The following is a 55,299-nucleotide window of genomic DNA, read 5'->3' on the forward strand; positions in this document are numbered from 1 at the left end:
CACTTGGCAAGGAGCCGAAGCCAGTCGACCGCGAGACATTGCGCGCGATGGCGGCGCCCGGGAAGAGGAACTCCAAGCGGGAGAGACTCGGCGCGCAGGCAATCGCGATGCGCGAGCAGGGCGAGACGCTCACCGCGATCGCAAGCGCGCTCGGCGTCAGCGCCAGAGCCGTGAGCACGTGGCTCAAGGATGCTGCCGCGTGACCACTCGCAAGCGCCCGCCTGGCGTCGTCTGGATCGACTGGTCAGGAGTCACCGCAGTCGTCTCATGCGAGCGCTGCACGCGCGTCTACGGCCCGTGGCTCGACATCGACGAAGCGAAGGCCTATGCCAAGGAGCACCGTGAACAGCACCCCGGCGCACGCCTGGACGCCGATACCTACAGCGATGAGCCGCTCATCCCCTATGGCGGCAGGCCAACACTGGCCACCTCCTGCACGGCTACAGGATGCACGGCACGCCCGCACGCCCGAGGCCTCTGCATGACGCACTACCAAGCCGAGCGCCGTGAGAGGCAGGCAGCGTGAGTAACCACTCATCCCGAGGCGCCGCCTGGCAGAGGCTCAGGCGCGAGGTGCTCGAGCGCGACAACTGGACGTGCCAGTACTGCGGCAACGACCTGCACGAAGACGATCCGCGACCCGAGCACGACGCCACTGCGGATCACATCAACCCGAAGGCAGCAGGCGGACGCGATGAGCGATCCAATCTGCTCGCGGCATGCAGGCGATGTAACGGCATCAAGAGCGACAAGACCATGATCCGCGTCGACTGGCTCAATCCCGACTGGCTGGCGGGAGCTGCATGATCTCGCTCTTTTTAGAGGGCGAGCACAGATCACCCCGCCCCACCTCCTCTCTTCACCGACAGGCCCGAAATATCCGGGAGAACGCCCCACATCATGACCGATAGCACCGCAGAGACCTTCAGTGAATCCGTGGCTGAGTTCGAAACGTCCGCGCCATGGCTCGGAGCGCCCCATATGCCCGCCCTGGTCACACTCCGCAAGCTCGCCGAGGCGCTGGACACCGGTGACCTCACGCCCGCACTGGTCGCTCAGTTCGGCCTGACGTACCGCAACCTCTCCAAGCTCGCGCCGAGCGAGTCGGGTGCCGAGGATCCGCTCGAGGCCGCGCTCCGAGCGGCGGGCGCAGCGTGAAGGCAATGCCGCCATATCCCGACATAGCTCCGTGGCCACCGCCGCGATACACCGAGCCGCTCGCCCCCGACTTTGAAAGCGCCTTCGATCGATACGCGAAGGTCTTCGTGGTCGCCTGGTCGATGGCGTTCGGGTATGCGCTCGAGGACTGGCAGATCCAACTCATCCGCGCCGTGCTCGAAGTCTTCCCTGAAGGCCACCCGCGCGCGGGCAGACTGCGCTGGCAGCAAGCCGTCATTTCGCTCGGCAGACAGAACGGCAAGACCGAGATCGCGGCAGCGCTCGGCCTCTGGCGCCTGATCTCGAAGCCGACTGCGCTTGTCATCGGCATCGCGTCCAGCGCCGAGCAGGCAGGCTTGGTCTACCGGCGCGCTATGCAGGCCGTCAACGGCAATCCGGCGCTCTCTAAGCGCTTCACGCGCACTACCGAGACACGCGGCCTACAGACTTCCGAAGGTGGCCGCTACGAACTCAAGGCAGCGAAGAGTGCCGCCCTGCAGGGCCTGCCGATCGACCTCGGCCTTGTCGATGAGCTGCACCTCCTGCGCCGCGTGCTCTGGGGTGATCTGGTCTCCGGCACGGGCGGGCGCCCGGATTGCATCGTGGTCGGCATCACCACTGCCGGCGATAGTGACAGTGAGCTTCTGCTTGACCTCTACAAGCTCGGCGAGCAGGCGATTCAGGATGACGGCGCCGCCCGCGTATTCTTCGCCGCCTGGGAAGCGCCAGAGGCGCGCGTACCGGACGATGACGAAACGCTCGGGCGCTGGCTCGCGATGGCGAATCCAGCCGTTGCTAGTGGCCGCACAGACCTTGAGGCGCTCATCACACTGGTCCGCACCAAGCCGCCGACTGACGCCGTGCGCTATCACCTCAATCGATTCCTCACGTCGACCCGAGCGCCGTTCATCGAGCCCGCGCTCTGGATCAAGGCAGCGCGTCGACCTGAGAGCGTCTTCCCTCGCGGCGCACGTCTCGTGTTCAGCGTCGACGCGACACCTGGTCTCGGTTTCGCTTCCATCGTGGCCACCGCGCGCGCCGAGGATGGCTCGACGCACTCCGAGCTTGTCGCCTCACTCCGCGCCCCGTCGATCGAGCGACTGCTCGCGCTCTGCATCCATCTCTGGCGCTACCGGCCCGCGACGATCGCAGTCGACGGCAACACGCTTCGCGCCCTCGGGAAACGCCTCGCAGAGCGCGGCATTCCGACAATGACCGGCAGCTACGCCGACGCCATCAGCGCCGCCGCGATGCTCTATCGACTCATCGCCACGGGCAAACTGATCCAAGGTGGCGATCCGCTGCGCGCCGTGCAGATCCAGCGCGCCACGCGCAAGAACGTCGGCGAGGCGTTCACGATCTCCCGCGCCGACTCGGCAACCGAGATCGACGCGCTCAAAGCCACCGCGCTCGGCGCGCTGGCGCTGGACATCGCGCCGGCATCGATTGGCGGGCAGGTCTTCTAGACCTTGTAACGGAAACCCATTCGGACTCTCGATTGATTAGATACATAGCATGCTAGCAATCGAGCGAGAGTAGTCCTTTGGGTCTCATCGGCAATCTGGTCAGTTTCCTCAAGCGCGAGGAACCGCCGGTAAGCGAACCGCTGTCGATCCCCTCGCGCTCGACCAGTGCCGCCGAAGTTTCGCCGACTGACGCCCTGACACTCGGCGCCGTCTACCGTGCCGTATCGATCCGCGTGGCCGCGCTCTGCCAACTATCGATCGATGTCGAGCGGGCGGGCGTCACGATCGACACGCCTTCGCTGCTCCGTCGCCCCGATGTCGATACCTCGTACCGAGCGTTTATCGAGCAGACCGCCGTGAGCCTCTCGCTGGCCGGTAATGCGTACTGGCGCATCCGCCGCGATGAGCAGGGCACCGTCAAGACGCTCGAAGTGCTCAATCCGCATGACGTGACTATCCGCACGACCGCCGCCGGTCGCGTCGTCGGCTACACGTATGGCGGCTACGACCTCAAGCGCGAGGACATCAAGCATCTGTCGAAGTTGCGCGTCCCCGGCTCTCCGTATGGCCTCGGTCCGATTCAGTCGGCGCGCGCTGAGCTTCGCGGCGCCATCGACCTCCGCGACTACGCCTCGAAGATCGTCACGTCGAGCGATGTCCCCTCGGGCGTTCTCTCTGCCAATTTCCCGCTCACCGACGCCGAGGCAACCGCGGCCAAGGCGAACTGGGAGCAGACGCATGGCGGTCGCCAGGGCATCGCCGTCCTCGGCCAGGGACTGAGCTATCAGAGCGTCTACCTCTCCCCCGCTGACGCACAGTTCCTCGAGTCGCAGCGCTTCAGCGTGATCGCGATCGCGCGCCTGTTCGGCGTCCCCGCATCGCTCATGCTCTCCGGCATCGACGGCTCGGCGCTGACTTACGCGAACATCTCGCAGGAGTGGCTCGGCTTCATCAAGTTCGGCCTCGCGGACGACATCGCCGAGATTGAAGACGCCTTCACCGATCTGCTCCCCCGTGGCCAGCGTGCCCGGTTCAACCCTGAAGCGCTGCTCCGGCTCGATACCGCTGGCCGCTACGAAGCGCACGCCGCCGCGATCAGCGCCGGCTGGATGCTGCCGAGCGAGGTCCGCGAGATCGAGAACCTGCCTGAGATCTCGGGCATTGACGATCGCGTGCCGCCGGCACGCCCTGCACAGAAGGCCGCGGCATGACTCTCCTGACGCCGATCAACGACTACGCGCCTCGCTCCCGAGCAATCAACCTCGAAACTCGCGCGTTTACCGTTCGCGCCGCGGAAGATCCCGTCGAGCGTACCTTCACAGGTCTCGCGGTGCCGTGGGATACGCCCGTGGACATCGCAGGCCTCTACCGGGAGAGCTTTGAGCGCGGCTCGGTTTCTCTGCCCGCCTCTGGCCGCGTCCTGGTCTACTGGCGCCACTCCGAGCCGATCGGCGTCGTTACCGCTGAGCGTGACACCGATGGCGGCTGGGAGATCACCGGCAAGCTCTCCGACACCGAGCGAGGTCGCGAGGCTCACACGCTGCTCCGTGACGGCGTGATCGATGAACTCTCGATCGGTTTCCTGCCGATTGAGCACCGCGAAGACGACGAAACCGGCGACATCACGCGAACCCGCGTCGAAGCTCGCGAGGTCTCGCTTGTGCCGTTCGGCGCCTATGGCCGAGACGCACTCATCACCGATGTCCGCTCGGCGGATACCTCCATCACCATCACAGAAAGGGCAACCATGCCTGAGACTGACAACACCGCCGCCGAGATCACCGAGATCCGCGCGGCCATCGATGAGATCGATCGCAAGGTCTCGACGCTGAACGTTCGCGAGGACGACGCACCGAGCGCCGACACTCGCAGCGCTGGCGAGATCCTCAAGGCCATCGCCTCGGGCGATGAGTCCACGATCCGCGCCTATGAGGCGCTCTACGAAGAGCGCGCCTATACGGGCGGCACCTCGGCGGATGCCATCGTCAAGCCCGAGGGCATCGTCAATCTGGTCCGCATCTTCGATGCGTCCTCCGGCGTCCTGGCCGACACTTTCAGCACCGGCACGCTTCCTGCCTCGGGCAACTCGATCGAGTTCGCCGAGATCGCATCCAACTCGATCGACGTGACCGAGCAGGCCGCCGAGGGCGATGACATCACGTTCGGCAAGGTCGGGATCACGTCCCGCACGGCGCCCGTCAAGACCTACGCGGGCGGCACGGAGCTGACCCGCCAGAGTATCGAGCGCTCGAGCGTCAGCGTCTTGAACACCTCGCTCGAGGCGCTCGCCACCGCCGCAGGCGCCCGCAAGAAGGCCGTGCTGCGCACGGCGTTCAACTCGCTGGTCACGGCTCGCCGCGCGATCGCCGCAGATGCCGGCGTCGTCACCCTCGGTGCAACCCTGGCCGCTGGCACCGCTGGCAACTGGGAGGACGCGCTCATCGATGCCGCGCTCAAGTTTGAGGTCGAGAACCTCACGCCTGAGGCGCTCATCGTGTCCGGCACCGTCTTCAAGAAGCTCCGCTCCCTCACCGTCGCCGGCGAGCGCGTCTTCCGCGTCGGCGAGAAGAACAACTCCGGCACGCTGGATCTCCCCGGCCTCGCAGGAGACTTCGCGGGTATCCCGGTCCGCCTCGACTCCGGCCAGACCGGCGACTCGGCAGTGTTCGTCAACGGGCGCGCGATCCGCGCCTACGATTCCGCACTGGTCTCGCTGACCGATGAGAACATCGTCAACCTCAGCAAGGCCTTCGCGGTCTACCGGTACGGCGCCGTCGCAGCGGAGATCCCCGCCGCAGTCGTCCCCGTCAAGCTGGCAGCCGCGTAAGCATGTCCGCCGCCGATCTGCTCGCCTACATCTCGACCGAGGGCATACCGCATTCGCCCTCGGAAGAGGCGTTCGCGGGCGCGTGCTGGGCGCAGGCCGCTGCGCTTGTCGCTCAGCACGTCGGCGCGGTCAGCGTCCCCGCCGCCATCCTCGAGCGCGCAACGCTCGAAGTCGGCGCTGAACTGTTCCACCGCCGCGACACGAAGAACGGCGTCTCGCAGTTCGCCTCGCCGGACACCGGCGCCGCGATCCGTATCGCACGTGACCCCATGGTCGCCGCGTACCCGTTGCTCGCGGCCTTCGTAGGCCGAGGGATCAGCCGAATGCCGAGCACGGTCCCGGCCTCTGGTCTCGATGGGGGAACCCCGTGAACCTCGCCGAAGAGCGCAAGGCGGTCGCCGATCTGCTCAACGCGGGCGGAGTACGCGCCGCCACGCACGTACCGAGCGACCCGAAGCCGCCCCTGGCCATGGTCGTCCCCGGTTCCCCGTACCTCGCCGCAGCCGACACTTTCGGCGGCTCGCGCACGCTCCGCCTCGATGTGTGGCTTGTCGCTGGCACGGCAACAAACAACGCGGCGCTCACAGACACGCTGGACGCCCGCATCGCCGAGGCGATCGCGATCCTCGACGCCGACGAATGGCTGCTCGAAGACGTCCAGATCGACCAGTGGGAGCCCGCCTCGGGCGGCAAGTTCCCCGTCGCGATCCTCGGCATTCAAACCACCATCACCTCCTAGCGATTGGACACAATCTCATGACTTCCACCCGCATCAAGGGCAAGCGCCTTGCCCTCACCCTCGGCACTCCTGGTACGGAGGTCTGGCAGGACGTTCGCGGCCTCACGCTGCAGTCGGATGAGCCGGATGACCCGACCTTCGGCGAGGTCGCTGACGGCGCCGCCAAGTGGCTGCTCGCCGGCAACGCGATCCAGTCGACCGACGCAGCATCCTTCTGGTCGTACGTCTGGGAGAACTCCGGCCAGCGCGTGCCCTACACCTACGCCGTTCACGGCAACGCGATCCCGAGCGAGACTCAGCCGCACTTCGTCGGACACGTCTACATCGGGCGCAAGCCTTCGCTCGGTGGCGAGGTCGGCTCGGCAGGCTACGAGTTCGAATTCGAATGGGAGTGCGACGGCGAGCCGACCAAGGTGACGGTCGCCACCCCGTGAGTTTCCAGCGGCTCGGCTCACGCTCTCGACCGTCGATCACCCTCGACGGCCTTGAGCGTGCAGTCGAGCTGCTCGAATACCGGCTCACGCCGACGCCGAGCGACGACTACGGACTCGGAGACCCGTTCCCCGAGTCGAGTTGGATACTCCGCGGCGCCGCATATCAGTCGCTCGATACCGGCAGCCTCTACCGCTACGCCCGTGCGCACTCCGGCGAGACTGTCGCCTTCACGATCCGACCGCTCGGCAATGTGACGCCGAGCGCACAGCGCCCGCACTACACGGGCGAAGTCATCATCGGCCCGAAGCCTGAACTCGGCGGATCGGCCCGTGACAGGCACTTCCTGTTTGAGTTCTCCTGGCCTGTGCTCGAGGAACCGCTCGAGGTGATCGCATGAGCGACATCGACCGCATCACCCCTGGCGGGCGCATCCGCGTCGAAGGTCTGCGCAAGGCGATCCGCTCACTCGAGCAGGCAGGCGCAGACGCGCAGGACATGCGCGATCTCATGCACGCCCTCGGCCTGATCGTCGTCAACGCCGCCGCCCCGCCTCGGCGCTCCGGCAACCTCGCCGGCACGCTCCGCGCTGGCCGAGGCAAGACGAAGGCCGTAGTCCGCGCAGGCGGCGCCAGAGCGCCGTACGCGGGCGTCATCCACTACGGCTGGCCAGCGCGCCGGATCGCCCCGCAGCCGTTCCTCAGCGACGCCCTGCAGCGCAAGCGCACCGATGTCTTCCGCGCCCTCGATCAGGGCGTCTCCCAGATTCTCAAGTCCAACAACCTCTAACCGCACCACCGAAGAAAGCGAGTAACACCATGGCCAAGGCCACCGCTCCCAAGTACGACTTCAACTCTCTGACCATGCGCGAGGTCTCCCAGATCGAGCGCCTCTCCGGCCAGGGTTTCGCCGCGCTCGGCGACGATGACCGCCCCAAGGGTCTCGTGCTCGCCGCGATCGCGTACACGTTCCGACTCCGCGAGGACGGTACATACACGTGGAATCAGGCGCAGGATCTCACCCTCAAGGAGATCTCCGAGATCACCGCCGCACTCGGAGATCTCAACGTCTCGGACGGCACTGACCTCGACGCCGAGGCGCCCGCCGAAACCGCCTGACCTCGATGGATGACGTGACGGAAGAGCGCCTGCGAGATCTGGCCTCATTCGTCGTCGGCTTCCACTGGCGCCCCGCCGACTACTGGTCGATGACCGTCGCCGAGCGCGAGGCGATCCTCACCGAGGCTCGCCGCCAGTCGAAGCGCAACTAAGCCGCCTGCCCGGTTACTCGCGCCGGGCAGGCCTCACCTCCCAGGAGTAACCCCGTGGCCGGTCAGAACATCGTCATCAGTGTCCTCGCCGACACCAAGAAGCTCAGTAGCGGCCTGAAGGACGCGAGCGGCGCACTCGGCGGACTCGGCAAGGCCGCCGCCACCGGCGCCAAGGTCGCGGTCGGCGCGCTCGCAGCGGTCGGCGTGGCCGCAGCGGGCATCGGCATCAAGGCCGTATCCAGCGCCTCGAGCCTCGAACAGGCCATGGGCGCGATGTCCTCGGTATTCAAGGACAGCACCGGCCAGATGACTGAATGGGCGAACGGCGCCGCATCCAGCGTCGGCCTGGCCAAGAGCGAGTACGCCGGTCTCGCGACCACCCTGGGATCTCAGCTCAAGAATATGGGCGTCGAGCAAGTGAAGCTCGGCGGGCAGACGAACGATCTCATCGGACTCGGCGCGGATCTCGCAGCACAGTTCGGCGGCTCGACCGCCGATGCAGTCGGCGCTCTCTCTTCCCTGCTCCGCGGCGAGCGCGACCCGATCGAGCGCTACGGCGTATCGATCAACGAAGCCGCAGTCAAGGCGAGGCTCGCCGAGATGGGTCTCAACGGCCTGTCAGGCGAGGCCGAGAAGAACGCCAAGCTCACGGCGACGCTCGCACTGCTCTACGACCAGACCGCCGATGCGCAGGGCGCATTCTCGCGCGAGTCGACCACACTCGCAGGCTCACAGCAACGCCTCGCCGCCGGCACCGAGAACCTTTACGCCACCCTCGGCACCTCGCTGCTCCCCGCCGTTACCGCAGTCACTGCTGCCCTCGGCTCGCTCATCAATCAGGTGCAGGAGTCCGCCGCATTCCAAGCCTTCACCGGCTGGCTGACGGACGCATCGAACAGCTTCGCGGACTTCATCTTCTCGATCATCAACGGCGAGGCCTCGCTCGGAGATCTCGACCTTGCGGGTTTCCTGACGCGTGCGATCCCGAAGATGTTCGCCGCACGCGACCAAATGATCACCGGCCTGCTGGACGCGATGCCGGGGATCATCGAAGGCATCGCCGCCGCTCTCCCCGGCATCGTGCAGACGATCGCGACCAGCCTGACCACCTCACTCGCGCTGATCGTCCCGGCGATCACCGCCGCCGCCCCGGCATTGCTCCTGGCCGGCGTGCAACTCTTCCTGGCCTTGGTGCAGTCCATTGTCACGGTTCTCCCGCAGCTCATCGCCACGGTCGTAGGACTGATCCCGCAACTGGCCACAACCCTGATCGGCATGATCCCGGCGCTTCTGGCCGCCGCGATCACCCTCTTCCAATCGCTGATTCAGGCCGTCGTCACGATCCTCCCGCAGCTCCTGACTCAGATTCTCGGGATGCTGCCCGCGCTCCTAGAGAGCGTGCTGGGCATGATCCCGGCCATCTTGGATGCCGCAGTCCAACTGTTCACGATGCTTGTCGACGCGATCCCGCTGATCCTCCCGCCGCTTGTTGACGCGATCATCGAGACCCTGCCCAAGCTGGTCGAAACGATCGTCTCGATGCTGCCCAAGATCCTTGAGGCCGCAATCGATCTCTTCATGGCGCTGGTCGACTCACTGCCGATCATCCTCCCGCAGCTCATCACTGCCGTCATCGACCTCCTGCCCGTCGTCATCGAGTCGCTTCTCGGACTCATCCCCGAACTCATCGACGCGGCTATCACCCTGTTCCTCGCCCTCGTAGAAGCAGTCCCGAAGATCATCGGCCCACTTCTGGACGCGATCTTCGCCCTGCTACCCGAGATCGTCGGCGCGCTCATCGACATGATCCCCGACCTCGTGCAAGCAGGCGTCGATCTCATCGGCGGTCTGGTCAAGGGTCTCTGGGATGCCGCATCCTCGGTCGGCTCAGCACTGCTCGACATCGCACAGGATGCGATCGGCGGCTTCCTCGAGTTCCTCGGCATCCACTCGCCCTCACGCCTGTTCGCCGGTTACGGCAAGAATCTCGTGCAGGGCCTCGTGGGAGGTCTCGACGGCAACCGCGGCATGTTCGCCAAGTCGCTCGACGGCCTCGCTGGCATGGCAGCGGACTTCAGCCCGGACCCGCTCACGATGGCTCCCGCAGGCGCTCTGACTGCACAGACCGTCCAGAGCGCGCCCGATCAGGTGACCGAGGTCGCTGGGCCCGCCGTGGTCGATCTGTCCGCCTCGAGCGCGCAACTCCTCGCACGCCTGATCGCCGATGGCCTCACCGTGATCCTCCCCGGCGCAGCGCTGGCTGGATCGGTCGGCGCGCACAATGTCACTCGCGCTTCGCGAAGCGCCGCGTGAGTTAGAAAAGCTGCGCCCGCACGTGTGCGCGGACGTCGAACTGCTCGTCGATCTGAGCCTCAATCATCCTGCGCAATTCGGTGTCGGTTGTTGTCGCGATGCTCGCGGCGAGGTCGTCGGCGTCGCGCTGCCATTCATTGAGCGAATCTTGGGCCGCCTCGAGGCTGCGCTCGTAGCCGGCCAGTATTGTGCGCGTCTTGAATGAGAGCGGTGGACCATATGCGGGCAGGCGCTTGTACAGCTCGATGTATGCCGCCGCTATCTCGCCGCGTGCCGTAAGCCGATCGGAGCTGCGTCGGCGAAGAACACTGCGTGCCCAGTCTTGTTCGCGCGCTCTGCGCCGGAGTGCGCGCGCAGGTTTACTAAGTGGGAAGGCCAGAATGAGTCGCGGAGCAGAGTCGAACGAGAGACCTACGGCGATCGAGATCATTGGGTTTAGAAACAGGAGCAAGACGGCCAGGAGCATCGTCGCGTAGATCACCAATGCGCCGACAGGTGAGAGTTCACCCTCGATTACGCCTGTCAGGGCGACGTGGAATCCGACAAACAGCGATATCGCGCAGGCAGCGTAGACCAGCGCAGTCCACCATCGAAGGCCTCGATTGACGTTCACTCGCCGCTTGCCCGTCATCCAACGTGCACGGGCGCGCCACTCGACTACAAGCGTCAGCATCAGGACTGGAAAGATCTGCGCCGTCACGGTCGCGAAGGCGGCGCCATTCTCAATCACGCCCCCACTCTAGCGAGGCTGATTGCACTACCCCGCCCGGTCGCGAACCTTGTTCGCAAGCGCCGCAAGTACGTGATCCTTCGTCGTGTGAATCTCGCCGTTGTTGAACCGGATCTGCGTCAGCCCGGCGATGTTCGTAAACTCCTCTGTGCCGTCCTCGAGCAAGACGATCGTGTTATCGACTCCGAGGCGCCCCTGCGCAAAGCCAAGCTCGTGGACGACGTTCTGTCTGGCCATCTTGCGGCCATCGGCGAGGGCATCCGCTCCGGTCATCACAATGACAGCAACAGTGGCGTCCGAGATCATGCGCTCAACCACGGCCAGTGTCATCTGTCCGGCGCGCGGTGAGGTCTCGAAGGCTTCCACCGCGTATCCGGCCTCGCGAATGAACTCGCGCACCGCCTCCCACTTACGATCGCCGCCGTGACCGATGAATACGCGGAACGGCTGAAGTTGCGGCGCTATGTGCAATGGGACCGCCCGCTCGGGGATCAACTTCTTCACGATGTCGGCGATTCGAGTAATCTCAAATCCCGTCCGGTCCGCGCGCGAGATGAACAGGCCGTAGGCGTTATCTATAACGACGCGCGCCTGAAACGGATCAATCGAGATCTCGACCCGGAGAAACGCGGACGAATTGTCTAGGACGACGTGAGCGTTGAGGGCGTCTGCCAGGTACTCCAGCGGGGCACCGTCATCCTCTTCCCAGTGGTACTCGACGCCATCCGCTGACGTAACAGTGAACTCGGCGAGCGAAATGGTCCCGCCTCGATCTATCTCTTCACGTGCGGACACCTTGTAGTTGTAGATGTCCTTGACGCTGTACACGTCGTTCTCGCCTGGCTCATCATCGGCTTCGAGCCACTCCTCGGACTCACGCAGCGTGAACGGCCTCAGAGCATCGCGCAGGTCGCGGACAATTTCGGCGGTGATAACCGCACCTGGGATTGACATCGAGATCCTGGCCACGCCTGAAGACTATCGGCACCTGTCGGACGCGAGCATTCACAGCGTAATTTGACACTACGTCCCGGTGTCGATCCACGTCTGCGACTTCGCGTCGTACCGGCTCTGACTGCTGCCGACCCGGAAGTTCACGACGGGCACCCCGCCGGCCGTGGTGTTGCCGCCAGGATCGTTCCCGATGAATCCCATGATCGTGATGGTGTCGTTCATGCCTGCTCCTCAAGAAACCCGGGTCGAGCCCGGCTGCGCAACAGCGTGCCGCGTTCACCCGACGTCTGCGCGGCGGATCGGGGCAGTTCCACAGGAACCGTGGAGAACTGAGCCGAGCACGCCGGCTGTGCAGAACGACTGCCCGACGGCGAGCGGACACGCGCCGGTGTCGATGTCGGTGGTCGGTCATATGTTCGATATCGAAAGGAGATACCGATGCACACCACCACGATCACCGCTCTTCCCGACATTCCCTATGCCACTCCGGCGCTGACCTCCGACCGCGAGCATCTCGTCAGAGCGGGCGATCATCTGTGGCGTGTGCAGGACGCCTCCGGGCGCATCCTCGGTCATCTCCGCATCGCGGCCGAGCCGCTGGGGCTGCGGTACCGCGCCGAGCGTCTTCACCTCGCGTCCGGCGCGTTCCGACTCATCGGCGAGTTCTGGACAGCCGACGAAGCCGTCCAGACGCTGCGCTATCTGAGGTGAGGCTGCGCCCGTGGCGACCGACGCGGAACGACAGCGGCCCCTGCGATCACGAGCGACGACCGGCGACGGCGCGCACCACATGGTGGCGGTGCCAAGGGCCGTCGCGGCTGTCCGCGTGATGCGTGTCGGGAACGGCGACGCGAGTATTCCCGAGTCTGGCGAGCAGCGCAGACTTCACACGAGCGGGATATCGGTAGTCTTGTAGACAACCCTCAGTAGCTCAGCGGAAGAGCATCGATCTTCTAAGTCGCCGGTCGCAGGTTCGAATCCTGCCTGAGGGGCCGATGTCTGTGCGCTCATTAGGATGCCTGTATGGCAACTGCGTCTGAGAACGATCGACTCGTCTGGATCGACTGCGAAATGACGGGGCTCGATCTCGCGATCGACGAGCTCGTCGAGATCGCCGTCGTCGTCACCGATTTCGAGCTGCAACCGCTCGATCCGGGCTTCCAAGTCGTGATCAAGCCCGGCGATGCGGCACTTGCCAACATGAACGACTTCGTCACCAACATGCACCGCACCTCCGGTCTGATCGACGAGATCCCCGGCGGTATCAGCCTGGCCGAAGCGGAAGCCCAGACGCTCGCCTACATCAAGCGCTTCGTGCCGCTCGAGCGCAAGGCGCCCCTCGCCGGCAACACCATCGGCACCGACCGCATGTTCCTCGCGAAATACATGCCGCAGATCGATCAGTGGCTGCACTACCGCAACGTCGACGTGTCCAGCATCAAGGAGCTGTCTCGCCGCTGGTACCCCCGTGTGTTCTTCCAGGCACCGGCGAAGGACGGCGGTCATCGTGCGCTCGCCGACATCCTGGAGTCGATCCGCGAGCTTCGCTACTACCGCCAGGCCGTCTTCGTGCCCGAGCCCGGCCCGTCCAGCGACGAAGCGCGAGACATCGCGACCACCACCGTCTCGGCATTCGCCGCGAACATCTGACCCAGGTGTCATTCGCGGCCTCGGACGTGTATTAGAATCGTCTGGTTGCCTGCTGACAGCGGGCGCATGGTGGCTATAGCTCAGTTGGTAGAGCACCGCGTTGTGGTCGCGGGGGTCGCGGGTTCGAGCCCCGTTAGCCACCCCACTCATCGAGGTGTTCACCTCCGGTTCCCTCCGGTCGTGAACACCTCGATCCCGTTTCCGGTGGTCGATAGGATCGTCGGACAGCTGTCGCCGATTCTGAGGAGTGCATTGTGAAAGCCGTCCGATTCACCGCCTGGAAGACGTTCCCGACCATCGACGACGTGCCCCGCCCCACGCCCGGCCCTGGTGAGGTCCTCCTCAAGATCGCCGGCGCAGGCGCCTGCCATTCCGATGTCGCCGTCTTCGAGCAGTTCGACGAGAGCATGGGCCAGCAGCTCGCGCCGAGCTACACCCTCGGCCACGAGAACTCGGGGTGGATCGAGGAACTCGGCGACGGTGTCACCGGCCTGTCGATCGGGGATGCATTCCTGTCGTACGGACCCATCGGCTGCGGTCACTGCCCGGCGTGCTCGCGCGGGCAGGACACGTACTGCTACAACGCGGCCACGCAGCCGTACCTGGCCACCGGGCTCGGGCGCGACGGCGGCATGGCCGAGTACATGACGGTGCCCGCTCGCAACCTCGTGCCGCTCGGCGACGCCGACCCGATCGTCGCCGCCCCGCTCTCCGACGCCGGTCTCACGCCCTACCACGCCATCAAGCTCGCCCTTCCGAAGCTGCAGGGCGGCGGCAAGTCCGCACTCGTGATCGGCCTCGGCGGACTCGGGCAGATCGCCGTGCAGATCCTCACGGCGATCACCGGCGCGACCGTCTACGCCACCGACACGAAGCCGGAAGCGATGGCGGAGGCCGAGCAGGCCGGCGCCGTGACGATCGAAGGCGGCGAGGGGCAGGCGGACCGCATCCGTGAGGCCACGGGTGGTCAGGGAGTCGACGCGGTGTTCGACTTCGTCGGCATCACGCCGACCATTCGATTGGCGCAGCAGGTCGTCGCCCGCCGCGGGCGGATCACCGTCGTCGGCGTGGCCGGCGGCCCCGTCGACTGGAACTTCTACGCGAACCCGTACGAGGCCGAACTCACCAACACCTACTGGGGCACGATCGAGGAGCTGTACGAGGTCGTCGAGCTGTACCGCGCCGGCAAGATCACACCGCAGGTGAAGACCTATTCGATGGACCAGGCGCTGCAGGCCTACCACGACCTGCACGACGGCAAGCTGAGCGGCCGCGCAGTCGTCACGCCGCACTCCTGATCCCCGCCGCACGGGTTCGGAGAACACCGGCAGCGCACCCTAGAATCAGCAGGTGTCGCTGACCGTCTGGCTCTCTCTGCTCGCCGCGTCGGTCATCATCAGCTTCACGCCGGGCGCCGGTGCCATCAACACGATGTCGAACGCCCTCAACGAGGGCTGGCGCCGCGCCATCTGGGGCGTGATCGGCCAGCAACTCGCGCTGATCGTGCACGTCGTGGTCGTCGCCGCGGGCGTCGGTCTGCTCGTCGCCCGGTCGCCGCTGCTGTTCGACGTCGTCCGATACACCGGGGCGGCGTATCTCGTGTACCTCGGCATCCGGATGATCCTCGCGAAGCCGACCGGGCAGACCGACGCCGATCGGATCCCGCGTCCTCCGGAGAGCAGATGGTCCCTGGTGCGGCGCGGCTTCTGGGTGAACCTGCTCAATCCCAAGGCGATCGTCTTCTTCCTCGCGTTCATCCCGCAGTTCATCCGCCTCGATCAGCCGGCGCTGCCCCAGTACCTGATCCTGATCACGACCGTCGTGGTCGTCGACGTGATCGTGATGTGGTTCTTCTTCGCCGCCGCGGCGAAGCCGTTCCGCCGGCTCACCCGCACCGCGCAGGGTCAGCGCATCCTCAACATCGTCTTCGGCTCGCTCTTCCTCGCCGTCGCCGCCCTGCTGCTGTTCGTCCACTGACCCCTGTCGCACCTTAGGCTTGACGACGATGGAAATGGATGCCGCGAACTTCGAGCAGCTCGTCGTCGACGAGTTGGATCTGCTGCCCGACGAGATGGTCGACGGCCTCGACAACGTGGTCTTCGTAGTCGAAGACCGCCCTGAGGACGGCAGCCTCGACCTTCTCGGCCTCTACGACGGTCTCGCTCTCACCGAGCGCGGCCAGTACGGACTCGGTGAACTGCCCGATCGGATCATCGTGTACCGCGAGCCGCATCTCGACCAGTGCGACACGGAGGACGATCTGCGCGACGAGATCCATACGACTCTGGTCCACGAGATCGCGCATTTCTACGGCATCGACGACGACCAGCTGCACGAATTGGGGTGGGCATGAGTTCGCCCATCGCGACGCCCGACGTCGATGAGAGCATCCATCTCTCCGCGGCGCCCCTGGAGCCGTGGCAGGTGGTGGTGTGGAACGACCCGGTGAATCTCATGAGTTATGTCGTGCGCGTCTTCCGCACCTACTTCGGCTACTCCCTGGATCGCGCCACGCAGCTGATGCTCGCCGTGCACCACGACGGGCATGCGATCGTCGCCACCGGGCCGCGCGAGACCATGGAGGTGCACGCCCAGGCGATGCACGACTACGGTCTATGGGCCACTGTCCGGAAGGCTCCGCAATGACCGCCCGCACCGTCCGGCTCGAGCTCGCCACGATCGAGGGCCTGCACCTCGCCCATCTCCTGGATGAGTTCCAGGAGATGCTCACCGCCGACGCGACCGAGGAGGCTGCGGATCCGGCCGTGTCCCGGCTCGCACCGGACGCCTACCCGGAGGATGCCGACGCATCACGCGCCTTCTCCGAGGCCACCCGTGACGATCTGCTCGACCGACGACTGGCCGAGGCGGCGATCGTCCGCGCGGCATTGGCCGGCTTCGACGATGACCATGACCTGTTCGACGAACAGGCGGCACTCGCCTCCGTCGCCGTCCTGATCCCGGATGCCGAACTCGACGCGTGGCTGCGCACGCTCACCGCTCTGCGGCTCGTGCTCGCGACCCGGCTGGGAATCGTCGACGAGGACGCGCTGGATGAGGACGACCCGCGCCGCGGCGTCTACGACTGGCTCGGCTATCGCCTGGAGGGGCTCATCCAGTCCGCCGACGAACTCGGCTGACGACAGCGGTTCACGGGATCAGCACCAGGACGTTCGCGAGTCCGCGCGGATCATCACGGTCGAGATGGATCTGCTCCTGCGCGGCCCACTGCTCCCAATGCGGCCGGTAGGTGTCACCGTCCCGCTGCAGCGCCCGCCGTTTCCGCGTCGCATCCGGCGACTCCACCCAGACGCGCACGTCCGCGATCCGCGCGGTCTGCGGGGTGATCGTTCCGCACCCCTCGAGGATGATGCCCAGCGCCGGGTCGACGGCGTGACTCTCGGCATCCGCACTGCGCTCCCAGTCCCAGCGATGCCAGATTCCGATGCGCCCGCGGCCATGCGGACGGAGGATGCCGTCGAGAGCGCGCTGCGTCCCGGCATCCAGTCCATCCCAGCCCGGATAGAGGGAATCCATCGCGATCAACTGAGGACGGCCCGCCACCGGCCAGCGCTCGGCGACCAGGCGAGCGAGAGTCGTCTTGCCCGCCCCGCTTCGTCCATCGATCAGGACCACCGGATTGGCGGCCGAGATGGCCGAGATCGCCGCCACGACGCGAGTCGCCCCGGCATCCAGCGCTGCTGTGACCTGGTCGGGACTATTTCTTGAGTGCACGGATGACACGCGCGAGCGCACGTCCGGCGACCCAGACGAACGGGATCGCCACGACGATCAACGGGATGAGATTCGGCTCGAACCGCAATCCCTCCTCACGGCGCACGTAGACGCCGAGCGGGACGGATACGCCGTATCCCCCACCGCCCTCGCCCGCATCCGCCGTTCCGGCACCGAAGCCGGTCACGGTCAGTGCGACGGGCGTGATGCTCGCGCCGTCGACGTCCTGCGGCTCGCCGTATGCGCTCTTCACGCCGAAGTCGGCGGCCAGCTTCCCTAGTTCCACTGCGATGTTCGGCATGCGTCAACGCTAGTCCACTCGGACGCCCACCACGCCGTCAATCGGTTCCATGCGCCTTCGGATGCCGGGGTGCACCGCGCCCGTCTCCGCGGCCGAGATGGCGGGCACGGGTGATGGTGGCGTTGCCGAAGCGCGCTCGTGCGCTGTCCAGCGCACCCTCGACTCGGCGCCAGTCCTCGTCGTCGTCCCAGAGCGCGAACGCGCCGCCGCCCGAGGGCTGGAGCTTCTCGGCCCGCACGCCCACCAGACGTACCGGGCTGCGACGGTCGATCTGCTCGAACAGTTCCTGCGCGGCTGTGCCGATGCGCTGCCCGACCGCCGTCGGCTCCGCCAGCGTCTGCGAACGGTTCACCGTCGTGAAATCGTCGAAGCGGATCTTGATCGCGACCGTCCGCGTCTCCCACTGCGCGCGTCGAAGCCGGGCCGCGACGCGATCGGACAGGCGCAGCAGCTCGGAGCGAAGCATCTCGCGATCGGTGATGTCGACGTCGAAGGTCTCCTCGTGGCCCACGCTCTTCTCCACGCGCGTGGTCTCGACCGCGCGCGGATCCTCGCCCCGGGCGAGTTCCGTCAGCCGATGCCCGAGCGCGGGGCCCACCGCGCGATCCAGCATGTCCTGCGGCGACTCCCGGATGTCCCCGATCGTCCGGATGCCACGGGCTTCCAGTGACTCGGCCGCCTTCGGGCCGACGCCCCACATCGCGCGCACGGGACGCGGAGCGAGGAAGTCCAGGGTGTCGGCCGCTGCGACGATGAGCAGACCGTCCGGCTTGGACAGGGTCGACGCCATCTTGGCCACGTGCTTGGTCGCGGCGACGCCGACGCTGCAGGTGATGCCGACCTCGCCGAGCACGCGCTCGCGCACCAGCTGGGCGATCCGCCCCGGACTCCCCCACAGCCGCCGCACGCCCTGTACGTCGAGGAACGCCTCATCGACCGAGAGCGGCTCGACCAGCGGCGTGAACGACTCGAAGATCGTCATCACCTGACGCGAGATCTCCTGGTAGCGCGGGAAGTCCGGCAGGACTATGCGCGCCGTCGGACACAGCCGCATCGCCTGCGACACCGGCATGGCCGCGCGGACGCCGTAGCGTCGCGCCTCATAGGATGCGCTCGAGACGACCGACCGACCATCCGGCGCGCCGATGATCAGCGGAAGTCCACGCAGCGACGGGTCGTCGAGGACGGCGACTGCCGCGTAGAAGGCATCCATGTCGACGTGCAGGATGCGCGTGCCCGCATCGTCCGCACCCTCGGGTGAGACGATGCGCCCCGAACCATCACCGCGCCCCATGCGTCCATTCTCGCCGACCCCACCGACATCCGCCCGAAGTACGAGCGCCGCGAAGGCTACTGCGCTGCGCGCTCCAGGATCAGCTCGCGCACGCGCGCCGCATCTGCCTGGCCCTTCATGGCCTTCATGACCGCTCCGATGACCGCACCGGCGGCCTGGACCTTGCCGTCCTTGATCTTCGCCATGACATCGGGCTGGGCGGCCAGCGCCTCGTCGATCGCGGCGATGAGTGCGCCGTCATCCGAGACGACCGCGAGGCCGCGGGAGTCGACGACCTCCTGCGGCGTGCCCTCTCCGGCGATGACGCCCTCGAGCACCTGGCGCGCCAGCTTGTCGGTGAGAGTGCCGGCGTCGACGAGCTTCTGCAGCGCGGCGACGTTCTCGGGGCTGATCAGCTCGGTCGACTCCTTCTCCGCAGCATTCGCCCGACGCGAGATCTCACCGGTCCACCACTTGCGTGCGGCAGCAGGCGCGGCGCCGGCGGCGATCGTGGCCTCCACGACGTCGAGCAGACCGCCGTTGCGGACGTCCTGGAACTCCAGATCGGTGAAGCCCCATTCGGTCATGAGCCGGCGACGACGGGCGACGGGCTGCTCGGGCAGCGCTGCGCGCAGCTCCTCGATCAGCGCGGCGGCCGGCTGCACCGGGAGCAGGTCGGGCTCGGGGAAGTACCGGTAGTCATCGGCATCCGACTTCGGACGCCCCGGCGACGTGGTGCCGGTGTCCTCGTGCCAGTGCCTGGTCTCCTGGATGATCGAGCCGCCGTCGGCGAGAATCGCCGCCTGACGCTGGATCTCGTAGCGGACGGCGCGCTCGACCGACCGCATCGAATTGACGTTCTTGGTCTCGGTGCGCGTACCCAGCTTCTCCTGTCCACGCGGGCGCAGGGAGACGTTGGCATCGCAGCGCAGGTTGCCGCGCTCCAGGCGGGCCTCCGAGATGCCGAGGCCGCGCACGATGTCGCGGATCGCGGCGACATAGGCCTTCGCGATCTCCGGCGCACGGTGCTCGGTGCCGAAGATCGGCTTCGTGACGATCTCGACGAGCGGAACCCCGGCTCGGTTGTAGTCGACGAGCGAATACTCGGCGCCCTGGATGCGTCCGGTCGCTCCTCCCATGTGGGTGAGCTTTCCGGCATCCTCCTCCATGTGCGCGCGCTCGATCGGGACCGTGACGAGCGTGCCGTCCTCGAGTTCCACCTCGACCGAGCCCTCATACGCGATCGGCTCGTCGTACTGGGAGATCTGGTAGTTCTTGCCGAGGTCGGGGTAGAAGTAGTTCTTCCTGGCGAACCGGCTCGACTCGGCGATCGAGCAGCCGAGCGCGAGCCCGAGGCTGATCGAGGATCGGATCGCGGTGGCGTTCACGACCGGAAGCGAACCCGGAAGACCCAGATCGACGGGAGCGATGAGGGTGTTCGGCTCGGCGGCGTGGTACTTCTCGTTCGCCGGGTTCGGCGCGTCCGAGAACATCTTGGTCTCGGTGTTGAGTTCGACGTGCACTTCGAAGCCGAGCACGGGCTCGAACAGCTCGAGCGCCTTGTCGAAGTCCATCAGCTTGGCAGCGGCCATCAGCGGTTCCCTCCAGCGAGCTCCGGGGCCCGGGTCAGCAGCGGTGCACCCCACGAATCGACGAGCAGTGTCTCCAGCGCGGCGCCCACCCGGTACAGACGGGCGTCCTCGTGCGCGGGAGCCAGGAACTGGATGCCGACGGGCAGCCCGTCTTCGGCCGCGAGTCCTGAGGGGATCGAGATGCCGGGGACGCCCGCCAGGTTCGCGGGAATGGTGGTGACGTCGTTCAGGTACATCTGCAGCGGGTCGTCGATCCGCTCGCCGATCTTGAACGCGGTGGTCGGAGCCGACGGCGTCGCGATGACGTCGACCTCGGCGAAGGCGTTCGCGAAGTCCTGCTGGATGAGCGTGCGCACCTTCTGCGCGCTGCCGTAGTAGGCGTCGTAGTACCCGGCGGACAGCGCGTAGGTGCCCAGGATGATGCGGCGCTTCACTTCATCGCCGAACCCGGCTTCACGCGTCGCGGACATGACGTCCTCGACGGTCGCGCCGCCCTCGGGGGTGACACGCAATCCGAAGCGGACCGAATCGAACTTCGCCAGGTTGCTGGATGCCTCTGCCGGCAGGATCAGGTAGTAGGCGGCGACGCCGTACTCGAAGTGCGGCGTGGAGATCTCGACGATCTCGGCACCGTTGGCCTCGAGCAGCGCGAGCGACTCGCGGAAGGACGCTGCGACACCGGGCTGGAAGCCGGAATCGGGCAGTTCCTCGATGACACCGACTTTCAGGCCCTTGAGCACGTCGCCTCGGGCGCCATCGCGCGCGGCGTCGGCGAACGACGGCCAGACGTCCGTGAGCGACGTGGAATCCTTCGGGTCGTGCCCACCGATCACATCGTGCAGGAGCCCGGCATCCAGCACCGTGCGGGTGACGGGACCGACCTGGTCGAGGCTCGACGCCAGCGCGATCGCGCCGTAGCGGCTCACGCCGCCGTACGTCGGCTTGATGCCGACCGTGCCGGTGACGTGCGCTGGTTGACGGATCGATCCGCCGGTGTCCGAGCCCAGCGCCAGCGGGGCTTCGAACGCCGCGACAGCCGCGGCCGAGCCGCCGCCGGATCCGCCGGGGATGCGGTCGAGGTCCCACGGGTTGCGGGTCGGGCCGTACGCGGAGTGCTCCGTGGAGGAGCCCATCGCGAACTCGTCCATGTTGGTCTTGCCCAACGGCACGAGACCGGCGGCGCGCGCACGGGCGACGACCGTGGCGTCGTAGGGCGACATGTAGCCCTCGAGGATCTTCGACCCGCTCGTGGTCGGCTGATCAGTGGTGACCAGGACGTCCTTGATCGCCAGCGGAACGCCGGCGAGCGGGTGCAGCCTCTCCCCCGCGGCGCGAGCCGCGTCGACCGCGTCCGCCGCTGCCAGGGCGCCGTCGTTCACGTGCAGGAAAGCGTGCACGTCGCCGTCGACGGCGGCGATGCGGTCGAGGTGCGCCTGGGTGGCCTCGCGGCTGGAGACCTCACCGGCCGTCAGCTTGTCCGCGAGCTCTGCGGCGGTCCAGCGGATGATGTCGCTCACTGCTCTTCTCCCAGGATCGCGGTGACGCGGAAGCGTCCGTCGGCGGCGTCCGGTGCGTTCTGCAGCACCTGCTCGTGCGTCAGCGTCTCCCCGACCACGTCGGGTCGGAAGACGTTCGCGAGCGGGATCGGGTGGCTCGTCGCCACGACGTCGGCGGTGGCGACTTCCGAGACCTTCGCGATGTTGTCGACGATGGCGTCGAGCTGGCCCGTGAGCCGGGTCACCTCGTCGTCGTTCAGCTGGATGCGCGCGAGCACGCCGAGATGGCGTACGAGTTCGGGGGTGATTTCAGACACCCGCCCAGTCTAGTTCGCGGCGGCCGTTCCCCCGCGACGCCGCGTGGCCCCCATAGGCTGTTGCCCATGACGACGTTCGTTCCTCCTCGTCCCTGGGTCGCCAGCTATGCCGCCGGCGTCCCCGAGGACCTCGCACCGGTGCAGGGCTCGCTCATCGACATCGTCGCGGCATCCGCTCGGGACTATCCGGATGCCCCGGCGCTGCAGTTCTTCGGACGCGAGACCACCTATGCAGAACTCCAGGCGGCGATCGACCGCGCGGCCGGCGGACTGCGCGCCCTCGGCGTGAAGCCGGGCGACCCGGTCGCGATCGTGCTGCCGAACTGCCCGCAGCACATCGTCGCCTTCTACGCCGTGCTGCGAGTCGGAGCCGTCGTCGTCGAGCACAATCCGCTCTACACGCCGCGCGAGCTGCGCAAGCAGTTCGAGGACCACGGTGCCACGCACGCCATCGTGTGGAACAAGGTCGTGGGAACCGTGCAGGAGTTCCCGGCCGACCTCGCCGTCTCGACGCTCATCTCGGTCGACATCACCAAGGGGATGCCGAAGCTCACTCAGCTCGCTCTGAAGCTCCCGATCGCGAAGGCACGTGAATCCCGTGCGGCGCTGACGGAGAAGGTGCGCGGCACCATCTTGTGGGAGCGCGTCGTCGGCGCTGACCCGCTGCCCGCATCCCACCCGAAACCGCAGACCGACGACCTGGCGATCATCCAGTACACATCCGGCACGACGGGGACGCCGAAGGGCGCCGCGCTCACGCATCGCAACCTGCTGGCCAACGCAGCCCAGTCGCAGGCTTGGGTGCCGTCGATCCAGCGCGGCCACGGGTGCGTGGTGTACGCCGTGCTGCCGATGTTCCATGCGTACGGTCTGACGCTGTGCCTGACGTTCGCGATGTCGATGGGGGCGCGGCTGGTGCTGTTCCCGAAGTTCGACCCCGACCTCGTCCTCGACGTCGTCAAGAAGCATCCGGCCACGTTTCTGCCGCTCGTGCCGCCGATCGCGGATCGCCTGCTCAGCGCCGCGACCGCGAAGGGCGTGTCGCTCAACGGGATCGACGTCGCGATCTCCGGTGCGATGGCACTCCCCCACGACCTGGTCGTGCCGTTCGAGGAAGCCACCGGCGGCTACCTCGTCGAGGGCTACGGCCTCAGCGAATGCTCGCCGGTCCTCATGGCCAACCCGGTGGCCGAGAACCGCGTCCCCGGCACGGTCGGCCTGCCGCTGCCGGGGACCGAATGCCGCGTCGTCGATCCGGATGAGCCGTCCAAGGACGTCGAGCCGGGCGCAGCAGGCGAGCTCGTGGTCCGCGGTCCGCAGGTGTTCTCCGGGTACTACGGCAAGCCCGAAGCCACGGAGGAGGCGTTCGTCGACGGGTGGTACCGCACCGGCGACATCGTCACGATCGACGACGCCGGGTTCGTGCGGATCGTGGATCGGATCAAAGAGCTCATCATCACCGGCGGGTTCAACGTGGCCCCGACCGAGGTCGAGAACGCGCTGCGCCAGCATCCCCTGGTATCGGATGCCGCGGTCGTCGGGCTTCCCAGCGAGCACTCCGGCGAGGAGGTCGTCGCAGCCGTCGTCGTCGACAGCGATTCCGATGTGGACGTCGAGTCGATCCGCGAGTTCGTCCGCGGCATCCTGACGCCCTACAAGGTTCCGCGACGCGTGTTCGTCGTCGACGAACTGCCGAAGTCCCTCATCGGCAAGGTCCTGCGCCGCGAGGTCAAGGACAAGCTCATCGCTCTGACGAGCGGGTCCTGACCGACGTCCTCACAGACACGAAGGGCCGCGGGGCGCTACCTTTAGGAAGTGACCCCTGAAGATGCAGTGCTGACCGACGCCCCCGAGGAATCCCCCGCAACCCCCGGATTCGAGGAGCTCGGCATCACCGGGCCCGTTCTCAAAGCCATCCGAGACCTCGGATACGAGACTCCTTCGCCGATCCAGGCCGAGACCATCCCGACCCTGCTGAGCGGACGCGATGTCGTCGGCATGGCACAGACCGGAACCGGCAAGACCGCCGCCTTCGCGCTGCCCGTGCTCGAGCGCCTGGACGTGTCGCAGAAGACCCCGCAGGCCCTCGTGCTCGCGCCGACCCGCGAACTCGCCCTGCAGGTCTGCGAGGCCTTCGAGTCGTACGCCTCGAAGATGAAGGGCGTGCATGTCCTGCCCGTTTACGGCGGACAGGGGTACGGCGTGCAGCTGTCGGCGCTGCGCCGCGGCGTGCACGTGGTCGTCGGCACCCCTGGGCGCATCATGGACCACCTCGCCAAGGGCACGCTCGACCTGTCCGAACTGAAGTACCTCGTGCTCGACGAGGCCGACGAGATGCTGAAGATGGGCTTCGCCGAGGACGTCGAGCAGATCCTCGCGCAGACCCCGGAGGAGAAGCAGGTCGCTCTGTTCTCGGCGACCATGCCGGCGACGATCCGCAGACTCGCGCAGCAGTACCTGCGGGATGCCGAGGAGATCACCGTCAAGTCGAAGACGGCGACCAACACGAACATCACGCAGCGCTACCTGGTCGTCTCGTACCAGCAGAAGGTGGATGCGCTGACCCGCATCCTCGAGGTCGAGAACTTCGACGGCATGATCGTGTTCGTCCGCACCAAGAACGAGACCGAGACGCTGGCCGAGAAGCTGCGGGCCCGAGGATACTCGGCAGCCGCCATCAACGGCGACGTCCCCCAGGTGCAGCGCGAGCGCAGCGTGAACCAGCTCAAGGACGGCAAGCTCGACATCCTGGTCGCAACCGATGTCGCCGCCCGTGGTCTGGATGTCGAGCGCATCAGCCACGTCATCAACTTCGACATCCCCACGGACACCGAATCGTACGTGCACCGCATCGGCCGCACCGGCCGCGCCGGCCGCACGGGCGACGCGATCAGCTTCATCACCCCGCGCGAGCGCTACCTGCTCAAGTCGATCGAGAAGGCCACTCGTCAGGCTCCGACCCAGATGCAGCTGCCCAGCACCGAGGACATCAACACGACCCGTCTCACGCGCTTCGACGACGCCATCACGACCGCGCTGAGCGAGACGAGCCGCATCGAGGCCTTCCGCGACATCGTCGCGCACTACGTGCGCAACCACGACGTCCCCGAGGGCGATGTAGCCGCCGCACTGGCCGTCGTCGCCCAGGGTGAGACGCCGCTGCTGCTGGATCCGCAGAACGACCCGCTCGCCCGTGCCGTCGCGGCCGACAACCGTCCGCCGCGCGAGTCGGGAACCCGCGGTGAGCGCAGTGAGCGTCCGCCGCGCACCGAGCGCCGTGGACGCGGCGACTACTCCGCGTACCGCATCGAGGTCGGCCGCCGCCACCGCGTGGAGCCGCGCCAGATCGTCGGCGCGCTCGCGAACGAGGGCGGCCTCGGACGCGACGACTTCGGCGCGATCAAGATCAACCCGGACTTCTCGATCGTCGAGCTGCCCGCGAATCTGGATGCCGCGGTGCTCGACAAGCTGAGGGACACCCGCATCTCGGGCCGCCTGATCGAGATCAAGCCGGATCGCGGCCCCGGAGCCCGTCGCCCTCGCGACAACGACGATCGTCGCGATGACCGCCCGCGGTACGACCGCGACAGCCGTCCGCCGCGTGGCGACCGCGACGACAAGCCGTTCCGCAAGCCCCGCCACAAGGGCTGACCCCCCCTCTCCACGCGACGTCTTCTGCGGTGAGACCGAGCCGAGCCGGTTCGGTCTTACCGCAGAACGCAGGTTTCGCGAGCCCGCTCGTGTGTCGGTTAGCGTAGCGGCATGATGAAGGTGCGGTGGGCGCGGGTCAAGGACGCCGTCGGCGTGGCGGAAGTGCACCTGGATGCCTGGCGATCGGCGTACGCCGGGCTCATCGATCAGGCGATCCTGGACGGACTGGACCTCGAACACCGGACCACGATGTGGACCGGCTTCATCACGCGGTCGCTGCAGGGTCTTCCGCCGAAGGGCTATGACGAGCCGGCGCATCGCCTGCTCGTCGCGGAGGACAGTGGCCGGATCGTCGGCTGGGCCGGTTTCGGCCCTGGTCGGGACGAAGGCCAGTCGCATCGCGGCGAGCTCGCTGGACTGTACGCGCATCCGTCGGTGTGGTCGCACGGCATCGGGCATGCCCTGATCGCGCGGGTCGACGACGAGCTCCGCGACAACGGCTTCGCCGATGCCTACCTCTGGGTGCTCGACGGCAACCAGCGTGCGATTCGATTCTACGAAAGTCACGGCTGGTTGGCTGACGGCGGCGAGAAGTACGGGGATGCCGGAGGCGCCACCGGCCTTCATGAACTCCGTCACGTCCGCGCGCTCTGATCGCACCTCGATCTGGGGACGACATTGGTTCCCAAATCCGGAGCGGGCATCCTGGAGGCATGGGTTCGATCAACGTCGTCGTCACCGGTCGCGTGCAAGGCGTCGGCTATCGCTGGTTCGTGCACGAGCTGGCGGTGTCGCACGACGTGTCCGGCTGGGTGCGCAACCGCCGTGACGGTGCCGTCGAGGCCGAACTCCACGGCGACCAGGCGCAGATCGACGACATCGTCCGGGCGATGCGCACCGGCCCGCCGCACGCGCACGTCGATACCGTCGAACTGCGCGAGATCCCGAGGCAGACGAACCACGGGTTCGAGATCCGCCGGGCGCGGTGACAGCCGCTCGTCAGATCGCGCCGAACTCCTGCGCCGCGATCATCACGGCGAGAGCCGGGACATCGACGATGCGTCCCGTGTCGATGCGGATCACGGGGAATCCCGTCATCGGGCTGGCGATCTCCGCCGCGGCGTCCCATTCGGCGATGCGTCCCTGGTCGTCGTGCACGCCGTGTCGGGGTCGCGTCAGGTAGCGCTCGCGCATGAGTTGACGCGGCGCCTCGCACCAAACCTCCAGCCCCGCGGGCGAACCGGCCGTCTCCCAACCGCGGCGGAACCAGTTCTCATCGCGGCCGGTGAGCCAGACCGACTCCACGAGCACCGTCCCCTCCAGCATCCCAACCATCCGCCAGAGCACGTCGGCCGCCAGCGCGCCGACCGCCCGCGTGGGCAGCCGTGCGTCGACGGCGTCGCCCAGCGCCTCCTTGATCGCGTCCTTGGAGACCAGTGGCACCCCGAGCTCCCGAGCCAGCGGCCGTGCCAGTGTCGTCTTCCCCGATCCCGCCATGCCGTTGAGGACGATGAGCCGGTCAGCCATCGGCATCCGCGACCGAGCGGGCGAGCTTGGCCGCAACGTCGATGACGGCCTCCGGATGCGCCAGCAGCGACCGCTGCTCGGGCGTGCGGATGAGATGCGCGAGCAGCCGATGGGCGCCGGTCACGGTGGGAGCCCAGTAGCCGCCCACATGGTGGCGGCTCAGCGGCAGAATCGTCGAGACGCCGTCCACGACCACCTCGATCGTGCCGTCGTCCGGGTCGAAGTCGATCATGTCGGCGGTGACCACCGTGAGCGCGCCGATCACGACGGTACCTGCCAGCCCCGGTAGGCGGAACCGTGTGGTGGGGACGTCGAGCGTCACCCGCTCCACGTCGTCCCACGCGAGCACTCCGCGACCGTCGGCTCCGTCGCGGACGATGACCGCGTCAGGCGTCAGCCGGAGGTGGTGGCGCCCAGGATCCCCGATCGCGACGGCGCCGGGGACGGCGATCAGCGGACCGTAGCGCTTCATGCCAGCGCGTCCGGCCCCTCCGTGACGAGGATGCGGAACTGCTCGGCATCCAGAATCCGGATGCCGAGCTCTTCCGCCTTGGCGAGCTTCGAGCCCGCACCCGGGCCCGCGGCGACGAAGTCGGTCTTCTTCGACACGCTCGACGCCGCCTTGCCGCCGGCCTGGATGATCGCTTCCTGGGCGCCGTCGCGCGTATAGCCGTCGAGGCTCCCCGTCGCGACGATCGTGAGGCCGTCGAGTACGCCGCCCGCGGCTACCGCTGCTCCGGGACCCGGGTGCCCTGGTGTCGCCCATTGCACGCCGGTGGCCGCCCACTGCTCGACGATCTCGCGGTGCCAGTCGACCTCGAACCAGTCCAGCAGCGAATCAGCGATGATCCCGCCGACGCCTTCGACGGCCGCCAGCTCCTCACGGGATGCCGCGCGGATCGCATCGAGCGACCCGAACCACTGGGCGAGCGCGCGGGCAGCGACGGGCCCCACATGACGGATGTTCAGCGACACGAGAAGCCGCCACAGCTCTTTCGTCTTCGCCTTCTCGAGTTCGGCGAGCAGCTTCACTGCGGCCGACGACGGCTGCGCGGCGTTGATCCCGTTCTTCTTCTCGGCCGCCGTCGGATTGCGACGGAACGGTGCGCGCGTCTTGACGATGCCGTCGTCGTCCTGCTTGGGCAGGCCGGTCTCGCCGTCGCGTACCACGACCGAGATCGGCACGAGATCGTCGAGCGCAAGAGAGAACAGCCCCGCCTCGGTGTCGAGCGGCGGCAGCGCCGGCGGCTCCGCCTGCGTGAGCGCCGCGGCGGTCACCTCCCCGAGCACCTCGATGTCGAGCGCGCCCCGGGACCCGATGTGCTCGACGCGTCCGCGCACCTGCGCGGGACACGAACGCGCGTTCGGGCAGCGCAGGTCGATGTCGCCCTCTTTCATCGGACGCAGCGGTGTACCGCATTCCGGGCATCCGACCGGCATCACGAACTCGCGCTCGGAGCCGTCGCGCTTGTCGACCACGGGACCCAGCACCTCGGGGATCACATCCCCGGCCTTGCGCAGCACCACCGTGTCGCCGATGAGCACGCCCTTAGCCTTGACAACGTCCTTGTTGTGAAGTGTCGCCTGCCGCACGACCGACCCGGCGACGTGTGCGGGCGCCATGACGGCGAAGGGCGTGGCGCGGCCGGTGCGACCGACCGAGACCACGATGTCGAGCAGTTTCGTCTGCACCTCTTCCGGCGGGTACTTGTAGGCGATCGCCCACCGCGGTGCGCGACTGGTCATGCCGAGTTCGTCGTGCAGCGCGAGCTCGTCGACCTTGACCACGATGCCGTCGAGCTCGTGCTCGATGTCATGCCGATGCTCGCCGTAGTGCTCGACGAAGGCGACGACGTCGTCGATCCCCTCGCACACCCGGAAGTGCGGGCTGGTGGGCAGTCCCCAGCTCGACAGAAGCTCGTACACATCGCTTTGCGCCGCCACCGGCGGGTTCGGCCAGGCGCCGATGCCGTGCACGTACATCGCCAGCGATTCGATGCGCAGGAGACCTGCCTCGAGTTCCAACCCGTCCTTCTTGTCGAGCTGCTGCCGCAGGCCGCCGCTCGCGGCATTGCGCGGATTAGCGAACGAGGGGAATCGCCTGGCCGCCGCCGCGCGCGCCTTGTCCTCTTCGAAGGGCTTCTTGGTGCCGCCGCGGCTCTCCCACCGCGCCAGGGCGTCGGCGTACGCCCGCTCACGGAACTCGGCCTGCGCCGCGTTGAGCCGTTCGAATGCCGCCACCGGGATGAACACCTCTCCGCGGACCTCTACGATGTCCGGGTGGCCGTCCCCGATCAGGCGGTCGGGGATCTCGGGCAGCCGAAGCGCGTTCTCGGTGACGATCTCACCCACGCGGCCGTCGCCGCGCGTCGCCGCCGAGGTGAGAACGCCGTTCTCATAGCGCAGATTGATCGCGAGACCATCGATCTTCAGTTCGGTGAGCCAGGCGACGGACCGCCCTGCGGATGCCCGGGTCTTCGCCGCCCAGTCCCGCAGCTCGTCGACGGAGAACACGTTGTCGAGGCTCAGCATCCGCTCGGCGTGCTCGATCGTGGCGAGGCCGGTGACCTCGGCCGCACCCACCATCTGCGTGGGCGAATCCTGTCCCTGCAATTCGGGATGCAGCCGCTCGAGCTCCTCGAGCCGACGCATCCAGGTGTCATAGGTCGCATCGTCGACGAGCGACGTGTCGCGACCGTAGTACGCGTCCTTCGCCTCGAGGATGCGGGTGGTCAGCTCTTCGGCTTCGAGGCGGGCGTCTTCCAGCGAGATGTTCTCCGGCACAGCACGAGTCTACGAGCGAGCACCGACATCTCGAGGTCTCAGGCCCCGACCGGCACCGCTGAGACCGTCGTGTCGATCGTGAACTGTCCGAGCACGCGCGTTCCGATGTACAGCACGGCGGTCTGCCCCGGGGCCACGCCGTCCAGCGGCACCGACGGCACGACACGGACACCGTCATCCGACACGGAGGCCGCGGCCGGCACCGGATCGGCGTGCGCGCGGATCTGCACATGACAGTCGAAGGATTCCGCCGTCGGCGCCGCCCCTGCCCAGCTGAACCGCTCCCCCGCGATCTCCCCGATCGCGAGCGCCTCCTTCGGCCCGACAACGACCGTGTTCGTCACGGGGCGCACTTCGAGCACGAAACGCGGCTTGCCGTCGGGCGCGGGCACACCGAGGTGGAGGCCTCGACGCTGGCCGACGGTATAGCCGTGCGCCCCCTCGTGCGAGCCGACGACGGCGCCGGTGCGGTCGACGATCTCCCCCGTGGCGGTGCCGACCTTCTCGGCCAGCCACCCGCGGGTGTCGCCGTCGGGGATGAAGCAGATGTCGTGGCTGTCCGGCTTCTGCGCCACGCTGAGTCCGCGCTCGGCGGCTTCGGCGCGCACGAGAGCCTTGGACGGCGTCGAGCCCAGAGGGAAGTAGGTATGCGCCAGCTGCTCGGCTGTCAGCACGCCGAGCACGTACGACTGGTCCTTCGCGCTGTCCGAGGCACGGTGCAGCTCCAGCCCCGCATCGGTCGGGACGAGCGTCGCGTAGTGCCCCGTGCAGACGGCATCGAAGCCGAGTTCGAGCGCGCGCTCGAGGAGCGCTGCGAACTTGATCTTCTCATTGCACCGCATGCACGGATTCGGCGTCCGACCGGCCTGGTACTCGCTGATGAAGTCGTCGATAACGTCGTCGCGGAACCGCTCCGAGAAGTCCCATACATAGAACGGGATGCCGAGGCGATCAGCCGCACGACGAGCGTCCATGGCGTCCTCGATCGTGCAGCATCCGCGACTGCCCGTGCGCAGAGTGCCACCGGCGCGCGAGAGCGCCAGATGCACGCCGACGACCTCGTGGCCCGCCTCCACGGCCCTGGCCGCAGCGACAGCCGAGTCAACGCCACCGCTCATTGCCGCCAGAATACGCATGGGTCCAGTCTACGAGCCGCTGCCTGACCGGGACCCGGATGCCCGTGCGAACACGTCCGCGATCACGGCGAGCACGGCATCCACGTCGTCGTCGGACGAGGTGCGGCCGAGGGAGAACCGCAGCACGCTTCTGGCGTCCTGCTCGCTGCGCCCCATCGCCATCACGACGTGCGACGGCTCGGCGACGCCGGCCTGGCACGCGGATCCGGTGGATGCCGCGATGCCGGCGACATCGAGCAGGAACAGCAGGCTCTCCCCCACAGCACCAGGGAACAGGATGTGCGCGTTGCCAGGGAGCCTTTCGGCGCGATCGCCCAGCAGCACGGCCTGCGGAACGCGTTGCAGGATGCCGCCGACGAGCCGATCCCGCAGTGCAGCCAGGCGCGCGGACTCGGTCTCCCGTTCGGCTTCGGCCCGCTCGAGCGCGAGAGCCAGCGCCGCGGCGCCTGCGACGTCCTGCGTCCCCGCGCGCAGACCGCGCTGCTGCGCCCCGCCGTGCAGCAGTGCGCTCATCCGCGCCGTGCGCGCCACCACGAGCGCACCGACACCGACGGGGGCGCCGATCTTGTGCCCGGCGATGCTCATCGCCACCAGCCCCGCGCCCGCCGGTGCATCACCGCGCAGACCGCGGAACGACAACGGGACGTGCCCGAGCGCCGCGACCGCATCCAGATGCAACGGCACCATCGCCGTACCTGCGGCCTGCGACAGCGCTCCGACGTCGTTGATGGTGCCCGCCTCGTTGTTCGCCACCAGCGCGGTGGCCAGTGCGGCCCCAGGGAGCGCCGAGGCGAACATGTCTGGATCGATGCGCGCCTGGTCGGTCACCCGCACCTCGCGGACGTTCGCGCCTTCGCGGACGAGAGCGGCGGTCGTGTCGACGGTCGCGTGGTGCTCGGCATCCGGAAGCACGATCGCGTCCGTGCCCTGCGGACGGGAAGCCCACAGCCCGCGCAGCGCAGTGTTGATCGACTCGGTTCCGCCCGACGTAAGCACCACTTCGATCGGGTCGCTCCCGAGCACGGCGGCGATGCGCTCGCGGGACTCCTCGAGCAGTCGCCGCGCATCCTGACCGGCGCCGTGCGTCGACGCGGCGTTGCCGGTGACCATCGTCGCCTGCAGCCAGGCGTCCCGGACATCAGGACGCAGCGGAGTCGTCGCCGCGTGATCGAGATAGTGACGCATACCTCGATTCTCCCCTGTTCGCGTGCCGCCGAGGGTGGAACTGAGTGCAGCCTGACATGAGACGGCAACACAACCCGCCTATGGTGTTACTCATGCCCGTGTCCCCTCCGTTCTCCGTTCCCGGCGGAAACAACCTCGACAACCTCGGCGTCCGACTGCACGACGGTGCGGCCACGCTGCGCGTCTGGTCGCAGAACGCGTCGTCCGTCGAGCTCGTCACCTTCGACGAGTCCGACCTGGACTGGGTGACGGACACCGCGACGCTCGAACGCCGTCCCGGTGGTGTGTGGGAGGTCACGACCGACCTCCTGCAGCCGGGGACCCGTTACGCGCTGCGGGTCGGCGGCCCGCACGGTCCCGGCAACACATTCAATCCCGAGACCCTGCTGCTGGACCCCTACGCGCGCGGCCTCGCCCAGGGCGACGGGTACGAGGAATGGCGCTCGGTCGTCATCGCGGACGGCTTCGACTGGGGCGGCGTGCCCAAGCCGCGCATCCCGCTGGATCGCACCGTGATCTACGAAGCGCATCTCAAGGGCATCACCAAACGCCATCCCGGCGTCACTCCGGCCCTGCACGGCACGTACGCCGGCCTCGCCCACCCCGCGATGATCGAGTACTTCCACTCGATCGGGGTCACGACGATCGAGCTGCTGCCGATCCACGCGTTCGTGCCGGAGCCGCGGCTGCTCGAGCGCGGCCTCACGAACTACTGGGGCTACAACACCCTCAACTTCTTCACCCCCCACGCCGCGTACGCCAGTGATGACGCGCGCAAGGAGGGGCCTGAAGCGGTGCTCTCGGAGTTCAAGGGCATGGTGCGGCTGCTGCACGAGGCGGGCCTGGAGGTGGTCCTCGATGTCGTCTACAACCACACCTCCGAGGAGGGCATCGGCGGACCTCGATCGAGCCTGCGCGGCATCGACAACGCGTCGTACTACCGGCAGCAGCCGGACGGTGCGTACATCGACACCACGGGATGCGGGAACACGCTGAACACGTCGACGGATGCCGCCGCGCGCCTGGTCCTGGACTCGCTGCGCTACTGGGCCACCGAGATGCAGATCGACGGCTTCAGATTCGATCTTGCGGCGGCTCTGGGACGCAACGCCGGACACGAGTACGACCGCGACCACCCGCTGCTGCAGGCGATCCTCGAGGATCCTGTGCTCGAAGACGTCAAGCTCATCGCGGAGCCGTGGGACGTCGGGCTCGGCGGGTGGCAGACCGGCAACTTCCCCGACGGCTTCATGGAGTGGAACGATCGCTACCGTGATCGCGTCCGCAACTTCTGGCTCAGCGACATCGACTACGCGCGGCGTGCCTCGGCTCCGGTCGGCATCGGCGGATTCGCGACGAGACTTGCCGGTTCTTCGAACACGTTCGCCGACGAGCGCGGTCCGTTGGCGAGCGTCAACCTCGTCACCGCGCACGACGGCTTCACACTGCACGACCTCGTCTCCTACGACGTCAAGCACAACGAGGCGAACGGCGAGAACAACCACGACGGCGCGGACATGAACCGCTCGTTCAACCATGGTGCCGAAGGCCCGACGGACGACCCTGCGATCCTCGCAGCCCGCAGGAAGGCGATGCGCAACCTGCTCGGGACCCTCCTGCTGTCCGCCGGCATCCCGATGCTCACCGCAGGGGACGAGAGCGGGCGCACGCAGCGCGGCAACAACAACGCATACGCGCACGACTCCGCGCTCACGTGGCTGAGCTGGGAGTTCGAGCCGTGGCAGGAGGATCTCCGCGCCCACGTCACGACCCTGACCAGGCTGCGTCGGGAGAACCCGGCACTGCGGCCCAGCCGCTATGCGCGCCTCGGCGAGCACATCCCCAACGCGAGCGTCATGGACTGGTACGACCAGAACGGCGAGACGATGGAGCAGCAACAGTGGACCGACCCCGGTAATCGGACGCTGCAGTACGTCGCCGCGTCCACTCCGGACACCGAGGATTACAACCGCATCCTGCTCATCGTGCACGGAACCGAGACGCCGATCGACATCACGCTTCCGGATGCCGTCGAAGGCGCGACGAGGTTCATCTCACTGTGGTCGAGCGCCGACGAGCACCCGGATGCCGAACAGCGCGTCCTCGCCCCTGGCGACGTCCTTCCCGTGCCTGGGACGTCGATGCATCTGTTCCGCGTGGAGTGATGCGCCGAGCCCGCTCGCGCGCCGGTGTCACCGAGCGCGCAGGAGCGGTACATTCGGGATATGGCCGCACGCACGGTATCCCGTTCCGAGGCTCTGAGGAGCCCCGCCCACATCCCTCTGCGATCCGCCCAGGCGACCACGACGCCGGAGCAGACGCGCGTCGGCAGGATCCCGCTCTCGGATCCCCGCCCTTCCGTCCCCGGCGGATTCGACGCCAAGGCGTTCTCCGGCGAGGTCGTGCCGTTCAGCGTCATCGCATTCCGCGAGGGACATGATCGCATCGGCGTGCACGTACGCCTGACGGCCCCCGACGGGTCGGAGACCCTGCATCGTCTCGAGCCGCTGAACGACGGCACCGATCGATGGGTCGCCGACATCGCCCTCGACGCCAGGGGACTGTGGCGCTACCGGTTCGAGGCCTTCGCCGACGACTACGCCACGTGGGCCCACGCCGCCGCGGTCAAGATCGACGTCGGGGTCGACGTCGAGGTGATGACGGCGTCCGGAGCACAGCTGTTCGCACGCGCCGCAGCGGAGAAGGACCGTCCGGCCGCCGAGCGTCGTCGGCTCGCCGCCGCCGCGCGCGATCTCGGCGACGCGGATGCGGCGGTGACTCTCGAAGCGGCACGCAGCGCGGAGTTCGCCCGACTGTTCGCCGCGCGCCCGGTGCGCTCGCTGTCCTCGACGTCCGACGAGCGCCGCATCCTGGTGGAGCGCACAGCGGCCGGGGTCGGCGCGTGGTACGAGTTCTTCCCCCGCTCGGAGGGCGCCAAACGGAGCAAGGACGGCACGATCGGAAGCGGCACGTTCCGCACCGCCGCCAAACGATTGCCCGCGGTCGCGGACATGGGCTTCGACGTGGTGTACCTGCCGCCGATCCATCCGATCGGCCGCAGCCATCGCAAGGGACCGAACAACACACTCAACGCCGGCCCGAACGACCCCGGATCGCCCTGGGCGATCGGGTCGGCCGAGGGCGGGCATGACGCCGTCCACCCCGACTTGGGAACGCTCGCCGACTTCCGGGCGTTCGTGCGCGCGGCGCAGAAGGCGGGGCTGGAGATCGCGCTCGATCTCGCGCTGCAGGCGTCTCCCGATCATCCGTGGGTGCACGAGCATCCCGAGTGGTTCACGACCCTCCCTGATGGGTCGATCGCGTACGCCGAGAACCCGCCGAAGAAGTACCAGGACATCTACCCCATCAACTTCGACAACGACCCGGACGGGATCTGCGCGGAGGTGCTGCGCGTCGTCGAGCACTGGATCGCCCAGGGCGTGCGCGTCTTCCGCGTCGACAACCCGCACACCAAGCCGCTCTGGTTCTGGGAGTGGCTGATCGCCCGCGTGAACGAGCGGCATCCCGACATCGTCTTCCTCGCCGAGGCCTTCACTCGTCCGGCGCCGCTGCGCGGACTCGCGGCCGTGGGCTTCCAGCAGAGCTACACGTACTTCACGTGGCGCAACACCAAGGCCGAGCTCGAGGAGTTCCTGACCTCCCTCGCGACCGAGACCGCGGACTACCTGCGCCCCAATCTCTTCGTCAACACCCCGGACATCCTCACCGAGTACCTCCAGTTCGGCGGCCGCGCCGCCTATCGGATCCGCGCCGCTCTCGCGGCGACGGCTGCGCCCACCTACGGCGTCTACGCCGGCTACGAGCTGTATGAGAACGTCGCGCGGCCCGGCGCCGAGGAGAACATCGACAACGAGAAGTACGAGTACAAGCTGCGCGACTTCGCAGCGGCGGAGAAGTCGGGCGACTCGCTCGCCCCGTACCTCCGACGTCTCAACGAGATCCGACGCGACCATCCGGCGCTGCGCCAGTTGCGCAATCTCGCCGTGCACTGGAGCGATGACGACGCGGTGCTGGTGTACTCGAAGCATCTCGACGCCGCCTTCACGGGCACAGGTTCCGCCGACACCGTGCTGGTCGTCGCCAACGTCGACCCGCACTCGGTGCGGGAGACCACCGTTCATCTGGACACGCGAATCTGGGGCGTTGCGCCCGGCGAGCCGTTCGACGTGGAGGATCTCGTCACCGGGCAGGTGTGGACCTGGACCGATCACGACTACGTGCGGCTCGACGCCTTCGCCGAGCCCGTGCACATCCTGGCAGTGAAGGAGCGATCATGAGCTACGTCGAGGACGTCACCGAGGCCGAGGACTGGGCGCGGATCGCGGCCGGTGCGCATCATGCCCCGCATGACGTCCTCGGCGCGCATCCCGCCGAGGATGCCGCGGGACGCACACTCACGACGATCCGCGTCCGGCGCCCGCTCGCCGACGAGGTGAGCGTGGTCTTCGCGGATGGGAAGCGGCTGCCGATGACCCATACCGCACACGGCATATGGGAGGCGAGGCACGAGGGTCCCCCGGTCGCCTATCGCGTCTCAGCGGTCTACGGCGACGACGAATCGGTCACGGGTGACCCGTATCGGCATCTTCCGACGCTGGGCGACATCGACCTGCACCTGATCGCTGAGGGCCGCCACGAGCGCCTGTGGGAGGTGCTGGGCGCGCACCCGCGGGCGCACGGATCCGAACTGGGCACCGCGTTCGCCGTGTGGGCGCCGAACGCGCGGTCCGTGCGGGTCGTCGGCGATCACAACGGCTGGGATGGAACCGGACATCCGATGCGCTCGCTCGGAGCGAGCGGGATCTGGGAGCTGTTCATCCCCGATGTCACGATCGGCACGCGCTACAAGTACGAGATCCTCACCCGTGACGGGCGCTGGATCCTCAAAGCGGACCCCATGGCGCAGCTCGCCCAGACGCCGCCGGAGACGGCATCCGTCGTCACGGCATCCGCCTACGTGTGGCAGGACGGCGCCTGGATGACGCGTCGGGCGGCCACGCACGCCGTCGCCCAGCCGATGTCGGTCTACGAGGTCCACCTCGGCTCGTGGCGCCATGGTCTCGGATACCGCGACATGGTCGAACCGTTGATCGAACACGTGCAGGCGACGGGGTTCACGCACGTCGAATTCATGCCGGTGGCCGAGCATCCCTTCGGCGGGTCGTGGGGCTATCAGGTGAGCGGTTACTACGCGCCCACCAGCCGCTTCGGCTCCCCCGACGATCTCCGTCATCTCATCGACCGCCTCCACGGCGCTGGCATCGGCGTCATTCTGGACTGGGTGCCCGGTCACTTCCCCAAGGATGCGTTCGCGCTCGCCCGCTTCGATGGCGAGGCGCTGTACGAGCACCCGGATCCGCGTCGCGGCGAGCACCAGGACTGGGGCACGCTGATCTTCGACTATGGCCGTCCCGAAGTGCGCGGCTTCCTGGTCGCCAACGCGCTGTACTGGTTCGAACAGTTCCACATCGACGGTCTACGGGTGGATGCCGTGGCCTCGATGCTCTACCTCGACTACTCGCGCAACGACGGCGAGTGGGAGCCGAACGTCCACGGCGGGCGCGAGAATCTCGAAGCCATCCGGTTCCTGCAGGAGGCGAACGCCACCGCCTACCGGCTGCATCCCGGCATCGTCATGATCGCCGAGGAGTCCACGAGCTTCCCCGGCGTCACCGCCCCCACCGATCACGCAGGACTCGGGTTCGGGTTCAAGTGGAACATGGGCTGGATGAACGACTCCCTCGCCTACATCGAGCGCGACCCCGTGCATCGCTCGCATCATGAGGGCGAGATGACGTTCTCGTTCGTCTACGCGTTCGGCGAGAACTACGTGCTTCCGATCAGCCACGACGAGGTCGTGCACGGCAAGCGGAGCCTCGTGGCGAAGATGCCGGGTGATCACGCCCATCAGCTCGCGAACGCGCGCGCGTATCTGGCGTACATGTGGGGGCATCCGGGCAAGAATCTGCTGTTCATGGGGCAGGAGTTCGGGCAGCTGTCCGAATGGTCCGAATCCAGGGAACTGGACTGGTGGTTGCTGGATCAGCCGGCGCATCGGCAACTGCTGGAGTTCGTCGGCTCGCTCAACGCCACCTACCGCGCGCAGTCGCCGCTGTGGGAGCGCGACGGCGACGCCTCGTCGTTCACCCGCATGGGCGCGCCGTCCTGGGATCCGAACGTCATCGCCTTCGAGCGTCGTGACGCCCACGGCGGACGCCTCGTGGTCGTCAGCAACTTCTCGGGCACCACACGAACGGCGTTGCCGCTGGCGTTCAGCGTGGAAGGCGTCTGGCAGGAGGTGCTGAACACGGATGCCGCCGCATTCGGCGGCTACGACGTCGGCAATCTCGGCATGGTCGTCGCGCACGCCGCACAGGATGCCGGCACACCTGTCGCCGCGGTCACACTGCCCGCGCTGTCGACGCTGTGGTTGCGTCACCAGTCCGATCCGCACGTGCCGACGGTGTCGCACGGCTGACGACGGCGGTCAGCTCAGAACAGGAGCGAAGCCAGCCGCGTGCGCGCGCTGACGACGCGAGGATCGTCGGCGCCGATCAGACCGAACAGCTCGACCAGGCGCTCGCGCACCGGCGTCCGCTCGTCCGCTGCCAGCACGGCGAACAGATCGAGCAGGCGTCCGAACGCGTCCTCGACGTGCCCGCCGGCGATATCGAGGTCGGCCACCGCGAACTGCGCATCGATGTCCTGAGGCGCCGCGGCGGCTGCCGCCCGCGCCTGCTGCAGATCCAGCCCCTGAACGCGGTCGAGCAGGCGGACCTGTCCGAGACCGGCGCGCGCCTCATCGTCGCGGGGGTTCTCGGCGAGGGCCTTCTCGTACGCGCGGATCGCCGTCGCGTAGTCGCCTTCCTCGATCGCCGCGTAGGCCTCTGCGTGCAGCGGCGGCAGCGGCGGTTCCTCGGCGGCGGCATCGTCAGGCTGCTCGTCGCCGACCGGAAGCGCTCCGGTGACGCCGTTCTGCGCCGCGAGCTGCAGGAGTTGATCGAAGACCTGGCGCACCTGCTCCTCGGGGACCGCGCCGTTGAACATCGGAACGGGCTGGCCGGCCACGAGTGCCACCACCATCGGGATCGACTGCGCGCGGAAGCCCTGAGCGAGCTGCGGGTTGGCGTCGACGTCGACCTTGGCGAGGACGACGCGACCCGCGAGCTCCTTCGTCAGCTTCTCGAGGATCGGGCTCAGCTGCTTGCACGGCCCGCACCACTCGGCCCAGAGGTCGACGACCACGGGCACTGTGCGCGACAGCTCGAGGACTTCGCCGAAGGTATCGTCCGTGACGTCGCGGATGAGCGCGCCGGAGGCCGGTGCGGCGTCGCCCGCGGATGCCGCCGCCTGAGCGGAGGTCGCGGCCGGACGGCCTCGCAGGGCGGACAGATCGACGGCGCCGCGGAGGGCGGCCGGAGAGATGTCGGTCATTTGATCACTTCCACGCTCAGAACATCCTGGTGCACCGCCAGCAAACGGATCTGCTCCCCCGACACCTGCGTCGGCACCGAGAAGAACAGCTGCATGCTGTAGGTCGTCTTGACTCCCTTGGCCGACTGATCGACGCCGGTGAGCGCCTTCGCCACAGGGTCGTCGCCGAACTTGATCACGGCATCCGCCGAGGTCGGCGTGATCGTCTCGCTGTCGAGCACCGAGACCGAGACGATCGCACCGCTGTCCAGGGTGGCCATCGACACCGGCTCGTCAGCGGAGGGCTCCATGCCGAACTCGGCCTTCGAGGTCTCCGCCGCCTTCTTCTCGGCGAGGCTGTCCACGACGGACTGCCTGCTCGCCTGGATGGTGGTGGCCAGCTCGTGCGTTCCATCGTCGAACAGGTCGTACGAGGCGCTCTGGTCTCCGGCATCCACGACATCCGAGAACGCCGCGGCCAGCTCGTTCGGAGCGATCGAGAGGAAAGTCGTGTCCGGCGGAACGAGTGTCGTCCCCGCCCAGGCCGGCGCGAGGGCCGGCAGTTCGACGGATGCCTGCATCTCGGCGAGGTAGGACACCTTGTAGTTCGACCACGGGTCCTGCTGCTTCATCGTCATGATCACCGGCGCCACGGAGTCGTCCTCGTTGCTCTTCGACAGCATCAGGACTGTGCGCGGCCAGGCGTCCGTCGCCTGCGGCAGCAGGATCTCGACGTCGTCCGTCGGGATCACGGCGGGGGCCGGGCGGTCGGCGATCGCACCGCGCAGCGTGTAGTCCGTACGACGGGCGGTCAGTGCGGCACCGTCCAGCCGCGTCGCGGCGGCGTCGATGTCGAGGTCGGTGTCCGCGGTCGCGACGGTGCCCGAGATGCTCTCCAGGATCCGCTTGGCCTGTGCTTCCGTCACCGCCGGCGGCTTCTGGTTCTCGGGGGCGATGACGGTCGGCGTCGGCGACGGGGTCGCCGTCTCGGCGCCGAACTGCGGCCAGGAGTCGGCCGAGCACCCGGTCGCCACGACCGCGACCAGCGCGAGCGCCGGAATCGCGAGTCGTCGCCGACGTGCCAGGCCGACGCGCTTGGCCGTGCCCTCTTCCGACTTCTGCTCGGGCACCCGCTCGGATTCGGCATCCGCCTTGTCCTCCGACGGCTTCTGCTCGATCGCTTCGTTCTCGGGAACCTTGTCGATCGCGACGTCGATCGGCTCGGTGACCGGCAGCGGGCCGGGTCCCTTGCGGCGCGGCCCCCGGCCACGGCGCTGGTGCCGGATGCCCAGGATGTACAGCACGATCCCGATGGCGAGCATCAGACCACCGGCGGCCATCAGGGGCCCCGCCAGCGGTGTGGAGTCGTCCAGCGGCCAGGACACGACGATGTCGTCGGGCGCGGGCTCGGTTCCGTCCCGCGCGATGAGGATGCTGGTTCCCTCGGGAAGCTGCGTATCGGTGATGATCTGATCCTGCTCGGCGAACGAGTCCAGCCAGAGGTCGGAGCCCGCCGGGTTGCGGCCGGCGGTCGGCGCCGCCGGATCCGCAGTCGGTGCAGCCGTCGCGTCGGAGCCACCGCCGTCCTCGGCGGCCTCCGGCTCGACGACCGTGGTGACAGGTGCGCCGTCCGCGTCCAGGGTGATCGAGTTGTACGTGGCATCGGAGAGCCACGCCTCCATGTCCGGTGTGCGCCCGTAGGCCGCGAACAGCTCCCCTTCACCACGGATGATGAGGCTCTGCAGACCGGGCTGGGTCCGCAGCACGGCACCATCGATCAGCGTGTAGGGCTCCGGCTGCGAGGTCTCCAGCACCAGTTCCTCGCTGGATGGGCCCAGGAAGAGGGTGCGCTGAGCGATACCCGCACCGATCAGGAGCGTGGCCAGGACGAAGGCCACGACGGCCCATACGAATCGCACGAAAAGTTCTCCTTACGTGATCCGGAAGGGTCCCGGATCATCGCTCGACGTTTCAGACTAGCGAAATCACCTGAGTATTGTCCGAAGCGGATCGCCATCCCGCCCTCGGCAGGTCTGCGACGCGGGTCCGCGTCGACTGGATACGCTGGCCTCACCCGTTCTGCGAGGAGCCGTCATGAAGTTGCACAATCCGTTCCGCACGGCGCTGGTCGCGACGCTCGGAGTCGGTCTCGGCATCCTGCTCATCGGCAGCGTCCAGACGCTGTCCACGGTGCTGCTGTACCTGGGCACCGCTCTGTTCATCAGCCTCGGACTCGATCCGCTCATCTCCTGGTTGGAACGACGCAAGCTCCCCCGCTGGCTCGCCGTACTGGTGACCATCGTCGCCGTACTGGGGGTGTTCGCCGGGATCGTTCTGATCGTGCTGCCGATCATCATCTCCCAGGTCACGCAGCTCGTCGAGCAGATCACCGCGCTCGTGCAGAGCAGCAACGACATCTGGGCCGATCTGCGCACCTGGCTCGGCGACCTGTTCCCTGCACTGGACATCGATCGTGTGCTCACCGAGGCGCAGAACTGGCTGCTCGCGAACGTCGGCAGCATCACGGGCGGGGTGATCAACGCGAGCCTCGCCGTCGTCAACGGCCTCTTCGGCGCCTTCATCGTGCTGATCCTGACCATCTACCTCACCGCCTCGACGCCCTCGCTCAAGCGCGCCGTCTACCAGCTCGTCCCGGCCTCGAAGCGTCCGCGCTTCATCGACCTGGCCGATCAGATCACCGATTCCGTCGGCTACTACGTCATGGGCCAGGTGTCGCTCGGCGTCATCAACGGCGTCCTGAGCGCGATCTACCTCACGATCATCGATGCGCCGTTCCCCGCGGTCCTCGCCGTCGTCGCGTTCTTCTTCTCGCTGATCCCGCTCGTCGGCACGCTCACGGGCTCGACGATCATCGTGCTCACGTGCCTGATCCCGGGGCTCGGCTCCCCCGCGACCGCACTGGCCGCCGGCATCTACTACCTCATCTACATGCAGATCGAGGCCTACGTGATCTCGCCGCGCATCATGAGCAGGGCGGTCTCCGTGCCGGGGGCCGTCGTCGTCGTCGCCGCTCTCGCCGGCGGCTCGCTGCTGGGGCTGCTCGGGGCGCTCATCGCGATCCCCGTGGCGGCCAGCATCCTGATCATCTACCGGCAGGTCGTCATCCCGCGGATGAACGAGCGCTGAGCCCGGTCAGGATGCCGGGGGCCAGGTGTTCGGCAGCGGAAGCGCTGCGGGGTTCACGGCGGCGACGATCTCGGTGAGGACGTGGCGGGTCTGCGTCTCACCCACCCACAGATGCTTGCCGCCTTCGACGGGGATCAGCACGGCATCCGGAATCGAGGCGAATCGCTCTCGCGCCTGCGCCGGACGCAGGTAGTCGTCGAACTCCGGGATCAGGGCGATGACTCGCCTCGGGTCGCCGGCCCACGCCGCGATCTCCTCGTCCGTCGTGCGGTGCAGCGGCGGCGACAGCAGGAACACGCCGACGACGTCGTGCTCACGACCGTACTTCAGCGCCAGTTCCGTCCCGAACGACCAGCCGAGCAGCCACGGCATCGGCAGACCGCGCTCGTGCACGAAGCCCATCGCCGCAGCGACGTCCAGCCGTTCCGCGTCGCCGCCGTCGAACGCCCCCTCGCTCGTTCCCCGCGGCGACCTCGTGCCGCGGGTGTTGAAGCGCAAGACGGCGAGATCCGCCAGGGCCGGCAGCCGTCCTGCCGCCTTGCGGATGACGTGCGAATCCATGAATCCGCCGGCGGTCGGCAGCGGATGCAGCGTGACGAGCGTCGCGACCGGCGGCCGATCCTGAGGAACCGCCAATTCGCCCACGAGCGCGAGACCGTCAGCCGTGCGCAGCTCGATCTCCTCGCGGCGCGCAGGCAGCTCGAGCGGTCCGCGGATCTCGATGCTCATCCGAGTCTCCAACAGTGGGTGTGCCAGTGGCGACGTGCGGCGAGGTCCGCGGCCTCTCCGAGCACTCCGTCGGCCCGCCAGCAGACCAGGTGCGCGATCCCCGGTGCGATGACCTGCGTGCACCCGGGGCAGACGTACTCCTTCTGCGCCTGCAGCGCAGAGACCGGCTGGACGACCCATTCCCGACCACGACGGGTCTCGGTGCGTTTCCAGCCCGTGAGAAGGCGATCGAAGGAGTCGTCTGTGCTCGAGCGCTCCGGGCGCCGCTTACGGGATCGGGGCATGGCGCAGCGGTGTCACCACCAGTGGTTGCTCCGCCAGAAGTTGTACGCGCCTTCCCAGCTGCCGTACCGACCCGTCGCGTAGCCGCTGGCCCAGCGCAGGTTGTCGACCGGGTCGAAGCAGTTGCCCGGCACCTTGCCGCACGGCAGCGCCTGCACCAAGCCGCTCGCTCCCGACGAGCGGTTCACCGCGTTCGGGTTCCAGCCGCTCTCCTTCGAGACGATGTAGTCGACGAAGCCCCAGTCGCCCTGGGCGATACCTGCGGCAGCCATCCACTCGGCGGGCGATCCGCCACCGGTGTACTGCGGTCGGCTGCCGTTGCCGCTGCCGCCGGACCCCTTGCCCGACGACGCCGGCTTCGGCGTGGGGGTCGGCGTCGGCTTCGGTGTGACGTAGACCTCGTAGTTGCCGCGGTCGACCGGGGCGAAGGTGCCGCCTTCGACCGTCACGCGCAGATCCTGCGCCTCATCAGCGGCCAGCGAGTACACCGTCGTCTGCGCCTGGGCGGAGTCGACCGGCTCGGCCAGGGCGAACCCGGTCGGTGCGACGATCGCGGCCGCGAAGCCGACCACGGCGATCGCCGCGAACGTGCCGGCGACGCCACGACGACGCGACCAGCGGGCGCGGGAAGGCGCCGGCTGCTTCGTGGTGGAGACGATGTCGCTACTGCTCGGAACGGTCGCTGCGACGATCTCTTCGGACTCGTGGGATGAACTCACAATAGGCACAGTGTAGCCCAGGCGGCGCTGAGGAGACCATGGGAGCGGTCAGCGGACCGCGAGCATGACCTCGATCGTGGCGTCGAGGAGCGCATCGACCTGCTCTTCCCGGTACCCGCCGCGCTGCATCCGGAAGGCCGCGGAACGCAGCTGCTCGACCGAGAGCTCGTCGCCGTCACGGAGATAGCGGACGATCCGCCGCGCGACGTGATCGACCTCCTCGGCGCGATACCCGTACGTGAGCCAGCCGACGCGTGCGAACTTGTGCAGTTTCGGACGGGCGAGGTGGTCGAGGATGATCTGCGCCTCGTCCCTGGCCTGCTCGACCCACGCTGTCGCACCGTCCGCACGCACGACCCGGTCGCGGATCCGCGCGGCGAAGGCATCCTCGATGCGGCTGAGCGCCGCATCGACTTCGGCCACGGCGTAGCCGTTCTTCACCATCGGGAACGATGCGACTCTGACGTCCTCGGCCGAGAGCGTGTCGTCGTCGCGCTCGAAGCTCGCCTTGGCCGCGGCAAGGAAGGCGTCGACCGCTGCCTGGTGATAACCGCGGGCACGGCCCGTCGTCAGCGTGAATGCCGACGACGCCGGCTTGCTCTGCAGATCTGTCACGTCACCCACCGTACTCGACGTCATCCGAGCGTCGCCCACGGCGACAGCAGGAAGTAGAGGGTCAGCGCGGGGATCGTCGACGGCAGGATGCTGTCGAGCCGGTCGAGCAGTCCCCCGTGGCCTGGCAACCAGGAGCTCATGTCCTTGATGCCGAGGTCGCGCTTGAGCATCGACTCGGCGAGATCGCCGAGCGTCGCGGAGAGCAGGACCGACGCTCCCAGGATCACTCCGGCCCACCACGGCATCTCCAGCAGGAACAGTGCGAGCAGCACGCCGACACCGGCGGCCGCGACGACGGCACCGGCGAAGCCTTCCCAGGTCTTCTTCGGGCTGATGCGGGGCGCCATCGGATGCTTGCCGAATGCGAGTCCCGACGCGTAGGCGCCGGTGTCGGCGGCGACGGCGACGGCGATGAACGCGAGCGCCCACCACTGCCCGCCCTCCTGAGACAAGAGGATCAACGCGATGCTGGCGAGGAAGGGGACGTATACCTGGACGAAGCCTGCGACGACGACGTCTCCGAGGACCTCACCGTACGTGCGTCCGTCCTGCTGCATCATCTGTGCGACGAGGCGCCAGACGATCACGAATGAGACGGAGGCGAACAGCGCCACCCAGCACAGCCACGGCTCCGCGAAGTACCCGGCCAACACCAGCGGCGCGCCTGCGACGAGCTGCGGTATCAGGTCGATGCGACGACCCGCTCCGCGCAGGGCGAGGCCGAGCTCGTAGATGCTCAGCAGTGCGATCGCGAGGACGATCGGGACGAAGAGCCATTTGATGAACAGCAGCGAACCGAGCAGAACAGCGCCGGCAGCCAGACCGATGAGGATCGCGACGATCAGGTCGCGTCCGGTGCGCTCCTTGATGCGCTCGTTCGCCTGGTCCAGCTGGTCCTTGGCGTGCGAGACGTGGTTCTCGAATTCGCCGCGCTTGGCGCGCCACTGCTCGCGGATCGCGTTGTGCTCCCCCGTCGACATGCCCGGCTGCTCGGCGGGCAGCTCCGGTTTCGGCGGCACGATCGCGGCGTCGAATCCAGGAAAGGCGCTGTCGCTCAACGGCGTCGGAGACGCGTCGCGTCGCCGTTCGCCGCGCCCGGTCGGCGCTTCGTTCGGCGGAGTGCCTCCGGAGTCGTCAGTCATTCCCGCTCACACCTCGAGCAGTTCGGCCTCTTTGCGCTTCAACGCCTCGTCGATCAGGTCGACGTGCTGACGCGTGAGGGCATCCAGTTCCTTCTCGCCACGGGCGAGGTCGTCCTCGCCGACCTCGCTCTTGAGGGCGTCCAGCTCGTCCTTCGCCTTGCGGCGGATGCCGCGGACGTGCACCTTGGCATCCTCGCCCTTGGTGCGCACGAGCTTGACGTACTCCTTGCGGCGTTCCTCGGTCAGCTCCGGCATCGTGACGCGCACGATGTTGCCGTCGTTGGACGGATTGGCGCCGAGGTTCGGCATGTCGCGGATCGCCTGCTCGATCGCCTTGAGCGCGGACTTGTCGTACGGGGTCACGATGAGCGAACGCGCCTCGGGGTTCGCCAGCGACGCCAGCTGCGCCAGCGGCGTCGGCGAACCGTAGTAGTCGACCATCACCTTCTGGAAGAGCTGCGGGTTCGCGCGTCCGGTGCGCACCGTCGCGAAGTCCTCCTTCGCGGCTTCGACCGCCCTGGTCATGCGGGTGGTGGTTTCTGCGAGGACGTCCGCGATCACGGCGACTCCAATCGTCTGGGGTGTTCTGGCAATTCTATCCGGGCGGATGCCGCAGCACCCGTGCGCGACTCTCAGGAGGTGACGAGCGTTCCGATGGTCTCTCCGAGGAGTGCGCGGGTGACGTTGCCCGCCGGCTCCATGCCGAAGACGCGCATGTCCATGTTGTTGTCCATGCACAGGCTGAACGCCGTCGAATCGACGACCTTGAGGCCGCGCTGCAGTGCGTCGCGGTACGTGACGCGCTCGATGCGCGTCGCCGAGGCATCCTTGTGGGGGTCGGCGGTGTAGATCGCGTCGACGCCGTTCTTGGCGACGAGCACCTCCTGTGCACCGATCTCGAGTGCGCGCTGGGCGGCGACCGTGTCGGTGGAGAAGTACGGCAGGCCGGCACCGGCTCCGAAGATCACGACGCGGCCCTTCTCCATGTGACGCTCGGCGCGGCGCGGAATGTAGGGCTCCGCGACCTGCGTCATCGCGATGGCCGACTGCACGCGCGTCGCGGCGCCGGCCTGTTCGAGGAAGTCCTGCAGCGCCAGGGCGTTCATCACGGTTCCGAGCATGCCCATGTAATCGGCGCGCCCACGATCCATGCCGCGCTGGCTGAGTTCGGCACCGCGGAAGAAATTGCCGCCTCCGACGACGACGGCGATCTCGACCTGGTCGACCGCTGCGGCGATGTCACGGGCGATCTGGCTCACCACATCGGGATTGACACCCAGTTGACCGGCGCCGAATGCCTCGCCGGAGAGCTTGAGAAGGACGCGGCGGCGTCCGGTTCGTTCAGTCATGGGTGGATCCTCTCATCCCGAAAATCAAGATAGTGCCTTCTGGGCATGAAGAAGGGGTTCGGACCCTCACGGATCCGAACCCCTCTGACGTCGTTACGCGCCGACCTTGAAGCGCGCGAAGTCCGTCACGGTGATGCCGGCGTCCTGCGCGACCTTGGCCACGGACAGCTTGTTGTCCTTGGCGTAGTCCTGCTCGAGCAGGGCGACCTGCTTGATGAACGCGGTGACGCGGCCCTCGACGATCTTGGGCAGCGCGGCCTCCGGCTTGCCCTCGCTGCGGGAGATCTCGGTGACGATCTCACGCTCCTTCTCGACGTCGGCCGCCGGCACGTCCTCGCGGGACAGGTACGACGGGTTCGCGAACGAGATGTGCTGGGCTACGCTGCGCGCGGTCTCCGCGTCGGCACCCGTGTAGGCGACGACGACACCGATCTGCGGCGGCAGGTCCTTGCTGGTGCGGTGCAGGTAGACCTCGAAGTTGTCGCCGGTCAGAGTGCGCACGCGACGCAGCTCGACCTTCTCACCGATGATCGCAGCCTCGTCCGAGATCAGCTGATCGACGGTCTGGCCTGCGACGTCGGCAGCCAGCGCCTCCTCGACCGTGTTCGCCTTGACGGCGGCCACGGCGTCGGCGACCTTGTCGGCCAGCGCGATGAAGCGGTCGTTCTTCGCGACGAAGTCGGTCTCGCAGGCGAGCTCGACGAGCGTCACGGCGCCGTCCTGCTCGCGAGCGACGACCAGTCCCTCGCTGGTGGAACGGTCAGCGCGCTTGGCGTTGCCCTTCGCACCCTTGAGGCGGAGGATCTCGACGGCCTTCTCGCGGTCGCCATCGGCTTCCTCGAGCGCCTTCTTGGTGTCGACCATTCCCGTACCGAGCTGCTCACGCAGCGCCTTGATGTCGGCGATGGTGAAGTTGGCCATGTGTGGCGGCTCCTTGCTTCGTGATGTGTGTGTTCGCGGGCGGGTTGGGCCCGAGGGAATTACTTGGCGTCGGTGGCCGCAGCGTCCTCGGCAGCGGCCTCGGTGGACTCGGCCGGAACCTCGACGACCTCGGCCGGAGCCTCAGCGGTCTCGGCAGCGGCCTCGGCCGGAGCCTCGACGGTCTCAGCAGGAGCCTCAGCGGTCTCAGCCGGAGCTTCGAGGAGCTCGCGCTCCCAGTCAGCCAGCGGCTCAGCGTCGCCCGTCTCCGGGTTGTGCTTCTGCTGCAGGCCCTCGGCCGCGGCATCCGCGATGATGCGGGTGAGCAGCGAGACGGAGCGGATCGCGTCGTCGTTGCCGGGGATCGGGTACTGGAAGTCGTCCGGGTCGGCGTTGGTGTCGAGGATGCCGATCACCGGGATGCCGAGCTTCTTGGCCTCATCGATCGCGAGGTGCTCGCGCTTGGCGTCGACGACCCAGAGGGCGGACGGCGTCTTGGAGAGGTTGCGGATACCGCCCAGCGACTTGTGCAGCTTGTCGAGCTCGCGCTTCTTGAGCAGCAGCTCCTTCTTGGTGAAGCCCGAGGCGGCCGGGTTCTCGTAGTCGAGCTCCTCGAGCTCCTTCATACGGGCGAGACGCTTCGCGATCGTCTGGAAGTTCGTGAGCAGACCGCCGAGCCAGCGCTGGTTCACGAAGGGCTGGCCGACGCGGGTCGCCTGCTCGGCGAGGACTTCCTGCGCCTGCTTCTTGGTGCCGACGAAGAGGATGGTGCCGCCGTGCGCGACGGTCTCCTTGACGAAGTCGTACGCCTTGTCGATGTAGCCCAGCGACTGCTGGAGGTCGATGATGTGGATGCCGCTGCGCTCCGTGAGGATGAAGCGCTTGACCTTCGGGTTCCACCGACGGGTCTGGTGTCCGAAGTGCACGCCGCTGTCGAGCAGCTGGCGGATGGTGACCACAGCCATGGTCGTCTCCTTGTTCTGGCGCTCTCACGCCGTTGAGGTTCGTTACGACGATCGATCGATCGTCGAGCCTGGTGCCCGGCGCACACCCACCTGCTCATCGAGCAGGACCTGCGGGAGTGGATGCCGCGACCGAAGTCGCTCTGGGCACGCGTAGTCACCCCGGAATCGAGGTGCGAGGACCAGTGTACCCGATCGGACCGGTGCACTCGCCCTGCACAGGCCACTCGTTCCGCCGGTTCTACACGGATGCTGGGCCGAGCCATCCGCACCGATGCCCGGCGCGCGCACCATGGGATCATGTCCGCTCGTCCGCGTTCCCTGTTCCGCGCCGCAACCCTCGTCGCCGTCGTCGTCGGCATCCTCGGCGCCGCTCCGTCTTCCGGCGACGCGGATTGGCTCTGGCCGGTGGATGGCCCACGCACAGTGATCGAACCGTTCGCCGCCCCGGCGCACGAGTACGGCCCAGGGCACCGTGGCATCGACATCGCCGCGTCAGGCGATGTGCATGCCCCCGCCGATGGGGTCGTCGCCTTCGTCGGCACGGTCGTCGACCGGCTGCTCCTCACCATCGATCACGGGGGCGGCCTCGTCACGACTTTCGAGCCGGTGATCGCCTCCGTGTCGTCGGGCGCTGAGGTTTCGGCCGGAGACGTGATCGGGACCGTCTCGACGGGCGGCCATGCGTCATCCGGCGCACTCCACCTCGGGCTGCGGGTGCACGGCGCCTACGTCGATCCGATGATCATGTTCGGTCCGATCGAACGAGCGATCCTGCTGCCGTGCTGCGATCCGCTCTGAGGCGGCCGATCACGCCCGCGGATGCGCCAGCCGGTAGGACTCCGCCAGCCGTTCGGCCGAGACGTGCGTGTAGATCTGCGTCGTCCCCAGGCTCGCGTGCCCGAGGATCTCCTGCACCGCGCGCAGGTCCGCGCCGCCGTCGAGGAGGTGGGTGGCGGCGGAGTGGCGCAGAGCGTGGGGGCCGACGTTCTCGGCGCCCACGACCGGTCCGAGAGTTCGAGCGACCAGCGCGTACACGAGGCGGGGGCCGATCCGGCCGCCTCGCGGTGCGAGGAAGACCGCTGGTGAAGCCGCTTCGGCGCGTGCCGCGAACACGGGTCTCCCCCGCGTGATCCATGCGGAGATCGCCTCGCGCGCGGGTCGCCCGTAGGGGACGACCCGCTCTTTCGACCCCTTGCCGAGGACACGGGCCGTCGCACGGTCCTGATCGAGGTCGTCGATGTCCAGACCGCACAGTTCCGATACGCGCATGCCGGAGGCGTAGAGCAGTTCGAGGACCGCGTGGTCTCGCAGCGCGTCGGGGTCGCCCGTTGCAGCGAGGGATCGTTGTGCATCGAGCAGAACGCGCATGCCGTCGCGCGACGCGACCGTCGGAAGCGTACGGCCCAACTTGGGAGTGACCAGCCGCAGGCTCGGGTCGATCGAGATGAGTTCCTCGTCCTTCGCCCACGCGAAGAACGACCGGGCCGCTGCGGCTCGTCTCGCGAGCGTGCTCCGTGCGTCGCCGCGCTGGGTCGCCAGCCAGAGCCAATCCCGCAGCGCGTCCAGATCGATGTCCCGGATCGGGCCGTCCCCGACGGATGCCGCGAGATCGCGCAGATCGGAACGATAGGCGCGCACGGTCGCCGGCGACAATCGGCGAACCGTCGCAAGATGCGTCGCGAACGCCTCGGCTGCCGCGGTGAACTCCATGCCTCCAGGATGGCCCGATTCCGTGGTCGCGGTGGGTCGCCCCGCCGGTCTGCGGTCGCGACGTCGGCTTCGCGCGGCGCCGGTCTAGCGTCCGGCCTGCGCCTTCCTGAGCCAGCCGTCCTCGCGGCGCGATGTCACACCGTCGAGCTCCAGCATGCCCAGCAGACCCCGAACCCTGTCCACTCCCAATCCGGATCTGCGGGCGACCTCGTGGGGCGGCAGCGCTGTGCGCGTGCTCAGCGCGTCCAGGAGACGCGTCGTATCCGGATCGGCCCCCTCCTCGTCGGACGGGTCGACCGCAAGCTCCTCCCCCCAGAGCTCGCGCACCTCAGCCGCGGTCGTGACGCACCGTGCGTCGTACTCACGGAGCAGGCGATGACATCCTGCGGATGCAGCGCTCGTGACCGGCCCCGGAACCGCACCGAGCGGCCTGCCGAGCGACGCCGCATGCCCGGCAGTGTTCAGCGACCCGCTGCGCCATCCGGCCTCCACGACGACCGTCGCCTGCCCGAGCGCGGCGATCATCCGGTTGCGCGCCAGGAACCGCCACTTCGTCGGCGATGTGCCGCACGGCACCTCGGCGACGACCGCGCCGGCCTGGACGATGTGCTCGAAGAGCTGATGGTGGCCGACCGGATACGCACGGTCGATTCCGCCGGCGAGGAAGGCGACGGTCTTCCCGCCGACTCCGAGCGCCGCGCGATGCGCGGCACCGTCGATGCCGTAGGCGCCGCCGGAGACGACGAGTGCACCGCCGGCCGCGAGATCGCCGGCGAGGTCCGCTGTGACCGATTCGCCGTACGATGTGGCCGCGCGGGCGCCGACGAGCGAGACGGCGGGCTGGACGGTCAGACAGGCTGGATCGCCTCGGACCCACAGGAGCACCGGGGCGTGGACGCCGAGATCATCGAGTTCGGCGGGCCAGTTCGCTGCCCCGGGCACCAGCAGCCGGGCGCCGATCCCCGACGCGGCTGTGAGCGCATGACCCACGTCGTCGACGTGCGCTCGCGGACGCCATCTGGTGCGCCCTTGATGCAGCAGCTTCGATCCCCCAGCGCCACCGAGTGCGTCGACCGCGGCGGCCTCCGCGCGCGGCCGCTTCACCTCTCCCAGCGCTGCCGACAGCGCCTCCGGCGCTCCGAGCGCCTGGATCAGCGCACCGGCCACGCCGTCTCCCGGCTCGGCGATGACCGACCACGCCGCACGTGCGAGCGCCTCCTCCGCGTCGGCATCCGGCCGCAGCCTGGCGACCCGGTCTCGGAGGGCGGAGTCCCGGCTCAATCTCTCCATCATGTGATCAGTCCTCTCTTCAGGAACAGCGCTCGTCCGATCTCGTCGCGGCCAGGACGGTCGCGACCGGCGAGGTCGGCGATCGTCCACGCGATCCGCAGCACGCGGTCGTAACCGCGCAGCGTCAGCACGCCGCGCTCGAGCGCTCGATCCAGGGCCGCACGGTCCTCCGGCGGCAGCCGGTGCGCGCCCTGACGCAGCCAGGTCCCCGGGATGTCCGCGTTCACGCGCCACGGCGTGCCCGCCCAGCGCCGGGACGCGCGCGAACGCGCTTCGGCTACGCGCTGACGCGCGATGGCGGAGGTGAGAGCGGCGCGTTCGCCTGCCGTCGCCCGAGACGCGGCAACCCTGGTGACCTGGAGATCGATGTCGATCCGGTCGCGCAGCGGACCCGAAAGCCGTCCTGCGTAGCGTCGGATGGCGTTCGGCGGGCAGGTGCAATCGGCCCCGCGGACACCGTAGTTCCCGCAGGGGCATGGATTCATGGCGAGGATCAGCTGGAATCGCGCCGGGAACCGCGCGGTGAATCCTGCCCGCTGGATGTCGATGGATCCCGACTCCAGCGGCTGTCGCAGCGAATCGAGCGCCTGCCTGCTGAACTCCGCAGCCTCGTCGAGGAAGAGCAGACCACGATGCGCGCGCACGATGGCGCCGGGGCGGGCCACTCGAGAACCACCGCTGACCAGCGCCATCGACGATGCGCTGTGGTGCGGCGCTTCGAGCGGCGGCACGCGGTTCAGCGACAGCACCGGAAGCCCGGCCAGCGAACGGATGGATGCGACTTCGAGGGCCTCATCGTCGGTGAGCTCCGGCAGGATTCCCGGCATCCGGCGCGCGAGCATCGTCTTTCCCGCACCAGGCGGCCCGCTCAGCAGCACATGATGTCCACCGGCCGCGGCGGTCAGCAGCGCGTCCACGGCATCCTCCTGACCGATCACGTCGGACAGATCGACGTCGTCGTCCTGCTCATCCGCCACGGCGGGGGCGCCGATCGGCTCGACGTCCGGGATCTCGACGTCCGCGCCGTGCCACACGGCGACTTCGGCCAGCGTGGTGGCGGCTCGCACCTCGATGTCGGCCACGAGACGCGCCTCCTCCGCGTTCGCGTGCGGAACGACGACGTGCTCGAATCCGGCACGCTGTGCGGCGAACACGGATGGGAGCACTCCGGGAACTGGGCGGAGGCGCCCGTCCAGGCCGAGCTCACCGATGTGCACCGTGCGTGCGATGGATGCGGCATTCAGCGAGCCGCTCGTGGCCAGCGCGGAGACGGCGACGCCGAGGTCGAATGCCGACCCCTGCTTCGGCAGGCTCGCCGGCGAGAGGTTGACGGTCAGCCTTCGTGCGGAGAGCTCCAGCCCGGCGTTCTTGCACGCGTTGTGCACGCGCTGCGTCGCCTCCCCCAGCGATCGGTCGGCCAGACCGATGATCCGGAAGTCGGGCCGCTGGTTCGACAGATCGGCTTCGACCTCGACCATGTGTCCGTCGACGCCGGTCAGAGCGACGGCCCAGGTGCGGACGGCGGTCATCGCAGGTCCACCAGGTGCTCCAGCATCCCGTTGCGAGGATCCGGGCCGATGATCCCGACGGCCTCGAGCCGGACCCGGTAGCGGCCCGCCTTCTCCGGGTGCGCGTCGATCCAGGCGTGCGCGAGGCGCCAGAGCCGCCGCACCTTGCGGTCGTCGAGCGCCTCGAAGGGGTGCCCGAAGCGCAGGGACGTGCGCGTCTTGACCTCGATGACGCGGAGGACGCCGGCCTTCGCCGCGACGATGTCGATCTCACCGGCCGGGCATCGCCAGTTGCGGTCGAGCACGTCGTAGCCGCGCCCGCGCAGGTACGCCACCGCGCGCTCTTCACCCGCTCTGCCGAGATCGTCCTTCGCTGCCATGTCGACAGCGTCGTCCCACGCAGGGTGCTGCGTACCCGCTGAACCCGCGGAACCTACGACATCCGGGGGAAAGTCCGCTCAGCCGCCGCCCTGTGCAGGGCGAGTCACTTGCCGTCGAGCGACAGCTCCTCCGGCAGCTCGAACTCGCGGCGCTGCAGCTCCTCCACGTTGACGTCCTTGAACGTCAGCACGCGGACCGCCTTCACGAAGCGGTCGGCACGGTAGATGTCCCACACCCACACGTCGGTCATCGAGATCTCGAAGTAGAAGTCGTGCTCGGTGTCCCGCCGCACGACATTGACCTCGTTCGCGAGATAGAAGCGGCGCTCGGTCTCGACGACGTACTGGAACTGCGCGACGACATCCCGATACTCGCGGAACAGTGCGAGTTCGAGTTCGCGGTCGTAATCGTCGAAGGCTTCCTCATCCATGATGAGTCCATCCTACGAGGCCGCACGCGCACGCGGCGCACGATGCCGCCTGCCGGCGACCACGCCTCAGAACAGCGTCGGCGCGTCAGCGATCGCCCAGGACGACCGGTGCAGCGGCGACAGCCCGTGCTCGCGGATGGCGGA

At 67.9% G+C, this 55,299-nt stretch carries 62 protein-coding genes and 2 tRNA genes (2 of these 64 running past the window's edge); 33 read left to right on the forward strand and 31 right to left on the reverse strand.

Annotated elements, in window-relative coordinates; all coding sequences use genetic code 11:
• The 15 genes from M2317_RS00305 to M2317_RS00375 form a co-directional block, all read left to right on the forward strand.
• Positions 1-203 carry the 3' portion of a helix-turn-helix domain-containing protein gene (locus M2317_RS00305; RefSeq protein WP_429456238.1) on the forward strand. Its footprint begins 169 nt before the window's first position, so 203 of the gene's 372 nt are visible here — the last part of the coding sequence; its start codon lies beyond the left edge, outside the window; it ends in the stop codon at positions 201-203.
• A complete protein-coding gene (locus tag M2317_RS00310; protein WP_429456240.1) occupies positions 200-526 on the forward strand; it encodes a hypothetical protein in 327 nt (108 codons plus the stop codon). The genes M2317_RS00305 and M2317_RS00310 overlap by 4 nt, the downstream gene beginning before the upstream one ends.
• Positions 523-807: an HNH endonuclease gene (locus M2317_RS00315; protein WP_429456242.1), complete on the forward strand. Its 285-nt coding sequence runs from the start codon at positions 523-525 to the stop codon at positions 805-807. Before M2317_RS00310 ends, M2317_RS00315 begins: the two co-directional genes overlap by 4 nt.
• 129 nt (positions 808-936) lie before the next feature.
• Positions 937-1,158 carry a hypothetical protein gene (locus tag M2317_RS00320; RefSeq protein WP_429456244.1) on the forward strand — a complete coding sequence of 74 codons (222 nt, stop codon included), beginning with the start codon at positions 937-939 and terminating at the stop codon, positions 1,156-1,158.
• A gap of 5 nt (positions 1,159-1,163) precedes the next feature.
• A complete protein-coding gene (locus M2317_RS00325; RefSeq protein WP_429456245.1) occupies positions 1,164-2,624 on the forward strand; it encodes a terminase large subunit domain-containing protein in 1,461 nt (486 codons plus the stop codon).
• Positions 2,625-2,701: 77 nt separating this feature from the next.
• Positions 2,702-3,835, forward strand: coding sequence for a phage portal protein (locus tag M2317_RS00330; RefSeq protein ID WP_429456247.1), 1,134 nt, complete (start codon positions 2,702-2,704; stop codon positions 3,833-3,835).
• Complete coding sequence (locus M2317_RS00335; protein WP_429456249.1) at positions 3,832-5,451, forward strand: HK97 family phage prohead protease; 1,620 nt, start codon at positions 3,832-3,834, stop codon at positions 5,449-5,451. Before M2317_RS00330 ends, M2317_RS00335 begins: the two co-directional genes overlap by 4 nt.
• Before the next feature lie 2 nt (positions 5,452-5,453).
• Complete coding sequence (locus M2317_RS00340) at positions 5,454-5,822, forward strand: hypothetical protein (protein ID WP_429456251.1); 369 nt, start codon at positions 5,454-5,456, stop codon at positions 5,820-5,822.
• The gene (locus M2317_RS00345; protein WP_429456253.1) at positions 5,819-6,190 is read left to right on the forward strand and encodes a hypothetical protein; all 372 of its coding nucleotides are present in this window, start codon (positions 5,819-5,821) and stop codon (positions 6,188-6,190) included. The genes M2317_RS00340 and M2317_RS00345 overlap by 4 nt, the downstream gene beginning before the upstream one ends.
• Before the next feature lie 17 nt (positions 6,191-6,207).
• Positions 6,208-6,624 carry a hypothetical protein gene (locus M2317_RS00350; RefSeq protein WP_429456255.1) on the forward strand — a complete coding sequence of 139 codons (417 nt, stop codon included), beginning with the start codon at positions 6,208-6,210 and terminating at the stop codon, positions 6,622-6,624.
• Positions 6,621-7,022: a hypothetical protein gene (locus M2317_RS00355; RefSeq protein WP_429456257.1), complete on the forward strand. Its 402-nt coding sequence runs from the start codon at positions 6,621-6,623 to the stop codon at positions 7,020-7,022. The genes M2317_RS00350 and M2317_RS00355 overlap by 4 nt, the downstream gene beginning before the upstream one ends.
• Entirely contained in the window at positions 7,019-7,411 is a 393-nt protein-coding gene (locus M2317_RS00360) for a hypothetical protein (protein ID WP_429456259.1), read from the forward strand. Before M2317_RS00355 ends, M2317_RS00360 begins: the two co-directional genes overlap by 4 nt.
• A gap of 29 nt (positions 7,412-7,440) precedes the next feature.
• Positions 7,441-7,740, forward strand: coding sequence for a hypothetical protein (locus M2317_RS00365; RefSeq protein WP_429456261.1), 300 nt, complete (start codon positions 7,441-7,443; stop codon positions 7,738-7,740).
• Between the two features lie 5 nt (positions 7,741-7,745).
• Complete coding sequence (locus M2317_RS00370) at positions 7,746-7,892, forward strand: hypothetical protein (protein ID WP_429456263.1); 147 nt, start codon at positions 7,746-7,748, stop codon at positions 7,890-7,892.
• Between the two features lie 54 nt (positions 7,893-7,946).
• Complete coding sequence (locus tag M2317_RS00375) at positions 7,947-10,205, forward strand: phage tail protein (RefSeq protein WP_429456264.1); 2,259 nt, start codon at positions 7,947-7,949, stop codon at positions 10,203-10,205.
• A gap of 1 nt (position 10,206) precedes the next feature.
• On the opposite strand, the gene M2317_RS00380 is transcribed toward M2317_RS00375, so the two are convergent.
• From M2317_RS00380 to M2317_RS00390, 3 genes are read right to left on the reverse strand one after another with little or no spacing between them, the layout of a single operon-like run.
• Entirely contained in the window at positions 10,207-10,935 is a 729-nt protein-coding gene (locus M2317_RS00380; protein WP_429456266.1) for a hypothetical protein, read from the reverse strand.
• Positions 10,936-10,962: 27 nt separating this feature from the next.
• Positions 10,963-11,904, reverse strand: a complete 942-nt coding sequence (locus tag M2317_RS00385; protein ID WP_429456268.1) for a TIR domain-containing protein — start codon at positions 11,902-11,904, stop codon at positions 10,963-10,965.
• Between the two features lie 54 nt (positions 11,905-11,958).
• Positions 11,959-12,111, reverse strand: coding sequence for a hypothetical protein (locus tag M2317_RS00390; RefSeq protein WP_429456270.1), 153 nt, complete (start codon positions 12,109-12,111; stop codon positions 11,959-11,961).
• A 216-nt stretch (positions 12,112-12,327) separates the two neighbouring features.
• Here M2317_RS00390 and M2317_RS00395 point away from each other — a divergent pair, with 216 nt between their 5' ends.
• The 9 genes from M2317_RS00395 (at position 12,328) to M2317_RS00435 (ending at position 16,679) form a co-directional block, all read left to right on the forward strand.
• The gene (locus M2317_RS00395; protein ID WP_429456271.1) at positions 12,328-12,600 is read left to right on the forward strand and encodes a hypothetical protein; all 273 of its coding nucleotides are present in this window, start codon (positions 12,328-12,330) and stop codon (positions 12,598-12,600) included.
• A gap of 209 nt (positions 12,601-12,809) precedes the next feature.
• Positions 12,810-12,881, forward strand: a tRNA-Arg gene (locus M2317_RS00400).
• 31 nt (positions 12,882-12,912) lie between these two features.
• Positions 12,913-13,539, forward strand: coding sequence for an oligoribonuclease (gene orn / locus M2317_RS00405; RefSeq protein ID WP_429456272.1), 627 nt, complete (start codon positions 12,913-12,915; stop codon positions 13,537-13,539).
• Between the two features lie 69 nt (positions 13,540-13,608).
• A tRNA-His gene (locus M2317_RS00410) sits at positions 13,609-13,684 on the forward strand.
• A 109-nt stretch (positions 13,685-13,793) separates the two neighbouring features.
• A complete protein-coding gene (locus M2317_RS00415) occupies positions 13,794-14,837 on the forward strand; it encodes an NAD(P)-dependent alcohol dehydrogenase (protein WP_429456274.1) in 1,044 nt (347 codons plus the stop codon).
• Between the two features lie 52 nt (positions 14,838-14,889).
• Positions 14,890-15,516: a LysE family translocator gene (locus M2317_RS00420; RefSeq protein WP_429456275.1), complete on the forward strand. Its 627-nt coding sequence runs from the start codon at positions 14,890-14,892 to the stop codon at positions 15,514-15,516.
• Between the two features lie 28 nt (positions 15,517-15,544).
• The gene (locus tag M2317_RS00425; protein ID WP_429456276.1) at positions 15,545-15,892 is read left to right on the forward strand and encodes a metallopeptidase family protein; all 348 of its coding nucleotides are present in this window, start codon (positions 15,545-15,547) and stop codon (positions 15,890-15,892) included.
• Positions 15,889-16,185 (forward strand): ATP-dependent Clp protease adapter ClpS, encoded by a 297-nt coding sequence (gene clpS, locus M2317_RS00430; RefSeq protein ID WP_429456278.1) that lies wholly within the window; start codon positions 15,889-15,891, stop codon positions 16,183-16,185. The genes M2317_RS00425 and clpS overlap by 4 nt, the downstream gene beginning before the upstream one ends.
• Positions 16,182-16,679, forward strand: a complete 498-nt coding sequence (locus tag M2317_RS00435; protein ID WP_429456280.1) for a DUF2017 family protein — start codon at positions 16,182-16,184, stop codon at positions 16,677-16,679. The genes clpS and M2317_RS00435 overlap by 4 nt, the downstream gene beginning before the upstream one ends.
• 10 nt (positions 16,680-16,689) lie before the next feature.
• Here M2317_RS00435 and M2317_RS00440 read toward each other — a convergent pair whose 3' ends face one another.
• Genes M2317_RS00440 through gatC form a run of 6 tightly spaced genes read right to left on the reverse strand, consistent with a single transcriptional unit; the run spans position 16,690 to position 22,253 of the window.
• Positions 16,690-17,274, reverse strand: coding sequence for a hypothetical protein (locus tag M2317_RS00440; RefSeq protein WP_429456282.1), 585 nt, complete (start codon positions 17,272-17,274; stop codon positions 16,690-16,692).
• Positions 17,258-17,575: a hypothetical protein gene (locus M2317_RS00445; protein WP_429456284.1), complete on the reverse strand. Its 318-nt coding sequence runs from the start codon at positions 17,573-17,575 to the stop codon at positions 17,258-17,260. The genes M2317_RS00440 and M2317_RS00445 overlap by 17 nt, the downstream gene beginning before the upstream one ends.
• Positions 17,576-17,612: 37 nt before the next feature.
• Entirely contained in the window at positions 17,613-18,869 is a 1,257-nt protein-coding gene (gene dinB / locus M2317_RS00450) for a DNA polymerase IV (protein WP_429456285.1), read from the reverse strand.
• A 56-nt stretch (positions 18,870-18,925) separates the two neighbouring features.
• Positions 18,926-20,440 (reverse strand): Asp-tRNA(Asn)/Glu-tRNA(Gln) amidotransferase subunit GatB, encoded by a 1,515-nt coding sequence (gatB, locus tag M2317_RS00455; RefSeq protein ID WP_429456287.1) that lies wholly within the window; start codon positions 20,438-20,440, stop codon positions 18,926-18,928.
• Positions 20,440-21,957 carry an Asp-tRNA(Asn)/Glu-tRNA(Gln) amidotransferase subunit GatA gene (gatA, locus tag M2317_RS00460; RefSeq protein ID WP_429456289.1) on the reverse strand — a complete coding sequence of 506 codons (1,518 nt, stop codon included), beginning with the start codon at positions 21,955-21,957 and terminating at the stop codon, positions 20,440-20,442. The genes gatB and gatA overlap by 1 nt, the downstream gene beginning before the upstream one ends.
• Complete coding sequence (gene gatC / locus M2317_RS00465; protein WP_429456290.1) at positions 21,954-22,253, reverse strand: Asp-tRNA(Asn)/Glu-tRNA(Gln) amidotransferase subunit GatC; 300 nt, start codon at positions 22,251-22,253, stop codon at positions 21,954-21,956. Before gatC ends, gatA begins: the two co-directional genes overlap by 4 nt.
• 66 nt (positions 22,254-22,319) lie before the next feature.
• On the opposite strand from gatC, the gene M2317_RS00470 reads away from it, so the two are divergent.
• The 4 genes from M2317_RS00470 to M2317_RS00485 all read left to right on the forward strand — a co-directional run bounded on the left by M2317_RS00470 (position 22,320) and on the right by M2317_RS00485 (position 26,893).
• Positions 22,320-24,020: a long-chain-fatty-acid--CoA ligase gene (locus tag M2317_RS00470; protein WP_429456292.1), complete on the forward strand. Its 1,701-nt coding sequence runs from the start codon at positions 22,320-22,322 to the stop codon at positions 24,018-24,020.
• A gap of 48 nt (positions 24,021-24,068) precedes the next feature.
• Positions 24,069-25,904 carry a DEAD/DEAH box helicase gene (locus M2317_RS00475; RefSeq protein WP_429456293.1) on the forward strand — a complete coding sequence of 612 codons (1,836 nt, stop codon included), beginning with the start codon at positions 24,069-24,071 and terminating at the stop codon, positions 25,902-25,904.
• A 111-nt stretch (positions 25,905-26,015) separates the two neighbouring features.
• Complete coding sequence (locus M2317_RS00480; RefSeq protein WP_429456295.1) at positions 26,016-26,558, forward strand: N-acetyltransferase family protein; 543 nt, start codon at positions 26,016-26,018, stop codon at positions 26,556-26,558.
• A 59-nt stretch (positions 26,559-26,617) separates the two neighbouring features.
• Positions 26,618-26,893 (forward strand): acylphosphatase, encoded by a 276-nt coding sequence (locus M2317_RS00485; protein WP_429456297.1) that lies wholly within the window; start codon positions 26,618-26,620, stop codon positions 26,891-26,893.
• Positions 26,894-26,903: 10 nt separating this feature from the next.
• On the opposite strand, the gene M2317_RS00490 is transcribed toward M2317_RS00485, so the two are convergent.
• From M2317_RS00490 to M2317_RS00510, 5 genes are read right to left on the reverse strand one after another with little or no spacing between them, the layout of a single operon-like run.
• Positions 26,904-27,431: an AAA family ATPase gene (locus M2317_RS00490; protein ID WP_429456299.1), complete on the reverse strand. Its 528-nt coding sequence runs from the start codon at positions 27,429-27,431 to the stop codon at positions 26,904-26,906.
• Positions 27,424-27,903, reverse strand: coding sequence for a hypothetical protein (locus M2317_RS00495; protein WP_429456301.1), 480 nt, complete (start codon positions 27,901-27,903; stop codon positions 27,424-27,426). Before M2317_RS00495 ends, M2317_RS00490 begins: the two co-directional genes overlap by 8 nt.
• Positions 27,900-30,215, reverse strand: a complete 2,316-nt coding sequence (ligA, locus tag M2317_RS00500) for an NAD-dependent DNA ligase LigA (protein WP_429456303.1) — start codon at positions 30,213-30,215, stop codon at positions 27,900-27,902. The genes M2317_RS00495 and ligA overlap by 4 nt, the downstream gene beginning before the upstream one ends.
• Positions 30,216-30,253: 38 nt before the next feature.
• The gene (gene mnmA / locus M2317_RS00505; RefSeq protein ID WP_429456305.1) at positions 30,254-31,351 is read right to left on the reverse strand and encodes a tRNA 2-thiouridine(34) synthase MnmA; all 1,098 of its coding nucleotides are present in this window, start codon (positions 31,349-31,351) and stop codon (positions 30,254-30,256) included.
• Between the two features lie 9 nt (positions 31,352-31,360).
• The gene (locus M2317_RS00510) at positions 31,361-32,536 is read right to left on the reverse strand and encodes a cysteine desulfurase family protein (RefSeq protein ID WP_429456306.1); all 1,176 of its coding nucleotides are present in this window, start codon (positions 32,534-32,536) and stop codon (positions 31,361-31,363) included.
• Positions 32,537-32,628: 92 nt separating this feature from the next.
• Here M2317_RS00510 and glgX point away from each other — a divergent pair, with 92 nt between their 5' ends.
• From glgX to glgB, 3 genes are read left to right on the forward strand one after another with little or no spacing between them, the layout of a single operon-like run.
• Positions 32,629-34,701, forward strand: coding sequence for a glycogen debranching protein GlgX (gene glgX, locus M2317_RS00515; RefSeq protein ID WP_429456308.1), 2,073 nt, complete (start codon positions 32,629-32,631; stop codon positions 34,699-34,701).
• Positions 34,702-34,761: 60 nt separating this feature from the next.
• Entirely contained in the window at positions 34,762-36,834 is a 2,073-nt protein-coding gene (locus tag M2317_RS00520; protein ID WP_429456310.1) for an alpha-1,4-glucan--maltose-1-phosphate maltosyltransferase, read from the forward strand.
• Positions 36,831-39,035, forward strand: a complete 2,205-nt coding sequence (glgB, locus tag M2317_RS00525; RefSeq protein ID WP_429456312.1) for a 1,4-alpha-glucan branching protein GlgB — start codon at positions 36,831-36,833, stop codon at positions 39,033-39,035. The genes M2317_RS00520 and glgB overlap by 4 nt, the downstream gene beginning before the upstream one ends.
• A 14-nt stretch (positions 39,036-39,049) precedes the next feature.
• On the opposite strand, the gene M2317_RS00530 is transcribed toward glgB, so the two are convergent.
• Both M2317_RS00530 and M2317_RS00535 read right to left on the reverse strand, forming a co-directional pair.
• The gene (locus tag M2317_RS00530; RefSeq protein WP_429456314.1) at positions 39,050-39,991 is read right to left on the reverse strand and encodes a tetratricopeptide repeat protein; all 942 of its coding nucleotides are present in this window, start codon (positions 39,989-39,991) and stop codon (positions 39,050-39,052) included.
• Positions 39,988-41,889 carry a glycosyl transferase gene (locus M2317_RS00535; protein WP_429456316.1) on the reverse strand — a complete coding sequence of 634 codons (1,902 nt, stop codon included), beginning with the start codon at positions 41,887-41,889 and terminating at the stop codon, positions 39,988-39,990. Before M2317_RS00535 ends, M2317_RS00530 begins: the two co-directional genes overlap by 4 nt.
• 175 nt (positions 41,890-42,064) lie before the next feature.
• Between M2317_RS00535 and M2317_RS00540 the strand changes: the two genes are divergently transcribed.
• Entirely contained in the window at positions 42,065-43,117 is a 1,053-nt protein-coding gene (locus tag M2317_RS00540; protein WP_429456318.1) for an AI-2E family transporter, read from the forward strand.
• A gap of 6 nt (positions 43,118-43,123) precedes the next feature.
• On the opposite strand, the gene M2317_RS00545 is transcribed toward M2317_RS00540, so the two are convergent.
• From M2317_RS00545 to rpsB, 9 genes are all read right to left on the reverse strand, one after another.
• Entirely contained in the window at positions 43,124-43,846 is a 723-nt protein-coding gene (locus M2317_RS00545) for an alpha/beta hydrolase (RefSeq protein WP_429456320.1), read from the reverse strand.
• Positions 43,843-44,130 (reverse strand): hypothetical protein, encoded by a 288-nt coding sequence (locus M2317_RS00550; protein WP_429456321.1) that lies wholly within the window; start codon positions 44,128-44,130, stop codon positions 43,843-43,845. Before M2317_RS00550 ends, M2317_RS00545 begins: the two co-directional genes overlap by 4 nt.
• Before the next feature lie 12 nt (positions 44,131-44,142).
• On the reverse strand, positions 44,143-44,847 hold the full coding sequence (locus M2317_RS00555; RefSeq protein WP_429456323.1) for a transglycosylase SLT domain-containing protein: 705 nt from the start codon (positions 44,845-44,847) through the stop codon (positions 44,143-44,145).
• 48 nt (positions 44,848-44,895) lie between these two features.
• Positions 44,896-45,462, reverse strand: a complete 567-nt coding sequence (locus tag M2317_RS00560; protein ID WP_429456325.1) for a DivIVA domain-containing protein — start codon at positions 45,460-45,462, stop codon at positions 44,896-44,898.
• Between the two features lie 20 nt (positions 45,463-45,482).
• Positions 45,483-46,604: a phosphatidate cytidylyltransferase gene (locus tag M2317_RS00565; RefSeq protein ID WP_429456327.1), complete on the reverse strand. Its 1,122-nt coding sequence runs from the start codon at positions 46,602-46,604 to the stop codon at positions 45,483-45,485.
• Positions 46,605-46,610: 6 nt separating this feature from the next.
• Entirely contained in the window at positions 46,611-47,165 is a 555-nt protein-coding gene (frr, locus tag M2317_RS00570) for a ribosome recycling factor (RefSeq protein ID WP_429456329.1), read from the reverse strand.
• Positions 47,166-47,236: 71 nt separating this feature from the next.
• A complete protein-coding gene (pyrH, locus tag M2317_RS00575; protein WP_429456331.1) occupies positions 47,237-47,953 on the reverse strand; it encodes a UMP kinase in 717 nt (238 codons plus the stop codon).
• A gap of 93 nt (positions 47,954-48,046) precedes the next feature.
• Positions 48,047-48,874: a translation elongation factor Ts gene (tsf, locus tag M2317_RS00580; RefSeq protein WP_429456334.1), complete on the reverse strand. Its 828-nt coding sequence runs from the start codon at positions 48,872-48,874 to the stop codon at positions 48,047-48,049.
• A gap of 59 nt (positions 48,875-48,933) precedes the next feature.
• On the reverse strand, positions 48,934-49,836 hold the full coding sequence (gene rpsB / locus M2317_RS00585; RefSeq protein ID WP_429456336.1) for a 30S ribosomal protein S2: 903 nt from the start codon (positions 49,834-49,836) through the stop codon (positions 48,934-48,936).
• Between the two features lie 297 nt (positions 49,837-50,133).
• Here rpsB and M2317_RS00590 point away from each other — a divergent pair, with 297 nt between their 5' ends.
• Positions 50,134-50,634 carry a murein hydrolase activator EnvC family protein gene (locus M2317_RS00590; protein ID WP_429456337.1) on the forward strand — a complete coding sequence of 167 codons (501 nt, stop codon included), beginning with the start codon at positions 50,134-50,136 and terminating at the stop codon, positions 50,632-50,634.
• A gap of 9 nt (positions 50,635-50,643) precedes the next feature.
• Here M2317_RS00590 and M2317_RS00595 read toward each other — a convergent pair whose 3' ends face one another.
• The 6 genes from M2317_RS00595 to M2317_RS00620 all read right to left on the reverse strand — a co-directional run.
• Positions 50,644-51,546, reverse strand: coding sequence for a tyrosine-type recombinase/integrase (locus M2317_RS00595; RefSeq protein WP_429456339.1), 903 nt, complete (start codon positions 51,544-51,546; stop codon positions 50,644-50,646).
• Between the two features lie 84 nt (positions 51,547-51,630).
• Positions 51,631-52,839, reverse strand: a complete 1,209-nt coding sequence (gene dprA, locus M2317_RS00600; RefSeq protein ID WP_429456341.1) for a DNA-processing protein DprA — start codon at positions 52,837-52,839, stop codon at positions 51,631-51,633.
• A complete protein-coding gene (locus tag M2317_RS00605) occupies positions 52,836-54,365 on the reverse strand; it encodes a YifB family Mg chelatase-like AAA ATPase (RefSeq protein WP_429456343.1) in 1,530 nt (509 codons plus the stop codon). Before M2317_RS00605 ends, dprA begins: the two co-directional genes overlap by 4 nt.
• Positions 54,362-54,724 (reverse strand): YraN family protein, encoded by a 363-nt coding sequence (locus M2317_RS00610; protein ID WP_429456345.1) that lies wholly within the window; start codon positions 54,722-54,724, stop codon positions 54,362-54,364. The genes M2317_RS00605 and M2317_RS00610 overlap by 4 nt, the downstream gene beginning before the upstream one ends.
• A 104-nt stretch (positions 54,725-54,828) precedes the next feature.
• Positions 54,829-55,155, reverse strand: a complete 327-nt coding sequence (locus M2317_RS00615) for a DUF2469 family protein (RefSeq protein WP_406250040.1) — start codon at positions 55,153-55,155, stop codon at positions 54,829-54,831.
• A gap of 66 nt (positions 55,156-55,221) precedes the next feature.
• Positions 55,222-55,299: the end of a ribonuclease HII gene (locus M2317_RS00620; protein ID WP_429457623.1), read on the reverse strand. Its footprint extends 582 nt past the window's final position; only the last 78 of its 660 coding nucleotides appear in the window; its start codon lies off the right edge, out of view; it ends in the stop codon at positions 55,222-55,224.

Origin of the sequence: Microbacterium sp. ZKA21, assembly GCF_050434165.1 — a bacterium.
Classification (GTDB): Bacteria; Actinomycetota; Actinomycetes; order Actinomycetales; family Microbacteriaceae; genus Microbacterium.

What these genes read in the sequence shown, in the direction of transcription:
- M2317_RS00335 (WP_429456249.1), top strand. Translation starts at nt 3,832, where the DNA reads ATGACTCTCCTGACGCCGATCAACGACTACGCGCCTCGCTCCCGAGCA.
- dprA (WP_429456341.1), bottom strand. Translation starts at nt 52,839, where the DNA reads ATGATGGAGAGATTGAGCCGGGACTCCGCCCTCCGAGACCGGGTCGCC.
- M2317_RS00480 (WP_429456295.1), top strand. Translation starts at nt 26,016, where the DNA reads ATGATGAAGGTGCGGTGGGCGCGGGTCAAGGACGCCGTCGGCGTGGCG.
- M2317_RS00550 (WP_429456321.1), bottom strand. Translation starts at nt 44,130, where the DNA reads ATGCCCCGATCCCGTAAGCGGCGCCCGGAGCGCTCGAGCACAGACGAC.
- M2317_RS00545 (WP_429456320.1), bottom strand. Translation starts at nt 43,846, where the DNA reads ATGAGCATCGAGATCCGCGGACCGCTCGAGCTGCCTGCGCGCCGCGAG.
- mnmA (WP_429456305.1), bottom strand. Translation starts at nt 31,351, where the DNA reads ATGCGTATTCTGGCGGCAATGAGCGGTGGCGTTGACTCGGCTGTCGCT.
- M2317_RS00595 (WP_429456339.1), bottom strand. Translation starts at nt 51,546, where the DNA reads ATGGAGTTCACCGCGGCAGCCGAGGCGTTCGCGACGCATCTTGCGACG.
- M2317_RS00520 (WP_429456310.1), top strand. Translation starts at nt 34,762, where the DNA reads ATGGCCGCACGCACGGTATCCCGTTCCGAGGCTCTGAGGAGCCCCGCC.
- M2317_RS00510 (WP_429456306.1), bottom strand. Translation starts at nt 32,536, where the DNA reads ATGCGTCACTATCTCGATCACGCGGCGACGACTCCGCTGCGTCCTGAT.
- M2317_RS00360 (WP_429456259.1), top strand. Translation starts at nt 7,019, where the DNA reads ATGAGCGACATCGACCGCATCACCCCTGGCGGGCGCATCCGCGTCGAA.
- M2317_RS00490 (WP_429456299.1), bottom strand. Translation starts at nt 27,431, where the DNA reads ATGGCTGACCGGCTCATCGTCCTCAACGGCATGGCGGGATCGGGGAAG.
- M2317_RS00565 (WP_429456327.1), bottom strand. Translation starts at nt 46,604, where the DNA reads ATGACTGACGACTCCGGAGGCACTCCGCCGAACGAAGCGCCGACCGGG.
- M2317_RS00605 (WP_429456343.1), bottom strand. Translation starts at nt 54,365, where the DNA reads ATGACCGCCGTCCGCACCTGGGCCGTCGCTCTGACCGGCGTCGACGGA.
- dinB (WP_429456285.1), bottom strand. Translation starts at nt 18,869, where the DNA reads ATGGGGCGCGGTGATGGTTCGGGGCGCATCGTCTCACCCGAGGGTGCG.
- M2317_RS00325 (WP_429456245.1), top strand. Translation starts at nt 1,164, where the DNA reads ATGCCGCCATATCCCGACATAGCTCCGTGGCCACCGCCGCGATACACC.
- M2317_RS00495 (WP_429456301.1), bottom strand. Translation starts at nt 27,903, where the DNA reads ATGAAGCGCTACGGTCCGCTGATCGCCGTCCCCGGCGCCGTCGCGATC.
- M2317_RS00340 (WP_429456251.1), top strand. Translation starts at nt 5,454, where the DNA reads ATGTCCGCCGCCGATCTGCTCGCCTACATCTCGACCGAGGGCATACCG.
- M2317_RS00350 (WP_429456255.1), top strand. Translation starts at nt 6,208, where the DNA reads ATGACTTCCACCCGCATCAAGGGCAAGCGCCTTGCCCTCACCCTCGGC.
- tsf (WP_429456334.1), bottom strand. Translation starts at nt 48,874, where the DNA reads ATGGCCAACTTCACCATCGCCGACATCAAGGCGCTGCGTGAGCAGCTC.
- orn (WP_429456272.1), top strand. Translation starts at nt 12,913, where the DNA reads ATGGCAACTGCGTCTGAGAACGATCGACTCGTCTGGATCGACTGCGAA.
- rpsB (WP_429456336.1), bottom strand. Translation starts at nt 49,836, where the DNA reads ATGGCTGTGGTCACCATCCGCCAGCTGCTCGACAGCGGCGTGCACTTC.
- M2317_RS00615 (WP_406250040.1), bottom strand. Translation starts at nt 55,155, where the DNA reads ATGGATGAGGAAGCCTTCGACGATTACGACCGCGAACTCGAACTCGCA.
- M2317_RS00445 (WP_429456284.1), bottom strand. Translation starts at nt 17,575, where the DNA reads ATGCCGAACATCGCAGTGGAACTAGGGAAGCTGGCCGCCGACTTCGGC.
- M2317_RS00435 (WP_429456280.1), top strand. Translation starts at nt 16,182, where the DNA reads ATGACCGCCCGCACCGTCCGGCTCGAGCTCGCCACGATCGAGGGCCTG.
- clpS (WP_429456278.1), top strand. Translation starts at nt 15,889, where the DNA reads ATGAGTTCGCCCATCGCGACGCCCGACGTCGATGAGAGCATCCATCTC.
- M2317_RS00485 (WP_429456297.1), top strand. Translation starts at nt 26,618, where the DNA reads ATGGGTTCGATCAACGTCGTCGTCACCGGTCGCGTGCAAGGCGTCGGC.
- M2317_RS00610 (WP_429456345.1), bottom strand. Translation starts at nt 54,724, where the DNA reads ATGGCAGCGAAGGACGATCTCGGCAGAGCGGGTGAAGAGCGCGCGGTG.
- M2317_RS00470 (WP_429456292.1), top strand. Translation starts at nt 22,320, where the DNA reads ATGACGACGTTCGTTCCTCCTCGTCCCTGGGTCGCCAGCTATGCCGCC.
- glgB (WP_429456312.1), top strand. Translation starts at nt 36,831, where the DNA reads ATGAGCTACGTCGAGGACGTCACCGAGGCCGAGGACTGGGCGCGGATC.
- M2317_RS00590 (WP_429456337.1), top strand. Translation starts at nt 50,134, where the DNA reads ATGTCCGCTCGTCCGCGTTCCCTGTTCCGCGCCGCAACCCTCGTCGCC.
- M2317_RS00530 (WP_429456314.1), bottom strand. Translation starts at nt 39,991, where the DNA reads ATGACCGACATCTCTCCGGCCGCCCTCCGCGGCGCCGTCGATCTGTCC.
- gatB (WP_429456287.1), bottom strand. Translation starts at nt 20,440, where the DNA reads ATGGCCGCTGCCAAGCTGATGGACTTCGACAAGGCGCTCGAGCTGTTC.
- M2317_RS00390 (WP_429456270.1), bottom strand. Translation starts at nt 12,111, where the DNA reads ATGAACGACACCATCACGATCATGGGATTCATCGGGAACGATCCTGGC.
- M2317_RS00425 (WP_429456276.1), top strand. Translation starts at nt 15,545, where the DNA reads ATGGAAATGGATGCCGCGAACTTCGAGCAGCTCGTCGTCGACGAGTTG.
- glgX (WP_429456308.1), top strand. Translation starts at nt 32,629, where the DNA reads ATGCCCGTGTCCCCTCCGTTCTCCGTTCCCGGCGGAAACAACCTCGAC.
- M2317_RS00540 (WP_429456318.1), top strand. Translation starts at nt 42,065, where the DNA reads ATGAAGTTGCACAATCCGTTCCGCACGGCGCTGGTCGCGACGCTCGGA.
- pyrH (WP_429456331.1), bottom strand. Translation starts at nt 47,953, where the DNA reads ATGACTGAACGAACCGGACGCCGCCGCGTCCTTCTCAAGCTCTCCGGC.
- M2317_RS00370 (WP_429456263.1), top strand. Translation starts at nt 7,746, where the DNA reads ATGGATGACGTGACGGAAGAGCGCCTGCGAGATCTGGCCTCATTCGTC.
- M2317_RS00395 (WP_429456271.1), top strand. Translation starts at nt 12,328, where the DNA reads ATGCACACCACCACGATCACCGCTCTTCCCGACATTCCCTATGCCACT.
- M2317_RS00365 (WP_429456261.1), top strand. Translation starts at nt 7,441, where the DNA reads ATGGCCAAGGCCACCGCTCCCAAGTACGACTTCAACTCTCTGACCATG.